This is a genomic window from Kitasatospora sp. NPDC059722, from assembly GCF_042733235.1.
Lineage (GTDB): Bacteria > Actinomycetota > Actinomycetes > Streptomycetales > Streptomycetaceae > Kitasatospora.
This window is the reverse complement of the sequence record NZ_JBHWGD010000046.1, coordinates 3,969-61,183: the sequence shown is the minus strand read 5'-3', so window position 1 is coordinate 61,183 and position 57,215 is coordinate 3,969. Positions and strand designations below refer to the sequence as shown.

The window sequence follows — 57,215 nt, the reverse complement described above, 5'->3', positions numbered from 1 at the left end:
GGTGAACGAGGGGGGCCTGGTGACGCACCACGGGACTGCGGAGCACACGACCGCGGACTACGCGCTGGCCGAGCGGGTGCACGCGGCGCTGCGCGGCGGGGGCAGCACGGTGGCCGTCGCCGAGTCGCTGACCGGCGGGCTGCTGGCGGCCGCGCTGGTCGACGTCCCCGGGGCGTCCGCGACCTTCCGGGGATCGGTGACGGCGTACGCGACCGAGCTGAAGGCCTCGGTGCTCGGGGTGGACGAGGGCCTGCTCGACGTCCACGGGCCGGTGCACCCGGTGGTGGCCCGGCAGATGGCCGAGGGCGTCCGGCGGCTGCTGGGGGCGACGTACGGGCTCGCGACGACCGGGGTGGCCGGGCCGGAGCCGCAGGACGGGCAGCCGGTGGGCACCGTACACCTGGCGCTCGCCGGTCCGGGGGGAACTCTGGTCAGTTCGCCCCGGCTGTCCGGGGGGCGTGCCACAATCCGTCACGGGGCCGTGACCGCCGCGCTGGAACTGCTCGCCGGTCGGCTGCCGGCCTGAGCCGAAGGCACGGCCCAGGACCCCGTCCGTCCCGATCCCTGCCGACCGGGATCCGCCCGAAGTCGCGTGCGGGGACGGTGGAGCCGCAGGATCGTGTTACATCCGACAGCCTGGTTGGGCAGAAACCAGGTGGAGAACGAGTTGCGTGACGGTGGCCGGGCGGCCCGCGAGGGGTACCACGAGGGGCCCGCGGACCCGGGTACGACACCGGAACGAGGAGGGGGACAGCCTTGCAGCCCAGAGTGAACACGACCAGGGTCCCCGCACGCGAAGCGGGCAAGGCGGTACGGTGGGGGCGTGACATCTCGATCCGCAGTCCGAGGAGGGAGGCACCGATGATCCTGCTCCGTCGCCTACTGGGCGATGTACTGCGTCGGCAGCGCCAGCGCCAGGGCCGCACACTCCGCGAGGTGTCGGCGGCCGCCAGGGTTTCGCTCGGTTACCTCTCCGAGGTCGAGCGGGGACAGAAGGAGGCCTCGTCCGAGCTGCTCTCCGCCATCTGCGACGCGCTCGACGTCCGGATGTCCGAGGTCATGCGTGAGGTCAGCGACGAACTGTCGCTCGCCGAACTTGCGGCGATGGCCACCCTCTCCGAAGGTGATCTGCTGAGGCCGGTGCTCGAACCGGTACCGCTGCCCGCCCCCGGCGCCGACCGGGCGACCATGTCGCCCAAGGCCGCCGCGATGGACGTGGTCGCCGCCTGATCCGGCCTCGACTCCCGGCACGCCTGCTCGACGCAGGGCAGGGCCCGGGGCGAGCGAAGGAGGGCGGTCGTGCGGAGAGACGCGACGGCGCACGCGGTGGCCCGAATACGGCCGTTGCTGCGGCGCCTGGTGCCGTGGCCGGCCCGCTGGGTCCTGGTGGTCCTGTCGGCCGGGCTGGTCTGGTGGCTCCTGGTGGTCCGGGGGCAGCTGGCCGACGGCGCGGTGCTCGGCCTGCTCGCGGCCGGCGGCTGGGGGCTCGGTCTGATCCCGGTCCACGCCGACCGGAGCGCGACCGGACCGGTCCGCCGCGGGGCCCGCGGGGCCGTGGGCCGAATGGAGGCGCCGACGCCCCCGATCGGGTGAGAAGCGTGCGGGAAGGCCGCGGGGTCGTTGACTCCGCGGCCTTCGGCGTACCCGGGCACCGGTCCCGCGGGGTTCACGGACGCAGGCGCAGCCCGCGCGGAGTGGCGTGGAAGCCCGCCTCCTCCAGGGCCGCGCCGAGCTCCGAGCCGAGGGCGGGCTCGCCGTTGGCCCGTTCGACTGTGACGCTGCCGAGCGCGCCCTCCCGGACAGCACCGGCCAGGGCGGCGGCCGCCGACGCCCGGGTGGCCCCGTCCTCCGGCCAGGCCAGCAGGGACTTGCCGCCGCGCTCGACGTACAGGGCGAGCTCGCCGTCCACCAGCACCACCAGGGCGCCCGCCTTGCGGCCGGGCCGGTGCGCCCCGGCCTCCTTGGCGCCGGGGGCGGCCGGGGGCTCGGGCCAGGGCAGCGCGGCGCCGTAGGCGTTCGCCGGGTCGGCGGCGGCGAGCACCAGCACCTGCGGCGGCTCGGCGGCGGGGCCGGCCGGCCATTCGGTGGCCCGGGTGCGCTCCAGCCGGCCGTTGACCGACCGCAGCCGGTCGGCCGCGCCCTCCATCGCGAACTGGGCGCCGCCGAGGCCCTCGACGAAGTAGCCGCGGCGGGTGCGCCCGCGCTCCTCCATCGCGGCGAGCACCCGGTACACCCCGGCGAAGCCGCCCGGGACCCGCTCGGCCGCCACCGTGCCCCGGGTCAGCAGGCCGTGGCGGTCCAGCAGGGCCTGGGCCTGGGCGGTGGCCCGGACCGTGGGGTCGGCGGCCGGGGCGGGCAGCAGCGACCAGCGGCCGGCCACCGTCGGCGGGCCGCTGCGCAGGGCGCCGCCGGCCCGGCCGAAGGCGCGGCCGGCCCCGCCGTAGCGGCCGCGCGGGGTGGCCCTGGGGGCGCGGTGGGCGGTGGCGCCCGCCGTCCGGCCGGAGCCGAGCAGGGCGCGCAGCGGGGCGAGGGTGTCGTTGCTGACGTAGCCGGCCCAGACGAGGTCCCACAGGGCCTCGACGACCTCCGGTTCGGGGGTCTCGTCGCCGTCGGCGCGGAGCCGCTCGACCAGCTGGCGGAAGAACAGGCCGTAGCCGCCGGTGAGGGCGGTCATCAGGGCGCCGTGCAGCCGGGTGACGGCGGGCGGGACGGGCTCGGGGCGCAGCAGGTGGGCGTTCTCGGCCAGGTGGAGGCTGATCCAGCCGTCCTTGCCGGGCAGGGCGCCGGCGCCGCACCAGCCGAGCTCGCCGGCCGCCATCAGTTCGTCCAGCAGGCCGGGGGAGTAGTCGGCGAGGCGGGCCGGGAGGATCAGCTTCTCCAGGGCGGAGGCGGGCAGGGCGGTGCCCTGGAGCTGTTCGACCACCCGGAGCAGACCGTCCGGCCCGCGCAACCGGTGGCCGGCGAGGTGCTGCCACTGGGGGAGGAAGGCGGCCAGGGCGCGCGGCGGGACGGGCTCGACCTCCTGGCGCAGGGCGGCCAGGGAGCGGCGGCGCAGGCGGCGCAGGACCTCGGCGTCGCACCACTCGACGGTGGCGGTGTGGCCCTCGACGGGCCTGAATTCGCCCTGGACGAGGCGGCCGATGGCGGTGAGGCGGCGCAGGACGCCGGTGACGACGGCGGTGCCGAGGCCGAGGCGGGCGGCGGCCTCGGCGGCGGTGAACGGGCCGTGGGTGCGGGCGTGCCGGGCGAGGAGGTCGCCCAGGGGGTCCTTGACCGGTTCGGTGAAGGCTTCGGGGACGCCGACGGGCAGGGGGGTGCCGAGGGCGTCGCGCAGCCGTCCGGCGTCCTCGACGGCGGCCCAGCGCTGCTCGCCGGCGATCCGGACCTGGATGACCCGGCGGGCGGCCTCCAGCTCCAGGGCCCAGAGCGGCTCGGCGCCGCGGGCGGCGAGCTCCGCCTCGGCGAGCGGGCCGAGCAGGCGCAGCGCGTCGGCGACGCCCTCGGCGTCCTTGATCCGGCGCTCGGGGGTGAGGCGCTGGAGCTCGGCCTCCAGTTCGGCGAGCACCTGCGGGTCGAGCAGTTCGCGCAGTTCGGCCTGGCCGAGGAGTTCGGACAGCAGCCGGGAGTCGAGCGACAGGGCGGCGGCGCGGCGCTCGGCGAGCGGGGAGTCGCCCTCGTAGAGGAACTGGGCGACGTAGCCGAAGAGCAGGGAGCGGGCGAAGGGGGAGGGCTCGGGGGTGGTGACCTCGACCAGGCGGACGGCGCGGGATTCGAGGTCGCCCATCAGCTCGACCAGGCCGGGCACGTCGAAGACGTCCTGGAGGCACTCGCGGACGGCCTCCAGGACGATCGGGAACGAGCCGTACTCGGAGGCGACTTCGAGGAGCTGGGCGGCGCGCTGGCGCTGCTGCCAGAGCGGTGTGCGGCGGCCGGGGTTGCGCCGGGGGAGCAGCAGGGCGCGGCCGGCGCACTCGCGGAAGCGGGAGGCGAACAGGGCGGAGCCGCCGACCTGGTCGGTGACGAGCCGCTCGATCTCGCCGGGGTCGAAGAGGGCGGCGTCGGCGCCGACCGGGGCCTCGTCCGGGGCGCTGTCCGGGGCGGACCGCTGCGACGGGCCGGCGAAGTCGAAGTCGGGAGCGAGCAGGTCGGCGTCGGGCAGGCGGAGCACGATGCCGTCGTCGGCGTGCATGACCTGCGGGTCGAGGCCGTGCTTCTCGCGGAGCCGGGCGCCGAGGGCGAGGGCCCAGGGGGCGTGCACCTGGGCGCCGAAGGGGGAGTGGATGACGATCCGCCAGTCGCCGAGTTCGTCGCGGAAGCGCTCGACGACGATCGTGCGGTCGTCCGGGAGGTGGCCGCAGGCGGTGCGCTGTTGGGCGAGGTAGTCGAGCAGGTTCCCGGCGGCCCAGTCGTCGAGGCCGGCCCGCTTGAGGCGCTCGGTGGCGTCGGCGGGGGCGAGTGCGCCCAGCTCGCGGGTGAACGCGCCGAGGGCGCGGCCGAGTTCGAGCGGGCGGCCGAGGGTGTCGCCCTTCCAGAACGGGAGCCGGCCGGGGATTCCGGGGGCGGGCGTGACGAGGACCTTGTCGTGGGTGATGTCCTCGATCCGCCAGGACGTGGTGCCGAGGGTGAAGACGTCGCCCACGCGGGACTCGTAGACCATCTCCTCGTCCAGCTCTCCGACGCGGCCGCCGCCCTTCTTCGGGTCCGTCCCGGCGATGAAGACGCCGAACAGGCCGCGGTCGGGGATGGTGCCGCCGGAGGTGACGGCGAGGCGCTGGGCGCCGGGGCGGCCGGTGACGGTGCCGGCGACGCGGTCCCAGACCAGGCGGGGGCGCAGCTCGGCGAAGGCGTCCGAGGGGTAGCGGCCGGCGAGCATGTCGAGCACCGCGTCGAAGGCGGACTGCGGGAGGGTGGCGAACGGCGCGGCGCGGCGGACCACGGCGAGCAGGTCGTCCACCGGCCAGGTGTCCAGCGCCGTCATGGCGACGAGCTGCTGGGCGAGGACGTCCAGCGGGTTGCGCGGGACGCGCAGGGCCTCGATCCGGCCGGCCCGCATGCGTTCGGTGACCACGGCGGACTGGACGAGGTCCCCGCGGTACTTGGGGAAGAAGACGCCGGTGGAGACGGCGCCGACCTGGTGGCCGGCCCGGCCGACCCGCTGGAGGCCGGAGGCCACCGAGGGCGGGGACTCGACCTGGACGACCAGTTCGACGGCGCCCATGTCGATGCCCAGCTCCAGGCTGGAGGTGGCGACCACGGCGGGCAGCCGGCCGGCCTTCAGCTCCTCCTCGACCAGGGACCGCTGCTCCTTGGAGACCGAGCCGTGGTGGGCCCGGGCGAGCACCGGCGGGACGCCCCTGGCCGCGCCGGAGCCGCCCATCAGCTGGGCGGGGGCGTGCGCCTCGGGGGCGGCGGCGCCGGTGGCGCGCTCGTGGGCGATCTCGTTCAGCCGGTTGCACAGGCGCTCGGCGAGGCGGCGGGAGTTGGCGAAGACGATCGTCGAGCGGTGCGCCTGGACGAGGTCGACGATCCGCTCCTCGACGTGCGGCCAGATCGAGCTCTGGCGCTGTGGATCGCTGTCGGAGGAGCCGCCGGTGGCGGGGGCGGCGGGCAGGTCGTCCAGGTCGGGGACGGGCACGACGACCGAGAGGTCGAACTCCTTGGCGGCGGCGGGCTGGACGACGGCGGCGCCGCGCTGCGGGCTGAGGAAGCGGGCCACCTCCTCCACCGGGCGGACGGTGGCGGACAGGCCGATCCGGCGGGCCGGGCGGTCCAGCAGCTCGTCCAGGCGCTCCAGGCTGAGCGCGAGGTGGGCGCCGCGCTTGGTGCCGGCGACCGCGTGGACCTCGTCGAGGATCACGGTGTCGATGCCGCGCAGCGCCTCCCGGGAGGCCGAGGTGAGCAGCAGGAAGAGCGACTCGGGGGTGGTGATCAGGATGTCGGGCGGGTGGGTCGCGAAGCGGCGGCGGTCGGCGGCGGGGGTGTCGCCGGAGCGGATGGCGACCTGGACGTCCGGTTCGGGCACGCCGAGCCGGACGGCGGCCTGGCGGAGCCCGGTCAGCGGGGCGCGGAGGTTGCGCTCGACGTCCACGGCGAGGGCCTTGAGCGGCGAGACGTACAGGACCCGGCAGCGGCGCTTGGTGTCGGCCGGGGGCGGGGTGCTGCTGAGCCGGTCCAGGGCGGAGAGGAACGCGGCGAGCGTCTTGCCGGAGCCGGTGGGGGCGACCACCAGGACGTCCGTCCCCCGTCCGATGGCGCGCCAGGCCTCGGCCTGGGCGGTGGTGGGCGCGGGGAAGGCGCCGGTGAACCAGGCCCGGGTGGCGGGGGCGAACCCGGCGAGCGGGTCGTCCTGCGGTTCGTCCGGCCGGTCGGCCGGCGGGGTCAGCTGCTGGGGCGCCATGCCCCCATGGTGCCGGGTGGGACCGACAACCGGGCGGGTGGCGGGGGAGCGCCGGGTGGGTGGGGCGGTGCGGTGGGCGGTGCAGCGAAAGGAGGTGTAGTTAAAGGAGCAAAAAAGACAATCCGCTCATATGGTGATGATTCCAGCCCATGATCACCCGCGCGCCCGCGGGACCGACGAGCGGAGACCGTGCGATGGCGCAGGTGAACCCGTCCGGAACAGGTCCCGTCCGCGCCCCCCGCCGCGGGGCCCGCGGGCCCGTCCGGGTCCTGCTGGCGATGCTGCTCACCGCGCTCGTGGTCGGCGGCGCCGTGCCGTACGTGTCCGGCAGCGGCCGGGTCTACCTCAGCTACCTGGTGCTGGCCGGACGGGACGACGCCGCCGGCGCGGCCCTGGCCGGGGCCGAGGCCCGCGCGGCGGGCGGGCAGGTCGTCCAGGAGTACCCGCAGATCGGGGCCGTACTGGCGTACGCCCCCGGCGGCTTCGCGGACGAGGTGCGGGCCAGGCCCGGGATCGCCGCCGTCGGGGCCACCCGCACCGCGCCGGTGGTCGGCCCGCCGCGCCCGCTGGACGGCGCCGGGGACTTCGCGGCCGGCACCGAACGCGCCGGGCGCAGCAGCGCGGACCGGTCGGGCGGGGCGGAGCGCTCCGGCGGGACCGACACCGCAGAACTGTCCGAGCGGCAGGAGGACACCACCCTCACGGTGCCCGACCCCGCCGAGCACGACGGCTGGAACCTCACCATGCTCGGCGCCCCCGGCGCCGGGGGCGGCGACGCGACCGCCGCGCCGGCCGGGCCCGCCGGGCCGGCGCCGGAGGCGCTGCACAAGGTGCTCGTCGCGGTGCTCGACTCCGGCGTCGACGACACCCACCCCGACCTCAGGACCGCCGTCGACCCCAAGGCCTCCGCCTCGTGCGCCGACGGGCGCCCCGACCCGCGCACCGGCTCCTGGCGGCCCGACCCCGGGGTCGGCGAGAGCGGGCACGGCACCCACGTCGCCGGGATCGTCGGCGCCGTCCGGGACGGCCGGGGCGTCACCGGGGTCGCGCCGGGCGTGCGGATCGCCGCCGTCCGGCTGCTCGGGCCGCTGGGCCAGTACTACGCGGAGAACATCGTCTGCGGCATGCTGTGGGCCGCCGACCACGGCGCCAGGGCGATCAACAACAGCTACTTCGCCGACCCGTGGAAGTACAACTGCCCGGAGGACCGCGACCAGGCCGCGCTGATCGCCGCCGTCGGCCGGGCCGCGGCCTACGCCCAGCGCAAGGGCGCCGTCGTCGTCGCCTCGGCGGGCAACGACGGGCAGGACCTCGGCGCGGCCAGGACGGACGAGCGCAGTCCGAACGACCGGGTCTCCGGCCCGGCGCAGTCCCGCCACCTTGGTACCGAATGCGTCAGGCTGCCCGGCGAGCTGCCCGGCGTCGTCACCGTCACCGCCGTCAACCGGGACGGCCGCCCCTCCGCGTACTCCAACTACGGGCGCGGCAGGGTCTCGCTGGCCGCGCCCGGCGGGGACCCGGACGGCGGGCCGCAGGGCGCGATCGTCTCCGACTGGCCCGGCGGGCAGTACGCGGCGCTGGCCGGCACCTCGATGGCGGCCGCGCACGTGACGGGTGCGGTCGCGGTGGCCGCCGCGCTCCACCCGGACTACGGCTCGGCCGGACTCGCCGCCCTGCTGGCCACCACGGCCGCGGCCGCCTGCCCGCCGGGGCCGTACGCGTGCGGGGACCGGCAGTACTTCGGCGCGGGGTTGCTGGCGCTGCCGCGGTAGCGCTCCTCCCGCGGACCGGGCGGCGCCCGTCGCGGCCCGGGCGGTGCCCGTCGCGGCCCGGAAAAGCGGGTGACGGACGAGCGCCGGCGGGCGAGGATCGGGGCATGACCGCATTCCTCGCCACCGAACGGCTCGTGCTGCGCCGCTTCACCGCCGCGGACACGGACCACCTGGTCGAGCTGGACGGCGATCCCGAGGTGATGCGCCACCTCACCGGCGGCCGGCCGACGCCGCGGGAGGTCGTGGAGGGCGAGCTGCTGCCGCTCTACCTCGCGCACTACGAGCGCTACGGGGACCTGGGCTGGTGGGCTGCGGAGGAGCGGGCGGGCGGGGCCTTCCTGGGCTGGTTCGAGTTCCGGCCGACGGTGGCGGGCGAGCGCGGCGAGGTCGAGCTCGGGTACCGGCTGCGCCGGGCCGCCTGGGGGCGCGGGTACGCGACCGAGGGCGCGCGGGCGCTGGTCCGCCGCGGTTTCACCGGACTCGGCGTGGAGCGGGTGGTGGCGTACACGATGACGGTCAACGCGGGCTCCCGGCGGGTGATGGAGAAGAGCGGCTTCTCGTACGTCCGGACCTTCCACGAGGACCACCCGGAGGCCATCCCCGGCAGCGAGCACGGCGAGGTCGAGTACGCCCTGGAGCGGGCGCGGTGGCGGGGCTGACGCGCCCGGGGGCTCCGGCGGCCGGTCCGGGATACTGGACGGCATGAGGCTGACGGAGTTCTGGCGACGGATGTACGAGCACTTCGGGGAGACGTACGCGGAGTCCTTCGCCTCCGACCACGTGATGAGCGAGCTCGGCGGCCGGACGGTCCGGCAGGCGCTGGACGCGGGCTGGGAGGCCAAGGACGTCTGGCGGGCGGTCTGCGAGACCCAGGGGGTCTCCGCGCTGCTCCGCTGAGCGGCTCCGCCGTCCCCCGGACGACGGCCGGATGTCGCCGAACCGGCCTCCGCCGCCGGGCCGATGGGACAGACTGTCCCGGTGACAAGTGACACAGAACACCAGAATTCGGACAGGTCGGCCGAGGTGCCGGCCGAGACGTCGGCCAAGGCGGCGGACGGGGGCGGCGGGCTCTGGGGCGGCGGGATGCCGCGCTGGCTGCCCAGGGCGATGGTGCTCGCGTTCGTCCTGCTCGGCCTGTTCCAGCTCGCGGACTGGGCGTTCCGCCAGCTCATCGACCTCTTCGTGATGCTCCTGGTGGCCTTCTTCCTGTCGCTCGCGCTGGAGCCGGCCGTCGACCGGATGGCCGCCCGCGGGGTGCGTCGGGGCGTCGGGACGTTCCTGGTGTTCGTCGCGGTCGCGGTCGCCGTCCTCGGGTTCCTGGCGGCGCTCGGCACGCTGCTGGTGGACCAGGTCGCGAAGATCGCGGGGGACCTGCCGCACCTGGTCGACAACCTGATCACGTGGTTCAACGGGACGTTCCACCAGGACGTCTCGCTGGGCGAGTTGCAGAAGAAGCTGCTCAAGGACTCCGGCACGATCGAGGGTTACGCCCAGCAGGCCGCCGACAACGTCTGGGGCCTGTCCTCCACCGTGATCGGCGGCCTCTTCCAGGCCTTCACGGTCGGACTGTTCACCTTCTACTTCACCGCCGAGGGCCCGAGGGTCCGGCGGACGGTCTGCTCGCTGCTGCCGCCCGCCAAGCAGGGCGAGGTGCTGCGGGCCTGGGAGATCGCGCTCGCCAAGACCGGTGGGTACCTGTACTCGCGCGCGCTGCTCGCGGTGGTGTCGGCCGCTGGGCACTGGGTGATGTTCGCGCTGCTGGACCTGCCGTACGCGGCCGCGCTGGCGATCTGGGTCGGCGTCATGTCGCAGTTCGTGCCGACCATCGGGACGTACCTCGCGGGCGCGCTGCCGGTGCTGGTGGCGCTCACCGTGGAACCGGTGGACGCGCTGTGGGTGCTGGTGTTCACGGTGGTGTACCAGCAGGTCGAGAACTACCTGCTGCACCCGAGGATCACCGCGAGGACGGTGGACGTGCACCCGGCGGTGGCGTTCGGGGCGGTGATCGCGGGCGCGGCGTTGCTGGGGGCGGTCGGCGCGCTGATCGCCATCCCGGCGGCGGCCACGCTGCAGGGCTTCGTCGGGACGTACGTGCGGCGCTACGAGGTGGCGACCGACCCGCGGATCGACCGCGGCGAGCAGCGGCGGGCCCGGCGCGAGCTGCGCCGGGAGGCGGCGCGCCGGCTGCGGCGGATGGTCGGCGGCGGGTCGGACGAGGCGGGCTGAGCCGGACCGGCCCGCCCGGAGCCCCGTGGAATCGAACGGAATCGAACGGGGCTGAATCCGTTCCGGTCGCACCGGGAGGGGCGGGCGGGGTTCGGTGCGCGCCCCCGGTGGCGTGCGACGCTTGAATCGAACAGATGTTCTTTGTACTCTCCGGCGAGGAGTTTTCCACAGGCGGAGCCCGGTCGGGCTCGTTTGTCAGTGGGACGCGCTAGCGTCGAGGACGATGAAGCGCACAGCACAGAACCCGAAGGAAAAGGCCATGGCAGGTACGGACCGCGAGAAGGCCCTAGAGACCGCACTCGCCCAGATCGAGCGACAGTTCGGCAAGGGCTCGGTGATGCGCCTCGGCGAGAAGGCCAACGAGCCGATCGACGTGATCTCCACCGGGTCCACCGCCCTGGACGTCGCCCTCGGGGTCGGTGGCATCCCCCGGGGCCGGGTGGTCGAGATCTACGGCCCCGAGTCCTCCGGAAAGACCACCCTGACGCTGCACCTGGCGGCCAACGCCCAGCGGGCCGGCGGCACGGTCGCGTTCGTCGACGCGGAGCACGCGCTCGACCCGGATTACGCCAAGAAGCTCGGCGTGGACACCGACGCCCTGCTGGTCAGCCAGCCGGACACCGGTGAGCAGGCTCTGGAGATCACCGACATGCTGATCCGCTCCGGCGCGATCGACCTGGTGATCATCGACTCGGTCGCCGCGCTCGTCCCGCGCGCCGAGATCGAGGGCGAGATGGGCGACTCGCACGTCGGTCTGCAGGCCCGTCTGATGAGCCAGGCGCTGCGCAAGATCGCCGGTGCGCTGAACCAGTCGAACACCACCGCCGTGTTCATCAACCAGCTCCGCGAGAAGATCGGCGTCATGTTCGGCTCGCCGGAGACCACGACCGGTGGCCGCGCGCTGAAGTTCTACGCCTCCGTCCGCCTCGACATCCGCCGGATCGAGACCCTGAAGGACGGCACCGAGGCGGTGGGCAACCGCACCCGCGTCAAGGTGGTCAAGAACAAGGTCGCCGCGCCGTTCAAGCAGGCCGAGTTCGACATCCTCTACGGCGTCGGCATCAGCCGCGAGGGCGGCCTGATCGACATGGGCGTCGAGCACGGCTTCATCCGCAAGTCGGGCGCCTGGTACACCTACGAGGGCGACCAGCTCGGCCAGGGCAAGGAGAACGCCCGCAACTTCCTGCGGGACAACCCGCAGCTCGCCGACGAGATCGAGCGGAAGATCAAGGGCAAGCTCGGCATCGGCCCGAAGGTCGAGGAGCCCGCCGAGGGCGCGGCCGACACCGCCGCCGCGGACGGCGCCGCCAAGCCGATCACCGCGGCCGCCGCCAAGACGGCCGCGGCGAAGAAGACGGCGGCGGCCGCCAAGGCCTGAGCCGTTGATGCAGCACGACGAGGTGGGCGGCGCCGGCCCGGCGTCGCCGGACGACGACCACGGGCCGCCGGACTGGTTCGCCGCCGTGGCGGAGGAGCCCGGTCCGGAGCCGTCGGCGACCGGCCCGGTCCGGCCGCGGCGCCGTCGGGAGCCGCGTTCGGCGGCGCGAGGGGCATCCGGCGCGGAGCCGGAGTTCGACCGGGCGCCGGTCCGGGCGGTGCGCGGCGCGGCGCCCGGACCGGGTCCGGCGGAGGGGCTGTCCGACGGGCTCGGGCTGGTCTCCGCCTCCGAGCTGCCCACCGGCCGTCGGCGCCGTCGCTCGGCGCTGGCCGAGGACGCCGACGGGTACGGGGAGCACGCGGACCGCGCGGAACCGGCGGACTACCGGGAGGCGGCCGGTCACGGGGGTGCGGCCGCCTCCGCCCCGCGCGGGCGGACGAGCGCACGGTCGGGTGGCCGGGCGGGTGGCCGGTCGGCTGGGCGCCGACGCACGGAACCGGACGCCGAGCCGGACGGCGAGCAGGCCCGGCCGCGCGAGCCGAAGCGGGCCCGGGCCGAGGAGCACGCCGATCCCGAGAGCCGCGCCCGCGACATCTGCCTGCGGCTGCTCACCGGCACCGCCAAGAGCCGCAAGCAGCTCGCCGACGCCCTGCGCAAGCGGGAGATCCCGGAGGACGTCGCCGACCAGGTGCTCACCCGGCTCGAAGAGGTCGGGCTGATCGACGACGCGGCCTTCGCCGCGGCGTGGGTGGAGTCCCGGCACGCCGTCCGGGGCCTGTCGCGGCGGGCGCTCGCCCAGGAGCTGCGGACCAAGGGCGTGGCCGCCGACCTGGTCGAGCAGGCCGTGGCCCAGCTCGACTATGACGACGAGACGGAGGCCGCCCGAGCCCTGGTCGACCGCAAGCTCCGCAGCACCCGCGGGCTGGAGCCGCAGGCCCGGATGCGGCGGCTGGTCGGTGTGCTGGCCCGGCGCGGCTACTCCGAGGGGCTGGCCTTCCGAGTGGTGCGCGCGGCCATCGAGGAAGAGGACGCGGAAGCCGACGACTGAGCTGCCTCGGGGGCCCGGCGCACCGCATCGAACCGGAGGACGCGCACCGGACGTGGTGACCGAGGGGAGCGGGTGCCGGTGCAGCCGCGAGGAGATCGAGCAGGGCTGCGTGCGGGTCGGCGAGGACGTGCTGCCGGCCGTCCGGGGCGGCGGGAGCACCCCGAACTCGTGCGCACCCCGGGGGCGTTGCGCTACCGGGTCCCGTAGCGGCGGAACGTGCAGGCCGGGCGCGAGGTGCGCGTCATGGTGCGGCCGGAGGTGGTGGACGACCTCGGGGCCGGGCTGATCGCCCGGGAGGTCGCCCGGCGGGTGTCCGAGGAGCTGACCCACCCGGGGCGGATCCGGGTGACAGTGGTCCAGGAGAGCCGGGTCACCGAGGTGGCGCGGCAGAGGGGTCGAGCCGCTCGGGGACGGCCTCCGGGGCCGGCTCGGGTTCGGGCTCGGGCGCGCCGGTGAGCGGTGCCGGGCCGCCCCGGGCCCGGTCGGCGAGCGCCAGCAGGTCCTCCGCGGCGGCGCCCTGGGTGACGCCGACGAGGTGCCCGTCCGGCCGGATCAGCAGCACGGTGTGCGGGCCGGCGTCCGGGTACTCCTCGGCGACGAGCACCTCGGCCGGGACGGGCAGGGCGTTCGCGACCTCGGCGAGCCGGGGCATCAGCCCGGCGCCCAGCCAGTGCTCGGCGGACCAGACGGCGGTGCCGGGGGCCACGAGCAGCAGCAGGAAGGTCGAGCCGAGCCGGGCGTGGAGGTGGTCGGGGCTGCCGTCGGCGGAGAGCACCGGGAGGTCGGGCACGAGCACGCCGGGGGCGGTGGCGGGCAGCAGCTCGCTGAGCGAGGTGGTGGTGCGCGCGCCGCGCTGGACCGGCACCCGGCCGGGGACGCCCGAGGGCGCCGCCGGGTAGGCGGGCGCGCCGCCGAAGCGGCCGGTGCCGAGCTGGCCGTCGGCGAGCAGCGGCGCGTGCTTGCGGAAGCCGCCGACGAGCAGCGAGCGCCGGGTCTGCTGCCAGCCGCGCAGCGGGCGCAGCAGCGGCATGGACTGGTCGACGGCGCGCAGCCGGGCGCCGACGGCGCCGCGGCGCTCGGCCTCGTAGCCGTCCAGGAGGGAGCCGCCGGGCTGGGGGCCGCCGGAGTGGAGGTGCCAGGCGAGGGCGAGCCGCCAGGCGAGGTTGTCGGCGTCGCGCAGCCCGTCGGCGAGGTTCTGCATGCCGAGGGCGCCGTGCAGGTGGGCGGCGTCGCCGGCGAGGAAGCAGCGGCCGCTGCGGAAGCGGGCGGCGAGGCGCTGCTGGGCGGTGTGGTCGGCGGCGGCGAGCAGCTCGAAGCGGGGGAGTTCGCCGCACCAGCCGGTGAGGCTCGCGGTGACGCGGTTGAGCAGGGTGTCGCCGGTGACGACGCCGGGCCAGGTGGCGTGCGGGTCGACCTGCTCGGTGGGGGCCGGGCGGCCGGGCGGCAGGCGCCAGTCGAGCCGCCAGACGCCGTCCGGCAGGGGGCGGGCGGAGGCCTCGCGGTCGCCGCGCCACGGCGGCTCGCGGTGCAGCCGGGCGCCGTCGAAGGGCAGGTCGACCCGGACGGTGGCGATGGCGTTGCGGTCGACGGCCGGGCGGCCGGGGAAGCGGATCTTCAGGAGCTTGCGGATCGTGGAGCGCGCGCCGTCGCAGCCGACCAGGTGGCTGCCGCGCCACCAGGTGCTGGAGCCGTCCTGGGTGCCGTGGGTGCGGACGCTGACGCCGTCGCGGTCCTGGACGAGCTCGGTGACGCGGCTGAGCGGGACGAGTCTGACCAGCGGGGTGCCGGTGAGGGCGTCGCGCAGGCCGCGCTGGAGGCGGTGCTGCGGCAGGTGGAAGGCGGGCGAGTCGGTGAGGTCGATCCGCAGCACCTCCTGGCGGCGCCGCCAGATGGCGAAGGAGTCCCAGAGGGCGGAGTCGGAGACGGCCCGGGGGTAGCCGATCCGGGTGAGGAAGGCGGTGGAGTCGGCCCCGAGGACGACGCTGCGCGGGCCCTCGGGGCAGAGCCCGGAGCCCTCGTCCAGGACGACGGTCGGCACCTCGTGCCGGGCGAGCGCGAGGGCCAGGGCCAGACCGACCGGTCCGGCCCCGACCACGATCACCGGGTCCATGCCGGGCCCTCCGGGCGGGGGTGGACCGTTCGGGCCCGGAAGGCCGGGCATGGGCAGGCCGTCAGGCTGGCGTCATATGCCGCGTGGAAGCTCCCGGGAGGTGTCACGAAGAGCAATGCAACAGTTCACCTGCGTGTCCGTCAAGCAGCAGCCGAAGTGCGCCGGTTCGCGCCGCGACGGCCGCGTGCTTCGATCCACCGGGCGAGCGCGGTGAGCAACAGGCACATCGCGACGTAGATCGGACCGATCACCAGGACCACCGGGATGTAGGGGAAGCCCGCGGCGTTCATCGGCTGGCTCGCGATCGCCTTACCGACGAACAGCAGCTCGTGGTAGGTGATGACGAAGCCGAGCGAGGTGTCCTTCAGGGTGACGACCAGCTGGCCGATCATCGTCGGCAGCATCGAGCGGACCGCCTGCGGCACCAGGATGCCGGCCATCACCTGGGTCTTGCGCATCCCGAGGGCGTACGCCGCCTCGGACTGGCCCCGGGGGACGGCGTTGACGCCGCTGCGGATGATCTCGGCCTGGACCGCGCCGTTGTAGAGGGTGAGGCCGAGCACCAGCGCCCACATCGGGTCCTTGGCGAAGAACGCGTAGTAGAGCGCGACGATGAGGATCAGCAGCGGCATCGCCCGGAAGAACTGGACGATCGCGGTGCACACCCAGCGCACCGGCTTGTGGTCGGACAGCCGCCCGGCGGCGAGCAGCGAGCCGAGGGTGAGCGAGAACAGCGCCGCCAGGCCGAAGGCCTCCAGGGTGGAGAGCAGGCCGTCCAGGATCCGCTGCTGGATGGTGTTGTACTGGAAGACGTCCCAGAGCCCGGCGTCGAACTGGCCGCTGTCGGACAGCGCCGTGACGGCGTACCAGAGCAGGCCGGCGATCGCGACGAACGCCAGCACGCCGAACAGCCGGTACCGCGTGCGGGCCTTCGGACCGGGGGCGTCGTACAGGACGCTGGCGGTCGAGCCGCGGGTGAAGGGGCTGTTCATCGGGCCACCGCCAGTCGGGACTCCAGGATGCGGAACAGGGTGGCGATCACGGCGCTGATCACCAGGTAGGCGCAGGCCACCCAGAAGAAGATCGAGAAGATCGAGTAGCCGCGCTCGGAGAAGGTCTGCTGCGCGCTGTACAGCTCGCCGACGCTGAACGCGCCGGCGATCGCCGAGTTCCTCGGCAGGGCGATGAACACGCTGCTCATCGGGGCCAGCACGGTCCGGGCGGCCTGCGGCAGGACGACCAGGGTGAGCGTCTGGCCGAAGGTCATGCCGAGGCTGCGGGCGGCCTCGGCCTGGCCGAGCGGCACGGTGTTGATGCCCGAGCGCAGCACCTCGCAGACGAACGAGGCGGTGTACCCGCCGAGCGCCAGCGTCGCGAAGGTGAGGTGCTCGAAGTGCACGTCGAGCGCGGGCAGTCCGAACTCGACGGCGAAGAACAGCAGGGTCAGCGGGGTGTTGCGGAAGATCGTCACCCAGCCGGTGCCGAAGGCGCGCAGCACCGGGACCGGGGAGACCCGGAAGGCCGCCAGCAGGGTGCCCAGCAGCAGGGCGAGCAGCGCGCTGAGGGCGCTCAGCTCGATCGTCTGCAGGAAGCCGTCGCGGAACAGCGTGAAGTTGCCGTCCTCGAACAGGAAACCCATCCGGCGGCCCTCCTCTCAGGAGCGGTAAGGAATCGGGCGGGTGGATCAGTAGCGCTCGAGGGCCGGCGGGGTGGGCGCCGCGGAGCCGGAGAGGCCGAGGGTCGCGTCGTACGCCTTCTTCCAGTCGCCGTTGTCCTGGTGCGCCTTGATGGAGTCGTTGATGGCGTTGCGCAGGGCCGCGTCGTCCTTGTTGAGGCCGACGCCGTACTTCTCCTGGGTGAACGGCTGGCCGACCACCTTGAGCTTGGGGCTGTACTTGGAGGCGTAGCCCTTGAGGATCGCGTCGTCGGTGGTGACGGCGTCGACCTCGCCGGACAGCAGCTTCTCGACGCAGGCCGAGTAGGTGTCGAACTGCGTGATCTTCGGGTTGTACTGCTGGATGTTCTTGATGGACGTCGAGCCGGTGGCGGTGCAGACGTTCTTGCCCGTGACCGCGTCCTTGCCGGTGATGTCCTTGTTGTCGGCCTTCACCAGCAGGTCCTGGCCGGCGATGTAGTACGGGCCGGCGAAGGAGACCGACTTCTTGCGCTCGTCGTTGATGCTGTAGGTGCCGACGTAGAAGTCGATCTGGCCCTTGGCGATGGCGGGCTCGCGCTGCGAGGAGACCAGCGTCTGCCACTTGATCTGCTGCGGGGTGAAGCCGAGGTCGGCGGCGACCATCTTGGCGATCTCGATGTCGAAGCCGCTGCGGTCGCCGCTGGCGACGTCCTCCCAGCCGAGGAACGGCTGGTCGGCCTTGGCGCCGATGATCAGCTGGCCGCGCTTGTGGGCCTCGGCGAGCACCGCCGAGTCGATCTTGACGTCGGTCTTGACCGTGTAGGTCGGCAGCGCGGGGGCGCCGCTGGGGGTGGCGGCGGCGTCGGGCGAGCCGTCCTTGCCGCACGCGGCGGTGGCGGTGAGCGCGACGGCACAGAGCGCGACGGCGAGGGTGCGACGAGTCCTCATGAGGGTTGTTCTCCTGGGGGCTGGGCCACGGGGTCAACCGGGCTCTGGCGTCTGGAAGTTGTGCGCAGGGGCGGGCCGGCCGGCGCCGTTGGCGGGCCGGCCTTCCGGGGGAGGCGGAGCGTCAGTGGTGCAGGATCTTGGAGAGGAAGTCCTTGGCGCGCTCGGAGCGCGGTGCGGTGAAGAAGGCGTCCGGCGTGTTCTGCTCGACGATCTTGCCGTCGGCCATGAACAGCACCCGGTTCGCGGCGGAGCGGGCGAAGCCCATCTCGTGGGTGACCACGACCATCGTCATGCCGTCGGCGGCCAGCTGGCGCATGACCTCCAGCACCTCGTTGACCATCTCCGGGTCGAGGGCCGAGGTGGGCTCGTCGAAGAGCATCACCTTCGGCTTCATGGCCAGCGCGCGGGCGATCGCCACGCGCTGCTGCTGGCCGCCGGACAGCTGGGCCGGGTACTTGTCCGCCTGCGCGCCGACGCCGACGCGCTCCAGCAGCTCCCGGGCCGTCTTCTCGGCCTGCGGGCGCGCCACCTTGCGCACCTTGACCTGGCCCATGACCACGTTCTCCAGCACGGTCTTGTGGGCGAACAGGTTGAAGCTCTGGAACACCATGCCGACCTCGGCGCGCAGCCGGGCCAGCTCCTTGCCCTCGGCGGGCAGCGGGCGGCCGTCGATGGTGATGGTGCCGGAGTCGATGGTCTCCAGCCGGTTGATCGTCCGGCAGAGCGTGGACTTGCCCGATCCGGAGGGCCCGATCAGCACCACGACCTCGCCCTGGGTGATCCGCAGGTCGATGCCCTGGAGCACGTGGAGGGCGCCGTAGTGCTTGTTCACGCCGTCCAGCACGACCAGCGGAGCGGCTGCGGACTTCGAGTCCATGATCGGATTCCCGGTCATCGCGCCTGCTCTCTCGTTCGGCCCGCGCGAAGTCTGAACTCCCTTGGGCTGCAATGGTGGTACGAAATCCGGGGGCCGCAGCCGGCGGAGCCGCAGCCCCCGGTGGGCCGACCATAGGAGCCGTGACGATGCCTCGTCAGCCGATCTGAGCGGAACTTGAGCATCACGAAACGGCCACACGGCGCTCGCAAGCTGTTCGTCCGGCCGCGATCGGGGCACGGTTGACGTGGACGGCGCCCGCGCGGTGCGTCCCGCGGGGCCCCGCCGCGCGGCCGAACCTGGCGTCCGGCGGCCCGCTGGCCCATACTGCGCAGGACCGGGACCGACCGAGCGGCCCCGGTGATCACCGCCCGGGGGAGTCCCCGGGGCCCCTGGAGACGTCGGGGAACGGGGAAGGAGGAGACATGCGACTACTGCTCGTCGAGGACGACGAACGCGTGGCCGCCGCGCTGGTCGCGGTGCTGGGACGGCACGGGTTCCAGGTCCGGCACGCCCGCAGCGGGCACGAGGCCCTGGACGCGCTGGTGCCGGACGGCAACGAGCCGTACCGGGTGGTGTTGCTCGACCTCGGGCTGCCCGACCGCGACGGCTTCGAGGTGTGCAGCCGGATCCGGGCCGGCAGCGGCGTTCCGGTGATCATGGTCACCGCCCGGGCCGACATCCGCTCCCGGATCCACGGCCTCAACCTCGGCGCCGACGACTACGTCACCAAGCCGTACGACATGGGCGAACTGCTCGCCCGCATCCACGCCGTCGCCCGCCGCGGCGCCGCGCCCTCCGCCGCCTCGCCAGCCGCGCCCGACGCGGTCCCGCAGCAGCGCGGTCCGCTGGAGTCCCGCGGCATACGGATCGACCGGGAGCGCCGCCGGGTCAGCGTGGACGGCCGCGACGTGCCGCTCACCCGCAAGGAGTTCGACCTGCTCGCGCTGCTCGCCCAGAGCCCCGGCGTGGTCTACCGCCGCGAGCAGATCTTCAGCGAGGTGTGGCGCAGCGGCTGGGAGGGCAACGGCCGCACGCTGGAGGTCCACATCGGCTCGCTGCGCAACAAGCTCGCCCTGCCCGGCCTGGTCGAGGCCGTGCGCGGCGTCGGCTACCGGCTGATCCCCGAGTGCCCGGCGGCCGCCCCGGACGCGCCCCCGGCCGGCGCGGAGCACTGACCGTACGTGCGTAATCGCCTGCTCGGCATCCTGCTCGCCCTGATGGTCTGCGTCCTGGCCGCCCTCGGGCTGCCGCTCGCGGCGGCGGTCGCGGCGGCCCAGCAGACCAAGGTGGTCGTCGACCGGCTCGACGACGCCGCCCGCTTCGCCCAGGACCTGCCCACCTCCGGCACCTCGGACGCGGCGCGCAAGGGCGACCCGGGGCCCGCCCCCGGCGACCTCAGCCGGCGCAACGCGATCGACGCCGAGGTCGCCCGCTACTACGACCTGTACGGCGTGCGCCTCGGCATCTTCCAGCGCGACGGCGTCCCGATCGCCGCCGCGCCGAAGAACTGGACGGTGCCCTCCGGCGGCTCCGGCGCCCAGGCCTTCCAGGAGGCGCTGGACGGGCGGCGCAGCCACAACCCGCCCCAGGTCTGGCCGTGGACCGGTGACCGCACGGTCATCGTCGCAGCCCCGGTGGTGCGCGACGGCGACGTCGTCGCCGTGGTGCTCAGCGAGTCGCCGACCGGGGCGCTGCGCACCCGGATCCTGCACAGCTGGCTGGTGATCGGGGCCGGCGAGGCCGCCGCGATGATCGTCGCCGTGCTGCTCGCCGTCCGGCTCACCGAGTGGGTGCTGCGCCCGGTGCGCACCCTGGACCGGGCCACCCACGACATCGCCACCGGCCGGATGAACGCCCGGGTCGCCCCCGGCGGCGGCCCGCCCGAACTGCAGCGGCTGGCGCACTCGTTCAACGAGATGGCCGACCACGTCGTGCTCGCCCTGGACCAGCAGAAGGCCTTCGTCGCGGACGCCTCCCACCAACTGCGCAACCCGCTGGCCGCGCTGCTGCTGCGGGTCGAGGTGCTCGGCCTGGAACTGCCCGAGGGGCACGAGGAGGAGCTGGGCGTCGTCCGCGAGGAGGGCGCCCGGCTGGCCCGGGTGCTGGACGACCTGCTCGGCCTCGCCACCGCCGAGCACGCCCGCCCCGAACCCGAGCCGACCGACCTCGCCGCGCTCACCCTCGCCCGGGTCGACGCCTGGCGGACGGTGGCCGTGCAGCGCGGCATCGAGCTGCGCTGGGACGGCCCGGCGCTCGCGCTCGGCATGGCCGACCCGATCGGCTTCGGCTCGGCGCTGGACGCGGTCCTGGACAACGCGCTCAAGTTCTCCCCGGAGGGCAGCCGGGTGCGGCTGCGGGTCGCGGTGCGGCGCGACGAGGTCGCGGTGACGGTCAGCGACGCCGGGCCGGGCCTCACCGAGGAGGAGGTCTCCCGGGCGGGCGACCGGTTCTGGCGCAGCCCGCGGCACCAGAACGTGGACGGCTCCGGGCTCGGCCTGTCGATCGCCCGCACCCTGCTGCTGGCGGGCGGCGGTTCGCTCGGCTTCGCCCCGGTCAAGCCGACCGGGCTCGCGGTGACCCTGGCCGTGCCCCGCCCGGGGAAGCAGTAGTCGGGGAAGCAGTGGTCGCGGACGCGCCAGGTCAGGGCTTGACCGAGCGGTAGTAGCGCATCGCGCCCTCGTGGAGGGGGAGCGGGTCGGTGTACACGGCGGTGCGCAGGTCGACCAGCTGGGCGGCGTGGACCTGGGCGCCGATCTGGTCGCGGCTGTCGATCACCGCCTCGGTCATGCCCTGGACCAGGCCGGGGTCGACGTCGTCCCGGGTGATCAGCAGGTTGGGCACCGCCACGGTGGCGACGGCGTCCTGCGGCTCGGCGTTCGGGTAGGTGCCCTTGGGCATGGTGGCCGCCCGGTAGGCGTCGGTGCCGCCGCCCTCGGCCTTGTGGAGCTGCTCGGACAGGTCGGCCAGCGGGACGATCCTGATCCGGACGTGGTCGGAGAGGTCGGTCAGCGCGCTGGTGGGCAGGCCGCCGGACCAGAAGAAGGCGTCCACCCTGCCCTCGCGCAGGTCGTCGGCGGCGTCGCCGACCCCGTCCGGCACGCCCTTGATGTCCCGGTCCGGGTCCAGGCCGGCGGCGGTCAGCAGCCGCCTGGTCACCAGGTTCACCCCGGACTGCGGCAGGCCCACGCCCACCCGCAGGCCCTTGAGGTCGGCGGTGCGCTGGACCGGCGAGGAGGCCGGGACGATCAGCTGGAGGTAGTCGTCGTAGAGCCGGGCGATCGCCCGCAGCCGGTCCTTGCCGGGCCCCTGGTAGTCGGCGACGGCGTCGGCCGTCGCTATGGCGAACTGGTCCCGGCCGTCGGCCACCCGCTTCAGGTTCTCGACCGAGCCGTCGGTGTTGTCCAGCGCCAGCCGTACCCCGGGCATCGACTTGGCGACGTGCGCCTGCAGCAGCTGCCCGTACCGGTCGTAGACCCCGCGCTGCACGCCCGTCGCGAAGTGCGTCTCCCCGCGCGGGTAGCCGGGCGAGCGGCCCGCCGAGAGCCACCACCCGCCGAGTCCCGCCAGCAGCAGGGCCAGTACCAGGACCGTCCGCCACAGCGGGCTTCGGGCGGCCGCGCGGAGCACGGCGCCCGGACGTGAGGGAACGGTGGGGGTCATGCAGGGATAGTGCCAGGCGCCCCGGCAGAACGGGAGGGGCCGCGGGGCCGCCGTCCGTGAAAACGCCCTTCACGCGTGCCCGTACCCTGGTCTGGTGAGCGGTGAGAGCGGATTGAAGAGCTACAAGGTCGTCACGCACGGCTGTCAGATGAACGTCCACGACTCCGAGCGCCTGTCCGGGCTGCTGGAGGAGGCGGGCTACGTCAAGGCCGGGCCCGAGGGCGACCCGGACCTGGTGGTGTTCAACACCTGCGCGGTGCGCGAGAACGCCGACAACAAGCTGTACGGCAACCTCGGGCAGCTCGCGCCGGCCAAGGGCCGCAACCAGGGCATGCAGATCGCCGTCGGCGGCTGCCTCGCGCAGAAGGACCGCGACACCATCGTCCAGCGCGCCCCCTGGGTCGACGTGGTGTTCGGCACCCACAACATCGGCCACCTGCCGGCGCTCCTGGAGCGGGCCGCAGTCGAGAAGAAGGCCCAGGTCGAGATCCTGGAGTCGCTGGAGACCTTCCCCTCCACGCTGCCCACCCGCCGCGAGTCCGCCTACGCCGCCTGGGTCTCGATCTCGGTCGGCTGCAACAACACCTGCACCTTCTGCATCGTGCCCGCGCTGCGCGGCAAGGAGGAGGACCGCCGCCCCGGCGACGTCCTCGCCGAGATCGAGGCGCTGGTGGACGAGGGCGTCATCGAGGTGACCCTGCTCGGCCAGAACGTCAACGCCTACGGCTCCGACCTGGGCGACCGCGAGGCCTTCTCCAAGCTGCTGCGCGCCGCCGGCCAGGTCGAGGGCCTGGAGCGGATCCGCTTCACCTCCCCGCACCCGCGCGACTTCACCGACGACGTCATCGCCGCGATGGCCGAGACGCCGAACGTGATGCACCAGCTGCACATGCCGCTGCAGTCCGGCTCGGACCGCGTCCTCAAGGCGATGCGCCGCTCCTACCGGCAGGACCGTTTCCTCGGGATCATCCGCAAGGTCCGCGAGGCCATGCCGGACGCGGCCATCTCCACCGACATCATCGTGGGCTTCCCCGGCGAGACCGAGGAGGACTTCGAGGAGACGATGCACGTCGTCCGCGAGGCGCGCTTCACCAACGCGTTCACCTTCCAGTACTCCAAGCGCCCCGGCACCCCGGCCGCGGAGATGGCGGACCAGGTGCCGAAGGCCGTCGTGCAGGCCCGCTACGACCGGCTCATCGCGCTCCAGGAGGAGATCTCCTGGGACGAGAACAAGAAGCAGGTCGGCCGCACGCTGGAGATCCTGGTCGCCGAGGGCGAGGGCAAGAAGGACGGCAAGACCGACCGCCTCTCCGGACGCGCCCCCGACAACCGCCTCGTGCACTTCAACCCGAGGCTTCGAGGGTTGAACGACGAGCACAGCACGCGGCCCGCCGAGCCGGTGCGCCCGGGTGACGTGGTGACCGTCGAGATCACCTACGCCGCCCCGCACCACCTGCTGGCCGAGGGCCCGGCCCTCGCCGTGCGCCGCACCCGCGCGGGCGACGCGTGGGAGAAGCGCCAGGCCAAGCCCGCCGCCAAGCCGGCCGGCGTGATGCTCGGCCTGCCGAGCATCGGCGCCCCGGCGGCGCTGCCGCTCGCGGCCCCGGCGGGCGGCTGCTGCGGGGACTGACGCCCGCCCCGCCCGCCCCCGCGAAGGACGCTCCGGCGGCCCGGCAGGACCTTCGGGTCCCGCCGGGCCGCCGTGCTTCTCGGCTGGTGCCGTGGCCGGGCGTCGCAACACGGCGGACCTGTCCGGCCACGGCACTAGAGTGATCCACATGCTGGTAGCCGCCGCCGTGTGCCCCTGTCCGCCGCTGCTCGTCCCCGAGGTCGCCGCCGGGGCGGCGAGCGAACTGGACGCGCTGCGGGCCGCCTGCGACGAGGCACTGGCGGCGCTGGTCGCGGCCGGGCCGGAACTGGTCGTGGTGGTCGGCGCCGGGCCCGGGGCCGAGGTGTGGACCGAGGGCGGGGCGGGCTCCTTCCGCCGCTACGGGGTGCCGCTGGTGGCCAAGCTGCCGGGCGGCCGGGTCGAGGGGCCGGAGCTCGCGCCCTCGCTGACCGTCGGGGCGTGGCTGCTGGAGCGCGCCGGGGTGACCCTGCCGACGCACGCCTGCGCCGTGCCCGAGGACGCCCCCGCCGACCGCATGCTCGGGCTGGGCCAGGGCCTGGCCGGGCTGGCCGACCGGGTCGCCCTGCTGGTGCTCGGCGGCGGCAGCGCCTGCCGCACGGTGAAGGCGCCCGGCTACCTGGACGAGCGCGCCGAGGGCTACGACGCGGCGCTGGCCGCCGCCCTGGGCTCGGCCGACCTCCCCGCCCTGGCCGCGCTGGACGCCGCCCTGGCCGCCGAACTGAAGGCCGACGGCCGGGCGCCCTGGCAGGTGCTGGCCGGCGCCGCCGAGGGCGCCGGCCTCACCGCGCGGCTCGGCTACCAGGACGCGCCGTACGGCGTCGGGTACTTCGTGGCGTCCTGGAGCTGATCACCGCCGCACCCGCGCTCAGGCGTGCGGCGCCCGGCCGTTGCCGCCGGTTCCCTCCTCGCCGGGCTCCGGCTTGTGGGCGAAGTCGTCGACCGCGCCCTTGGCCTTGCTGGCACCGTGCTCGATCTTGTCGCTGTACTTGCCCTTGGTCGCCTTGTCGATGGCGCCGCCGGCCTTGTCCACCATGCTGTCGATCTGGTCGTGGTGCTTGCCGGCGAGCTCGCTGGCGCGCTCCTTGAGCTCCTCGGCCTTGCCCTTGAGGTTGTCCATCAGGCCCATGGCGATCTCCTTCTCTCCCTGTTTCCTGCCCAACGTCCGGGAGGGGTAAAGCGTTCGCAAACCGGACCAGGGCCTGGAAACAGCCGGAAACAGTCATATCGTCGCGCAATCGGGGGCGGGAGGCAGCCCGGTGCCCGGTCCCACGGCGGTTTTGCGAGACTGGAGCGGTGAGCAGCTCCCGCACCGTCCAGCCCCCCGTCGTGTCGATCGTCGGGGCGACCGCCGCCGGCAAGTCCGACCTCGCCGTGGCCGTCGCCCGCAGCCTCGGCGGCGAGATCATCAACACCGACTCGATGCAGCTCTACCGGGGCATGGACATCGGCACCGCCAAGCTCACGACGGACGAGCGGGGCGGGATCCCGCACCACCTGATGGACGTCTGGGACGTCACCGAGGCCGCCAGCGTCGCCGAGTACCAGCGGCTGGCCCGCGCCGAGATCGACCGGCTGCTCGCCGCCGGGCGGGCCGCGGTGCTGGTCGGCGGCTCCGGGCTGTACGTCCGGGCGGCGATCGACGAGATGGAGTTCCCCGGCACCGACCCGGCCGTCCGCGCCCGGCTGGAGGCGGAGCTCGCCGAGGCCGGCCCGTACGCGCTGCACCGGCGGCTGGCCGGGCTCGACCCGGCGGCGGCCGAGGCGATCCTGATCGGCAACGGGCGGCGGATCGTCCGCGCGCTGGAGGTCATCGAGATCACCGGGCAGCCGTTCACCGCCAACCTGCCGAGCAACACCGCCGTCTACGACGCCGTGCAGATCGGCGTCGCGGTGCCGCGCCCCGAGCTGGACGAGCGGATCGCCCTGCGCGTCGACCGGATGTGGGAGGCCGGGCTGCTCGACGAGGTGCGCGCGCTCGAACGGGTCGGGCTGCGGGAGGGCAGGACCGCCTCCCGGGCGCTCGGGTACCAGCAGGTGCTCGACCACTTCGCCGGCGAGTGCACCGAGGACGAGGCGAAGGCCGAAACCGTGCGGGCCACCAAGCGCTTCGCCCGCCGCCAGGAGTCCTGGTTCCGCCGGGACGACCGGATCCACTGGCTCTCCCGCCCGGCCGGCACCGACCCGGTCGAGCTGCTGGAACGTTCCCTTGAGCTGATCGGGCGTCAGCGCGCGTCGGCCGCGTAGGCGGGATCCGGCCACTTCGGCGGTGCAGCTGCGCGAGCACGTGGCCGTGCAGGACCAACCGGGGGTTACGGCCCGATCACGTGATGGCCACGGATCACCCGCCGACCCCGGAGAGGCCCGGAACGCACCTCTGGACATGCCATCATCGGTGTCATAAGGGTCGGCCCGGGCGGGCCGGCCGTACCGGCCGCGAGTCCGCTCGTGTCGAACTGTCAGGGGAGGCCGTGTGTCGACGGGTACCGGCCCCGAGTCCGGCCAGAGCGGGAGCGTCACCGCACCGGCCGACGAGTTCGACGAGTCGACGATGGGTGACCTCCCCGTGCTGACCGGCCTGGACGCGCCCACCTCCTACGCCGTCGCGCTGCCCACGCTGGACACCAGCGGCCCGGCCGGCGCGGTGCACGAGCGGGAGATCCGCCCGCGGCGCCGGCTGCGGTGGTGGCAGACGCTGCCGATCGCGCTGCTCGGCACCCTCGGCTCGCTGATGTTCAGCTTCCCGCTCGCCTTCGGCTCCGCCGGGGCGCGGGCGACCATGGTCGGGATGCTCGGCCTGCTGCTCACCGCCGCCTCCGTCGGCTGGGGTGCGATGGCCGCCCGTCACGCCGGGTACAAGTGGCCGGGCCTGCCGCGCCGGGGCTCCGGGAAGCGGGCCGGGTGGAAGGCGATCGTCGTCTACACCCTGATCGCGCTCGCCGCCTGCGCCCTCGCCGTCTGGCGGGTCGCCCACCTCCGCTAGGGCCGAGGCACCAGCCCGACGGGCCGCCCGCCCCGACCGGCCTCCCGCCCTCCTCAGTACCATCGGGAGGGTGAGCGCATCCTCTTCGCAGCCGGCCGGCATCCCCTTCCTCAAGGGGCACGGCACCCAGAACGACTTCGTCATCGTCCCCGACCCCGACGGCCGGCTGGCGATCGGCCCGCAGGCCGTCGCGGCGCTGTGCGACCGGCGGGCGGGCATCGGCGGTGACGGCCTGCTGCGCGTGGTGCGCTCCGCCGCCGAGCCGGCCGCCGCGGACCTCGCCGACCGGGCCGAGTGGTTCATGGACTACCGCAACTCCGACGGCAGCATCGCCGAGATGTGCGGCAACGGCCTGCGGGTCTTCGCCCGCTACCTGGTCGAGGCCGGCCACGCCAAGCCCGGCGAGATCTCGGTGGCCACCCGGGCCGGGGTGCTGACCGCGCGGGTCGCCGAGGACGCCGAGGACGGCACGGCCGGCGAGATCACCATCGACATGGGCCGCGCGAGGCTGCCCGGGCCGGACGGCATCGAGGTCGCCGTCGGCGAGCGGCGCTGGCCCGCGCTGAACGTCAACATGGGCAACCCGCACGCCGTCGCCTTCGTCGAGAGCCTCGACCACGCGGGCGACCTGCTGCGCCCGCCGCTCACCAGCCCCGAGGGCGCCTACCCCGAGGGCGTCAACGTCGAGTTCGTGGTGGACCGCGGGCCGCAGCACGTCGCCATGCGGGTGCACGAGCGCGGCTCCGGCGAGACGCTGTCCTGCGGCACCGGCGCGTGCGCCGTCGCGGTGGCCTCGATCCGGCGCGACGGCCTCGACCCGGCGGTCACCGGCGAGGCGGCGACCTACGCGGTGGACCTGCCCGGCGGGCGGCTGACGATCACCGAGCACCCCGACGGCCTGGTGCAGATGACCGGCGCCGCGGTGATCGTGGCGGCCGGCGAGATCGACCCCCGGTGGTGGGCGGCACTGACCGGCTGAGGGCCCGGTTTGCCCATTTCGTACGGTGACGAATCCCCCCGATCGAGTGATACCGGTCGCAGAGGGGAAGCGAGGCATCGCGCAACGTGCTGTGCTCGGTAGCATGGATCACCGGGTCGGCGCCCCTCGTCGGGGCGGCCGCCGGTGACCGTCGCCGGAGGTGCCATGACCATCGAAGCCGGACAACCGCTCGGGCCGCCGACAAGCACGCGGCAGGCCGGGGTCCTGCGGCCCCTGGGCGGCCTCGGCCGGGCCGCGCTCGGCCGCGCCGGGCGGGCCGCCCTGCTGGCCACCGGCCGCCAGCCGGTGCCGGACGCGCTCGAACCGCTCGTCCGGGCCCACCGCGGGCACCATCCGCAGGCCGACCTCGGACTGCTCGCGCGCGCCTACCGGCTGGCCGAGGCCAGCCACCGCGGGCAGAAGCGCAAGAGCGGCGAGCCGTACATCACCCACCCGCTGGCCGTCACCATGATCCTGGCCCAACTCGGCGCCGGGACCACGACGTTGGTCGCCTCGCTGCTCCACGACACGGTGGAGGACACCGAGTTGACGCTGGATCAGGTGAGCGCCGGGTTCGGGCCCGAAGTCGCCTACCTGGTCGACGGGGTGACGAAACTGGAGAAGGTCGACTTCGGCGCCGCGGCCGAGGCCGAGACCTTCCGCAAGATGCTGGTCGCCACCGGGGACGACGTCCGGGTGATGGTGATCAAGCTCGCCGACCGGCTGCACAACATGCGCACCATCCGGCACATGAAGCCGGCCAGCCAGGTGCGGATCGCCAAGGTCACCCGGGACGTGCTGATCCCGCTGGCCGAGCGGCTCGGCATCCAGGTGCTCAAGGCGGAGCTGGAGGACATCGTCTTCGCCACCCTGCACCCCGAGGAGCACACCCGCACCCGCACCCTGATGGCCGGTCACGAGGGTGAGCCGGACACCCTGCTGGAGCCCTTCGCGCGGCTGCTGGCCCGGCAGCTGGCCGAGACCGGGGTCGCCGCCGAGGTCACCGTCCGGCCGCGGCACTGCGTCTCGCTGCACCGGGTGCTGCTCAAGCGGGCCGCCGCGCCCGGGGCGGACGGGCGGCCGCAGGGGCCGCAGCCGGCCGACTTCGGCCGGCTGCTGGTGGTCGTCGAGGAGAACGCCGACTGCTACGCCGTGCTCGGCGAGCTGCACACCTGCTGGACGCCGCTGCCCGGCGAGTTCAAGGACTTCGTCGCCGCCCCCAAGTTCAACCTGTACCAGTCGCTGCACACCGCGGTCGCGCTGGAGGGCGGCGTGGTGGTCGAGGTGCTGGTGCGCACGCGGCGGATGCACGAAGTGGCCGAGACCGGGGTGGTCGCCCTCGGCGACCCGGAGCCCGCCGCCGCCGTCCAGGACGCCGACGAGCTCGACCGCACCGACCCGGCCAGGCCCGGCTGGCTCAGCCGGCTGCTGGAGTGGCAGCAGGAGACGCCCGACCCGGACGCGTTCTGGTCGGCGCTCACCGCCGACCTGGCCGGCGACCGGGAGATCACGGTCGTGACGGAGTGCGGCGAAACGCTTCAGCTGCGGGCCGGCGCCACCTGCGTGGACGCCGCCTACCTGCTCGGCGAGGACACCGGGCACCGGTGCATCGGCGTGCGGGTCAACGGCCGGCTCACCGCGCTGTCCACCGTCCTCCAGGACGGCGACCTGCTCGCCGTGCTCACCGAGACCGTGCCCGCCGGGGCCGGGCCGCGCGCCGCCGAGCCCTCCGGGCCCGCGCCCGAGTGGCTCGCCCACGCCCGCACCCCGGCCGCCCGCCTCGCCATCGAGCGCTGGCTGGCCGACCACCCGGCCCGGCTGCCGGCGGTCCGCACCGGCCCCTCCGCCGGGCAGCCCGCCCCGCCGGCGCACCGCACCGCCGAGCGCCGGGCCGCCCCGGTCGCGGTGGCCGGGCGGCCGGGGGCGCCGGTACGGCTGGCCCGCTGCTGCACGCCGGTGCCGCCGGACGAGGTGACCGGCTACCCGATCCGCGGCGGCACCGTCGCCGTGCACCGCACCGGCTGTCCGGCGGGGGAGCGGATGCGGACCGCCGGACGCGGCACGCTGGAGGTCCGCTGGCGGGCCGACGGCACCCCGGCCGACGGCTACCGGGCCACCCTGCGGGCCGAGGCCCTGAACCGGCCCCGGCTGCTCGCCGACCTGACCGCGGCGATCTCCGCCGAGGACGTCGGCATCGTCTCGGCCGAGGTCGAGCCGCCCCAGGAGCTGCGGGTGCGGCACACCTACACCGTCGAGCTGCCCGCCCCGGCCGCCCTGCCCGGCCTGATGCGGGCCATGCTCCGGGTCTCCGGCGTGTACGACGTCAGCCGCCCGCACGCCCCCGAGGACGGCACGGCCGGAAGAAATGGGGGTGACCGGCCCGCGCCGGGCGTGGGACCATCGAGGGGAATGCGCGGCAGGTCCACGGCGTTCACCGGGCAGAGGAGCTCCGGTACCGTCCACGGGCCGTCGCCGAAGCCACCCAGCGACCAAAGGACAGAATGACCTCCACGTTCGACACCCGCGACCCCGCCGACGCCCCGCGCCGCCTCGACGGTCTGCGAGCGGAAGCCCTCATGGACGAGGACCTCGCGGCCATCGACGAGGACCTCGGCCGGCACTACGACGGAGACCAGTACGACCGCAGCGAGCGCGCCGCGCTGCGCCGCGTCGCCGGTCTCTCCACCGAGCTCCAGGACGTCACCGAGGTCGAGTACCGCCAGCTCCGCCTGGAGCGCGTGGTGCTCGTCGGTGTCTGGACGGACGGGACGCTGGAGGAGGCGGAGAACTCGATGGCCGAGCTCGCCGCCCTCGCCGAGACCGCCGGCTCCGAGGTCCTGGACGGTGTGATCCAGCGCCGTGACAAGCCCGACGCCGCGACCTACATCGGCTCCGGCAAGGCGAAGGAGCTGCGAGACATCGTCGCCTCCACCGGCGCCGACACCGTCGTCTGCGACGGTGAGCTCACCCCCGGCCAGCTGATCCAGCTGGAGGACGTGGTCAAGGTCAAGGTCGTCGACCGGACGGCCCTGATCCTCGACATCTTCGCCCAGCACGCCAAGTCCCGCGAGGGCAAGGCGCAGGTCTCGCTCGCGCAGATGCAGTACATGCTGCCGCGCCTGCGCGGCTGGGGCCAGTCGCTCTCCCGGCAGATGGGTGGTGGTGGCTCCGGCTCGTCCGGCGGCGGCATGGCCACCCGTGGCCCCGGTGAGACCAAGATCGAGACCGACCGGCGCCGGATCCGCGAGAAGATGGCGAAGCTCCGCAAGGAGATCGCCGACATGAAGAAGGGCCGCGACACCAAGCGCCAGGAGCGCAGGCGCAACCAGGTGCCGTCGGTGGCCATCGCCGGGTACACCAACGCCGGCAAGTCCTCCCTGCTCAACCGGCTCACCGGGGCGGGCGTCCTGGTGGAGAACTCGCTGTTCGCCACCCTGGACCCGACCGTGCGCCGGGCGCAGACGCCCAGCGGGCGGGTCTACACGCTGGCCGACACCGTCGGCTTCGTCCGGCACCTGCCGCACCACCTGGTCGAGGCGTTCCGCTCCACCATGGAGGAGGTCGCCGACGCGGACCTCATCCTGCACGTGGTGGACGGTTCGCACCCCGAGCCGGAGACGCAGCTGGCCGCCGTGCGCGAGGTCATCGTCTCGGTGGACGCGCAGAACGTCCCCGAGATCGTGGTGATCAACAAGGCGGACGCCGCCGACCCGCACGTGCTGCAGCGCCTGCTGCGCCGCGAGCCGCACGCCATCGTGGTGTCGGCCCGCAGCGGCGCGGGCATCGAGGAACTGCTGAAGCTCATCGACGACGAGCTGCCGCGCCCGGCCGTCGAGGTGCGGGCCCTGGTGCCCTACACCCAGGGCGGTCTGGTCTCCCGGGTGCACGCGGAGGGCGAGCTGCTCTCCACCGAGCACACCGGCGAGGGCACGCTGCTGCACGCCAAGGTGCCGGTCGAGCTGGCCGCGGAGCTGGAGCGCTTCGCGGTGGCCCTGCGGGGCTGACCGGCCCCTCGTGACGTGCGAAGGCCCCCGGACGGGGTTCCGTCCGGGGGCCTTCGCACGTCATCGGACGTTCTTGGCGAAGTACTCGAAGGCCTGCTTCGCCTGGTCCTGGAGCGAGGGGCCGGCCAGGTACCCGGTCGGGTTGCGGTCGCCGACCGAGGTGACGCTGATCAGGTTGGGCTTGCCGTCCTTGACGATGAACCAGCCGCCGCCGTCGGCGCCGCCGGTCATGGTGCAGCCGATCGCGTACATCGGCGGGCGGGCCCGGTCGAAGGACAGCCGGGCCGGCGCGGCCGGCGCGTCGCAGTGGTCGAGCTCCGCACCGTCGAACGGCTTCTCGGCGGGGTAGCCGTAGGCGGACGCCGAGGTGATCTGCTCGCGCGGGGCGTTGAACCAGACCGGGACCGAGCCGCCGACCGTCTCCTCCAACGACCGGCCGGAGCCGCTCTCGTCGCGCACCCGGACGATCCCGTAGTCGTACTGGTCGTGGGCGCCGGTGCCGCTCTCCTTGAGCCAGGTCGGCGAGACCAGCGCGCGCACCGCCGTCCAGCGGCCGTACGGGGACACCTGCTGGTCGGTGGCCGGCTTCCCGCGGCCGGCCTGGCCGTCGCGGTTGTAGCCGGGCACGAAGGTGACGTTCCGCAGCCAGGCGCCGCCCTTGCCGTCGTGCAGGCAGTGGGCGGCGGTGTAGACGAGGTCGCTGCGGCCCGGGGCGGCCGGGTCGGAGACCACCGTGCCGGAGCACGCGGCGTCGCCCCCGGGCGCGGTCACGAAGAGCCTGCCGACCACGGCGGCGGCGGGGCCGTACGGGTGCGGCTGCGCCTGGGCCGGGACCGGGGCCGGGGGAGCGTCCTGCGGCGCGTCGCCCTGGGCGGCGGTGCGCGGGGCCTCCGGGACGGGCCGGCCCTTGGCGGCCTCCATCCTGGTGCGGGACCAGAAGCCCGGGGGCACCTCGTTGGCGAAGGCGCTGTCGGCGACGAAGCGGGCCCAGTCGTCGACCTTCCAGCCGGCCAGGTCGCCGGGACTGGTCGGCGGCGCCGGCCTGGCGAGGGTGGCCGGCGCGCTCGCGGCGCTCCCGGCGGTCCGGTCCGGCCCGCAGGCGGTCGCGGTGAGGGCGAGCGCGGCGAGCGCCGCGGCGCCGGCCAGTGCGGCCCGGCGCCGCGGCACGCGTCCGCGGGTGGTGTACGGCACGGTGCATCGTCCCCGGCGGTGGGTGAACGCGGTCACTGCTTCCTGGAGATCCAGTCCAGGGCGTTCTTGGCGACCGTCTCCAGGTACGGGCCGCTCAGCGAGGTGTGCTCCTGGGTGCCGATCGAGGTGTTGCTGACCAGCGCCGTCCGCCCGTCGGGCATGGTGGCGAACCAGCCGCCGCCGCTGGCGCCCTGGGTCATGTTGCAGCCGATGGTGAGCATCGACGGCCGCTTCGGGTCGAAGGACAGGCGGGTCGGCTTCCCGCCGTCGCACTTGTACAGCTCCTGGCCGTCGAACGGCTTGTAGAGCGGGTAGCCGACGGCCGAGACGGAGAGCCGGTCGCGCGGGGCGTCGAACCAGACCGGGACGGCCGAACCGACCGTCTCCTCCAGCGACTTGCCGGTGCCGCTCTGGTTGCTCACGTGCATGATCGCGAAGTCGTACTGGCTGGCGGAGTCCCCGGTGCCGCCGCCCTCGACCACCCACTGCGGCGAGGTGGTGACCTGGTCGGCCCACCAGGTGCCGAGCGGGGCCAGCTCGGACAGCGGGGCCTTCTTGCCGCCGCTGGAGGCGCCCGAGTTGTTGTAGGCGGGCACGAACACGAGGTCCTTGTAGTAGTTGCCGCCCTTGCCCTCGTGCACGCAGTGGCCGGCTGTCCAGACCAGGTTGCTCTTGCCCGGGTGCTGCGGGTCGGTGATGACCGTCGCCGAGCAGTTGCCCCGGCCGCCCTGGGCGCTGAAGAACACCTTGCCGGAGGGCTGCTTGGTGTACGGGCGCGGCACCGGCACGGCCTTGACCACCGGCGGCTCGGGGTCGGTCACGCCGTCGTCGGCGGCCGGCTTGGCGGTGGGCGGGGCCGGGTCGGCCGGCTTGGAGTCGCCCATCTTGTCCGGGTTCCAGAAGTCCTTCACGACCGGGTTGTTGAAGACGTGCTTGGACGCCCAGTTGTCCCAGTCCTCGAACTTCCACTTCTTCAGGTCGTCCCAGCTCTTGGGCAGGCCCTCCAGCAGGCTGGTGGGGATGCCCGAGGGCAGCGTGATCCCGCCGATGACGCCGCCGCCGGGGGCGGGGCTGCCGGGGCCGCTCGCCGAGGCGGGCGGCGGTGCGGCGGTGTCCGTGCCGGTGGCCGAGGACGGGCCGTCCGGGCCGCAGGCGCTCACCGCGAACAGGGTGCCGGCGGCGAGGACGGCTGCGACGGCGGACCGGTGGATCGATGGCATCTGTGCGCTTCCCCCTGTGGATCGGTGCGTGGACGGGACGGTGGTTCGTGGACGGGACGGTCCGGGGTAGGAGTCTTCCACTGGTCGGGAGGACGGCGCCGGGCGCCCCCGGGTTGCGGCTCCTGAGCGGTGGTCACCGATCCGTGACGAAGCCTCCACAGGAGCCACCGGTACAACCGGGCCTCCTCCCCGGCGGTGAACAATCACCGATCTTCACCCGGACGAGTGAGCCGTCCTTGTGATCACCCGTCAGGGATAGGTAACCCTTACCTGACGCGACGGTGCGAGCGCCCGCCGAACCCCCCTCCGCCATCCGCGCGCGTCCGCACCCCACGCGTCCCGAGGAGCACCCTTGAGCACCGCCGCCCTGACCGGAGCCCCGCCCGAAACGCTGCCGCCCGCGGCCCGGCCGGCCGGGCCCGACCCGCTGCTGCACCCCGACCCCGCCGTCGCCGCCGAACAGGCCGCGCTGGAGGCCCTGTTGCGCTGCTGGACGCGCGAGACCGGCGCCCGCCCGGGACCGGACGGCCGACTGCGGATCGCCGTGCTCGGCGGCGCCGCACGGCTCTCCGCGCCCGTCCGCCACTGGTCGCCCGGCGGCTGGCACCGCTTCGGCCCGGCCCGCCTCGGCGCCGGCGACGGCGCCCCCGACGCCCCGGTGGACGCCGTCACCGCCGCCGCGCTGCTCGCCGCCGCGGCCGCCGACCGGCCCGACCCCGGACAGGTCGCCGACCTCGCCGCCCGGGTCGCCGACTCCGTCGTGCGCACCGCCGAGATCCTCGCCCACCGCCGCACCGGCGCCGCGCCCGGCGGACCGGAAGGCTCCCACTTCCTCGCCGCCGAACAGTCCCTGCTGCTCGGCCACCCCCTGCACCCCACCCCCAAGAGTCGCGACGGCCTCGGCCCGGCCCAGAGCGCCGCCTACTCGCCCGAACTGCACGGCTCCTTCCAACTCCACTGGTACGCCGTCGACCGGGCCCTGCTCGCCGCCGGATCCGCCCTCCCCGAGACCGCCGAGCGGATCACCGCCCGCCTGCTCGGCGACCGCGCCCCGCTGCCGCCCGGCACCGCCGCCCTGCCCCTGCACCCCTGGCAGGCCCGCGAGCTGGCCCACCGCCCGGCCGTCGCCGCCCTGCTCGCCGAAGGACTCCTGCACGACCTCGGCCCGGCCGGCGACCCCTGGTACCCCACCTCGTCGGTGCGCACCGTCTACCGGCCCGGCACCCCGTGGATGCTCAAGCTCTCGCTCGGCCTGCGGATCACCAACTCCCGCCGGGAGAACCTGCGCAAGGAGCTCCACCGCGGCCTGGAGGTGCACCGGCTGCTGGAGAGCGGCCTCGCCGCCGAGTGGCGGGCCGCCCACCCGGGCTTCGACGTCGTCCGCGACCCCGCCTGGATCGGCGTCGACCACCCCACCCTCGGCGACCCCGGCGGCCTGGACACCGTCCTGCGCGCCCAGCCCTTCGCCCCCGCCGACCGCGCGCTGTGCGTCGCCGGGCTCGTCGCCGAACAGCCGCTCGGCACCGGCACCACCGTGCCGTCCCGGCTCGGCGACACCCTCCGGGCGCTCGCCGTGCGCTGCGGCCGCCCGCTGCGCACCGTGACCGCTGAATGGTTCCTGCGCTACCTGGACGCCGTCGTGCTCCCCGTCCTGTGGCTGGACGGCCGAGGCGGCATCGCCCTGGAGGCGCACCAGCAGAACAGCCTCGTCCTGCTCGACGCCGAAGGCTGGCCCCGCGGCGGGCGCTACCGCGACAACCAGGGCTACTACTACCGGGAGAGCGCCCGCGAGCGGCTCACCGCCCGGCTGCCCGGCCTCGGCGAGCACAGCGACACCTTCCTCCCGGACGACGTGATCGACCACCACTTCGCCTACTACCTCGGCATCAACCACGTGCTCGGCCTGGTCGGCGCGCTCGGCTCCCAGGGGCTCGCCGACGAAACGGTGCTGCTCGCCGCGCTGCGCCGCTTCCTCACCGGACCGCAGGCGACCGCCACCGGCTCGACGCTGCCCGCCCTGCTGCTCGACGCGCCGACGCTGCCCTGCAAGGCCAACCTGCTCACCCGGATCAACGGCCTGGACGAGCTGGTCGGCCCGGTCGCCACGCAGTCCGTCTACGTGGACATCCCCAACCCCCTGGCGGACGCGTGCGTGAGCGAGCGGTGGGGGTCCCCCCGGCCGGAGGCTGGGGGAGAGTGAACCAGGAAGAGGTGCGCGTGGGCGAATGCCCCCGCCGAGCGATGGGGGTACCTCCCAGCCGCCAGGGCTGGGGGAGAGGCGGAGGCATGATGCTCGACGACGTGCCCGGGTGGGGCGAGACCCCCACCCCGGCCGGCGGGTTCCGGCTCCGCCCGGTCCGGCTGCCCGCCGACCTCGACCTGCTCGCCGGCTGGATGAACGACCCCGAGGTCGCCGCCTTCTGGGAGCTCGCCGGCCCGCCCGCCGTCACCGCGGAGCACGTCCGGGCCCAGCTCGACGGCGACGGGCGCAGCGTGCCCTGCCTGGGCCTGCTCGACGGCACCCCGATGAGCTACTGGGAGGTCTACCGCGCCGACCTCGACCCGCTCGCCGCGCACTACCCGGCCCGGCCCCACGACACCGGCGTCCATCTGCTGCTCGGCCCCGCCGCGAGCCGCGGCCGGGGCCTGGGCGCCGTCCTGCTGGCCGCCCTCGCCGACCGGATCCTGCGGCAACGGCCGCGCTGTGAACGGGTGGTGGCCGAACCCGACGTCCGCAACCGGCGCTCGGTCCGGGCCTTCGAACGCGCCGGGTTCCGCCCGGCCGGCGAGCTCGACCTGCCCGCCAAGCGCGCCGCCCTGATGATCCGCGACCGCGCCCCACTCCCCGCCTAGGACACCCCCGTGCACTCCTCGACCCCCCAGCCGCCGTACGACCTGCTCGGCGTGGGCATCGGCCCGTTCAACCTCTCGCTCGCCGCGCTCGCCGAGCCCGTCCCCGGCCTGCGGACGCTCTTCTGCGACCAGCGCCCGGAGTTCCGCTGGCACCCGGGGATGCTGGTCGACGGGGCCCGGATGCAGGTGCCGTTCCTCGCCGACCTGGTCTCCCTGGTCGACCCGACCAACCGGTGGTCCTTCCTCAACTACCTGCGCGACCAGGAACGGCTGTTCCCGTTCTACTTCGCCGAGCGCTTCCAGCTGCCGCGCCGCGAGTACGACCACTACTGCCGCTGGGCCGCCGAACGGCTCGGCACCTGCCGGTTCGGCACCGAGGTCAGCGAACTGCACTGGGAGGACGGCCTGTTCCGGGCCGAGCTGACCGACACCGCGACCGGCCGGCGCAGCCGCGTGCACGCCCGCAACCTCGCGCTCGGCGTCGGCACCCGGCCCGTCCTGCCCGAGGCCTTCGCCGCCCTCGACGGCCACCCCGGGGCGTTCCACTCCGCCGACTACCTCGACCGGCGGGCCGCCCTCGGCGGCGCCCGGGACATCACCGTCGTCGGCAGCGGCCAGTCCGGCGCCGAGGTCTTCCTCGACCTGCTGCGCCGCCACGACGGCGACGGCGTCCGGCTGCGCTGGCTCACCCGCACCCGGGCCCTCGCGCCCATGGAGTACTCCAAGCTCGGGCTGGAGCACTTCACCCCCGACTACACCCGGTACTTCCACGGCCTGCCCGAGCCCGTCCGGGACACCCTGGTCGCCGCCCAGTGGCAGCTCCACAAGGCCGCCAGCGCCGAGACCCTCGCCGAGATCCACGACCACCTCTACGAGCGGACCATCGGCCGCCCGATCGACACCGCCCCGGTCGAGATCACCCCCGGCACCGCCGTCACCGAGGCCGGGACCGGGCCCTGCGGCGGCCTCGAACTGCGCTGCCGGCACACCGACTCCGGCGCCGAGCACCTCGTGCGCACCGACGCCGTGGTGCTCGCCACCGGCTACCGGGCCGCCCGCCCGGCCGCGCTCGAACCGCTCGCCCACCTGATCGACTGGGACGCGGCCGGGCGCTACCGGGTCGACCCGGACCACCGCGTCGCCACCCGGCCCGAACTCACCGGCGGCCTCTACGTCCAGAACGCCGAACTGCACACCCACGGCGTCGGCACCCCCGACCTCGGACTCGGCGCCCACCGCGCCGCCGTCATCCTCAACGCCGTCACCGGCCGCACCGTCCACCGGCTGCCCACCCGCACCGCGTGGACCGGCTTCGCGCCGCCCGTCCCCGCCTTCCCCCACCCCCAGGAGCTGACCCGTGCCGCAACCGCCGGCCGCTGAACCGCCGCTCTACCTGCCGCCGCAGCTCACCCCCGGGCCCTGGCAGCGGGCCGGGCGCGCGCTGCTGGCCAAGATGCTCGGCGAGTTCGCCTACGAGGAACTGCTCACCCCGGTCCCCGTCCCGGACGCGGACGACGAGTACCTGCTCGGGCTGCCCGAGGCCGAGTACCGCTTCACCGCCCGCCGCGGCGCCTACGGCAGCTGGCGGGTCGACCCGGACTCCGTCCGCTGCGACCGCGAGGACGGCCTCGACCCGCTGCGCTTCCTCCCGTACGCCCGGCACACCCTCGGCCTGCGCGGCGAGACCACCGGCCACCTGATCCGCGAGCTCACCGCCACCCTCACCGCCGACGCGCACCAGCTGACCACCGCGCTCACCGCCGCCGAACTCGCCGACCTCGACCACACCGCGCTGGAGGGCCGCCAGGAGGGCCACCCCTGGATCGTCCCCAACAAGGGCCGGATCGGCTTCTCCGCCGCCGACGCCGCCCACTGGGCCCCCGAGGCGCGCACCCCGCGCCCGCTGCCCTGGATCGCCGTCCACCGCCGGCTCGCCCGCTACCGCGGCGTGCCCGGCCTCGAACGGCCCGAGCAGCTCTACGCCCGCGAGCTCGACGACCCCGGCGCGCTGCGCGCCGCGCTCGGCCCCGACGCCGACGACTACCTGCTGCTGCCCGTCCACCCCTGGCAGTGGGACGAGACGGTCGTCCCGCTGTTCGCGCCCTGGATCGCCTCCGGCGAGATCGTCCCGCTGCCCTCCGACGGCGACCCACGGCTGCCCCAGCAGTCCATCCGCTCCTTCTTCAACACCGCCCACCCCGAACGCTGCACCGTCAAACTGCCGCTCTCCATCCTCAACACCCTGGTCTGGCGCGGGCTGCCGGTGGAACGCACCCTCGCCGCGCCCGCCGTCACCGCCTGGATCCACCGCCTGCGCGACGCGGACCCGTTCCTGCGCGACGAGTGCCGGGTGATCCTGCTCGGCGAGATCGCCTCCGTCACCGTCGACCACCCGCTCTACCGCGACCTGCCCGAGGCGCCCTACCAGTACAAGGAGCTCCTCGGCGCGATCTGGCGCGAACCGCTCGGCCCCTTCCTGGACGGCGGCGAACGCGCCCGCACCCTCGCGTCCCTCCTGCAGACCGGCTCCGACGGCCGCGCCCTCGCCGCCGAGCTGATCGCCCGCTCCGGGCTCGCCCCCGCCGAGTGGACCCGCCGGCTGTTCGCCGCCATGCTGCCGCCGCTGCTGCACTTCCTCTACCGCTACGGGCTGGTCTTCTCCCCGCACGGCGAGAACGCCATCGTCGTCTTCGACGCGCAGAACGCCCCGGCCCGGCTCGCGGTCAAGGACTTCGTCGACGACGTCAACCTGAGCGACGAGGACCTGCCCGAACTGCGCGACCTGCCCGCCGACGTCGACGACGTCCTGCTCCGCGAGCCCCCGCAGGGCCTGTGCCAGTTCCTCCACTCCGGGCTCTTCATCGGCGTCTACCGCTACCTCGCCCCACTCCTGGAGGCGCAGACCGGCCTGCCCGAGGCCGACTTCTGGGCCCTCCTGCGCGACGAGATCGCCCGCCACCAGGACCGCTTCCCCGAGCTGCGCGAGCGCTTCGAGCTGTTCGACCTCCTCACCCCGCGGATCGACCGGCTCTGCCTCAACCGCAACCGGCTCCTCCTCGACGGCTACCAGGACCGCCCGCACCGGCCGCACGCCGCCCGGCACGGCACGGTGCCCAACGCCCTCGTCACCCCCGGCGCGGATCTTCCGGGGCGACGCGACCGGATTGTCACCCCCGCGCCGTAGGGTGGGAGGGTCATGACGAACGACTCCCAAACCCAGCTCCCCGGCGAGGACGCACCCGCCCCGGCCGAGACCGGGGAAGCCGTCGCGGTCCCCCGCTCGCGCATCCCCGAGCTGCTCCACGCCGCCGTCGAGTCCGTCGGCGGCGTGGAACGCCCCGGTCAGGTGAAGATGGCCGAGGCCGTCGCCGACGCGGTCGACAACGCCGAGCACCTGCTCGTCCAGGCCGGCACCGGCACCGGCAAGTCCCTCGCGTACCTGGTGCCGGCCCTCGCGCACGGGGACCGCGTCGTGGTCGCCACCGCCACCCTGGCGCTCCAACGCCAGCTGGTCGAACGCGACTTGCCGCGCACGGTCGACGCGCTGCACCCGGTGCTGCGCCGCCGGCCGCTGTTCGCGATGCTCAAGGGCCGCTCCAACTACCTGTGCCTGCACCGGGCCAACGAGGGCACCCCGAGCGACGAGGGCGAGGGCCTGTTCGACGCCGCCGAGGCGCTCGGCGGGCCGGCCAGCAAGCTCGGGCAGGAGGTGCTGCGGCTGCGCGAGTGGGCGGACGAGACCGAGACCGGCGACCGCGACGACATGAGCCCCGGCGTGTCCGACCGGGCCTGGTCCCAGCTGTCGGTCACGTCCAAGGAGTGCCTGGGCGCGACGCGTTGCGCGTACGGGCAGGAGTGCTTCGCGGAGAAGGCCAGGGAGCGGGCCAAGCTCGCGGACGTCGTCGTCACCAACCACGCGATGCTCGCGATCGACGCGATCGAGGGCGCGCCGGTGCTGCCCGAGCACGGGCTGCTGATCGTCGACGAGGCGCACGAACTGGTCAACCGGGTCACCGGCGCGGCCACCGCCGAGCTGACCGTCGGCGCCGTCAACCGGGCGGTCAAGCGGGCCGCGCGGCTCGCCAACGAGAAGGCCGTCGACGCGCTCCAGGCCGCGGCCGAGAACTACCACGGCCTGATGGAGACCGCCCAGCCCGGCCGGGTCGAGGAACTGCCCGAGTACCTGGCGTACGCCGTCACGGCCATCCGGGACTCCGCCCGGCAGGTGATCACCTCGCTCGGCGAGACCAGGGACAAGGGGCTCACCGACGAGGACGCGGTCCGCAAGCAGGCCATGGCCTCGGTGGAGACGGTCCACGAGACCGCCGAGCGGCTGCTGGAGGACTCCGAGTACGACGTGGTCTGGATCGAGCGCAACGACCGCTTCGGGATGGGCACGGCCTCGCTGCGGGTCGCGCCGCTGAGCGTCTCCGGGCTGCTGCGCGAGGGCCTCTACAAGGAGCGCTCGGTCGTCCTGACCTCGGCCACGCTCAAGCTCGGCGGGGACTTCAACGGCGTGGCCGGCTCGGTCGGCCTGCCCTCGGAGGCCCGGCTGCCGGACGAGCGCACGCCCGGGGACAACCCGGACGCCGGCGCCGGCTTCGGCGAGGACGCGGTGCCGCACTGGCGCGGCATCGACGTCGGTTCGCCGTTCAAGTACCCCAAGCAGGGCATCCTGTACGTCGCCAAGCACCTCTCCGAGCCCGGCCGCGACCCCGAACGGCCGGACATGCTCGACGAGTTGGCGGAGCTGATCGGCGCGGCCGGCGGCCGGACGCTGGGCCTCTTCTCCTCGATGCGCGGCGCGCAGGCCGCCGCCGAGGCGATGCGCGAGCGGCTGGACAACCGGATCCTGCTCCAGGGCGAGGACACCCTGGGCGAGTTGATCCGCGAGTTCGCCTCGGACGCGACCACCTGCCTGTTCGGCACGCTCTCGCTCTGGCAGGGCGTCGACGTGCCCGGCTCGGCCTGCCAGCTGGTGGTGATGGACCGCATCCCGTTCCCCCGGCCGGACGACCCGTTGATGAGCGCCCGCCAGAAGGACGTCGAACAGCGCGGCGGGAACGGCTTCATGGCGGTCGCGGCGACGCACGCGGCGCTGCTGATGGCGCAGGGCGCGGGCCGGCTGGTCCGCGCGGCCGACGACCGCGGCATCGTGGCGGTGCTCGACCCGCGGGTGGCGACCAAGCGCTACGGGGGCTTCTTCCGCTCCTCGATGCCGGAGTTCTGGTACACGACGGACCGCAACCAGGTGCGCCGCTCGCTGGCGGCGATCGACGCCTCGGCGGCGCCGGTCAGGCCGGTGGTGAAGCGCGGCTCGTAGGCCGCTCGCGGGCCCCTTGCAGGATTCGGGGAACGCCGGAGGGGCTCCCCGCGCGAACGCGGTGGAGCCCCTTCCCGGTGCGTGCGGGCGGACCCGCTCAGAGGCGGCGCAGGACCGCCACCACCTTGCCCAGGATGGTCGCGTTGTCGCCGTTGATCGGCTCGTAGGCGGGGTTGTGCGGCATCAGCCAGATCCGGCCGTCCTCGCGCTTGAGCCGCTTGACGGTGGCCTCGCCGTCGATCATCGCGGCCACGATGTCGCCGTTCTCGGCGACCGGCTGGCGGCGCACGGTGACCCAGTCGCCGTCGCAGATGGCCGCCTCGATCATCGAGTCGCCGCGCACGGTGAGCGCGAACAGCTCGCCCTCGCCGACCAGTTGGCGCGGCAGCGGGAAGACGTCCTCGACCGTCTGCTCGGCCAGGATCGGACCGCCGGCGGCGATCCGGCCGACCAGCGGGACGTACGAGGTCGACGGCCGGCCGGCCGTCTCGGCGGTGTTCGGGCGGGCCACCTCGACGCCGCGGACCTCGTAGGCGCGCGGGCGGTGCGGGTCCCGGCGCAGGAAGCCCTTGCGCTCCAGGGCCATCAGCTGGTGGGCGACCGAGGAGGTGCTGGACAGGCCGACGGCCTGGCCGATCTCGCGCATGGACGGCGGGTAGCCCCGGCGCTGGACGGAATCCCGGATGACCTCGATGACGCGGCGCTGGCGCTCGGTGAGCCCGGCCTCGTCGGTGCGGATCCCGGGGGGGCGGCCGGGCATCGCCCGCGCGGGCGCGGGGTGGGCCTCGTCCAGGACGGGGGAGTGTTCGATCGGCTGATCGGGGACGCGGCTCGCGCTGGAAACGGCCGGGCCGGAGAGGCGGTGGTCTTCGCTACGGTCCATGCTGACGTCCACACTCTGCTGATTCGTGGTGCGCTGCCCCACCTTGAACTGGGAGTGTTCCTGCACCGGGATGGTGTTGCTTTCGATGGTGTTCACGGCGGCCCCTCTCGACGGCTGTCCTCTCCCTTTTCCAGCCCAACGCACCCCGTATCGAAAGGTTGCGCCAAACACACGTTCGAGTGAATTATTCGAGAGTTGGCTGACTCGATCAAGGCTTTGTTGTACATCGATCGAATGTTCGACAAGAACTCGACTTCCGCAGTCTAATCGGCGTCGACACGCCAGGGGTGTCGCTTCCCCCCGAGGCCTACATCTAGTGGCTACAGTCCTCTCCGTGCCCAGTGGTAGTGGTCACGGCGCATGATCAGCTTGCCGAGGCCCGGGGCACATCGCATAGACTCGACCCAGTCCGCACGTCCTGCCAGGGAGGGATCCTTCAGGTGCACTGCCCCTTCTGCCGGCACTCCGACAGCCGCGTCGTCGACAGCCGGACCACCGAGGACGGCAGCTCGATCCGCCGTCGCCGGCAGTGCCCGGACTGCGGCCGCCGCTTCACCACCGTGGAGACGGCCGCGCTGATGGTCATCAAGCGCAGTGGGGTCACCGAGCCGTTCTCCCGGGAGAAGGTCATCTCCGGCGTCCGCAAGGCCTGCCAGGGCCGCCCGGTCACCGAGGACGCCCTCGCCCTGCTCGGCCAGCGGGTCGAGGAGTGCGTGCGCGCCACCGGCAACGCCGAGCTGACCACCCACGACGTCGGGCTGGCCATACTCGGCCCGCTCAAGGAACTCGACGTGGTCGCCTACCTGCGCTTCGCCAGCGTGTACCAGGCGTACGACGGACTGGAAGACTTCGAGGCCGCCATCGCGGAGATCCGCGCCGGACGGCCCGCCGAGGCGGAGGGCGCCTGCGTGCCCGTTGCCGCCGCCGCGCCCTAGGAGGCGCCCCCCACCCGGCCCCACGGGGCCGGGCCGTGCCACGACGGCCCTCCGGGGCCCACGCGTGCCCGGAATCCGGGCACAGAACATCACAAACCGTGCGCAAGCGGGCGAGGCTCTCGCCTGCCCGCACACCGGAAGAACGAACCAGCGGTGCCCGGACTTTTCGGGGTACCACGGGCGTTTGCCCAGGAGTCGGGCGTTTGCCCAGGAGGAGGAGCGAGAAGTGACAGACACCACGAGCGGTTCCGCACGCGGGTCGAAGTCCGACAAGGCCGCGGCGAAGGGTGCCGGCAAGGCGCCCAAGGGCGGTCTCCGGATGGAGCGCATCTACACCACCCCTGGCGTCCACCCGTACGACGAGGTCCGCTGGGAGCGGCGCGACGTCGTCATGACCAACTGGCGCGACGGGTCGGTCAACTTCGAGCAGCGCGGCGTCGAGTTCCCCGACTTCTGGTCGGTCAACGCGGTCAACATCGTCACGTCCAAGTACTTCCGCGGCGCCGTCGGCACCCCGCAGCGCGAGTGGAGCCTCAAGCAGATCATCGACCGCGTGGTGCTCACCTACCGCGCCGCCGGCGAGAAGCACGGCTACTTCGCCGCCAAGGACGACGCCGAGATCTTCGAGCACGAGCTGACCCACGCCCTCCTCCACCAGGTGTTCAGCTTCAACTCGCCGGTCTGGTTCAACGTCGGCACCAAGCAGCCCCAGCAGGTCAGCGCCTGCTTCATCCTGGCCGTCGACGACTCCATGGAGTCGATCCTCGACTGGTACAAGGAAGAGGGCATGATCTTCAAGGGCGGCTCCGGCGCCGGCCTCAACCTCTCCCGCATCCGCTCCTCCAAGGAGCTCCTCACCTCCGGCGGCAACGCCTCCGGCCCGGTCTCCTTCATGCGCGGTGCCGACGCCTCCGCCGGCACCATCAAGTCCGGCGGCGCCACCCGCCGGGCCGCCAAGATGGTCGTGCTCGACGTCGACCACCCGGACGTCGAGGCCTTCATCGAGACCAAGGTGAAGGAGGAGGAGAAGATCCGCGCCCTGCGCGACGCGGGCTTCGACATGGACCTCGGCGGCGACGACATCGCCTCCGTCCAGTACCAGAACGCCAACAACTCGGTCCGCGTCTCCGACGAATTCATGACCGCCGTCGAGAACGGCACCGAATTCGGCCTGCGCGCCCGCCTCACCGGCGAGGTCATCGAGACCGTCGACGCGAAGAAGCTGTTCCGCAAGATGGCCGAGGCCGCCTGGGCCTGCGCCGACCCCGGCATCCAGTACGACTCCGTCATCAACCACTGGCACACCTGCCCGGAGTCCGGCCGCATCAACGCGTCCAACCCCTGCTCCGAGTACATGCACCTGGACAACTCCAGCTGCAACCTCGCCTCGCTCAACCTGATGAAGTTCCTGCGCGACGACACTGCGTCCAACGGTGGGCAGGGGTTCGACGCCGCCACCTTCGCCAAGGTCGTCGAGCTGGTCATCACCGCGATGGACATCTCCATCTGCTTCGCCGACTTCCCGACCGAGAAGATCGGCGAGACCACCCGCGCCTACCGCCAGCTCGGCATCGGCTACGCCAACCTCGGCGCCCTGCTGATGGCCACCGGCCACGCCTACGACAGCGAGGGCGGCCGCGCCCTGGCCGGCGCCATCACCTCGCTGATGACCGGCACCGCCTACCGCCGCGGCGCCGAGCTCGCCGGCGTCGTCGGCCCGTACGACGGCTACGCCCGCAACGCCGCCCCGCACCAGCGGGTCATGAAGCAGCACGCGGACGCCTCCCTGGACGCCGTCTCCCTCGACGACCTGGACGCCCCGGTCTGGCTCGCGGCCAACAAGACCTGGCAGGACGTGCTGCGCCTCGGCGCGCAGAACGGCTTCCGCAACGCCCAGGCCTCGGTCCTCGCCCCGACCGGCACCATCGGCCTGATGATGGACTGCGACACCACCGGCGTCGAGCCCGACCTCGCCCTGGTCAAGTTCAAGAAGCTCGTCGGCGGCGGCTCGATGCAGATCGTCAACGGCACCGTCCCGCGCGCCCTCAAGCGCCTCGGCTACCAGGACGAGCAGATCGAGGCGGTCGTCGCCCACATCGGCGAGCACGGCAACGTCGTCGACGCGCCGGGCCTCAAGGCCGAGCACTACGAGGTGTTCGACTGCGCGATGGGCGAGCGCTCCATCTCGCCGATGGGGCACGTGCGGATGATGGCCGCGATCCAGCCGTGGATCTCCGGCGCCATCTCCAAGACCGTGAACATGCCGGCCGCCGCGACCGTCGAGGACGTCGAGGAGATCTACTTCGAGGCGTGGAAGATGGGCGTCAAGGCGCTCGCCATCTACCGCGAAAACTCGAAGGTCGGCCAGCCGCTCTCGGCCAAGAAGAAGGACTCCGAGACCAAGGCCGAGGAGGCCCAGGCCCCCGCCGCGGTCGAGAAGGTCGTCGAGTACCGCCCGGTCCGCAAGCGCCTGCCCAAGGGCCGCCCGGGCATCACCACCTCCTTCACGGTCGGTGGCGCCGAGGGCTACATGACGGCCAACTCCTACCCGGACGACGGCCTCGGCGAGGTCTTCCTGAAGATGTCCAAGCAGGGCTCGACCCTCGCGGGCATGATGGACGCCTTCTCCATCGCCGTCTCGGTCGGCCTCCAGTACGGCGTGCCGCTGGAGACCTACGTCTCGAAGTTCACCAACATGCGCTTCGAGCCGGCCGGCCTGACCGACGACCCGGACGTGCGGATGGCGCAGTCGATCGTCGACTACATCTTCCGCCGCCTGGCGCTGGACTTCCTGCCCTTCGAGACCCGCTCGGCGCTCGGCATCCACTCCGTCGAGGAGCGCCAGCGCCACCTGGAGACGGGTTCGTACGAGCCGCTGGAGGCCGAGGAGCTCGACACCGAGTCCCTCGCCCAGTCCGCCCCGGTGGCCCCGGTGGCCGCCAAGCCCGCCCCGGCCCCGGCCGCGCCGGCGCCCAAGGCCCCGGCGAAGCAGGCCCACAACTCCACGGAGCTGATGGAGATCCAGCTCGGCCTCAACGCCGACGCCCCGCTGTGCTTCTCCTGCGGCACCAAGATGCGCCGCGCCGGCAGCTGCTACCTCTGCGAGGGCTGCGGCTCCACCAGCGGCTGCAGCTGATCACGCCCGACCCCGGTGTCACCTCGCCTGAGGTGAACCACTGAAGCGGGGCGAGGACTTCACGGTCCTCGCCCCGCTTTTTCATGCCCGTCCGCATGAATGTCCGCCCGTATCGGTGTGTCCCTCCGCCTCGGGACGCCGATGTCACGGATGGGGCCGGTGGACTGTCGGTAGGGGGTGAAGGGCTTTCGGAGAGGAGCGGGTGAGTCATGACGGTGCTGGTGACCGGGGCGACGGGGACGTTGGGGCGGGAGGTGGTGCGGCTGCTGGTCGCGCGTGGGGTGGCGGTGCGCGGGTTGAGCCGGCGGGTCCGGGGCGGCGGGGCGGACGGGGTCGAGTGGGTGGCCGGCGACCTGGTGACGGGGGACGGGGTCGCTGCGGCGGTGGCCGGGGTGGAGACGGTGATCGACTGCGCGACCTCCCAGGGCAAGAAGGACCTGGACGCCGTGCGGCACCTGGTCGCGGCGGCCGAACGGGCCGGGGTGCGGCACCTCGTGTACGTGTCGATCGTCGGCGTCGACCGGGTGCCGATTCCGTACTACCGGACGAAGTACGCGTGCGAGCGGGTCGTGCGGGAGTCCCGGCTGGGCTGGACGGTGCTGCGGGCGACGCAGTTCCACGACCTGCTGCTGAGGTTCTTCGGCGCCTCGGCGAAGCTGCCGGTGTTCCCGGTGCTCACCGGGGTGCGGTGCCAGCCGGTGGACGTCCGGGAGGCCGCCGCGCACGTCGTGGAGCTGGTGGGGGAGGGGCCGTCCGGCTACGCGCCCGAGGTCGGCGGCCCGCAGGTGCGGACGTACCGGGACCTGGCCGAGGCCTACCTGCGCGCCACCGGCCGCCGCCGGCTGCTGCTCCCCCTGAGCCTCCCGGGCTCGGCCGTCCGCGAGCTGCGGGCGGGCGGCCTCCTCACCCCGGAGCGCGCGGTGGGCCGGGGCACCTTCGAGGAGACCCTGGCGGAGCGCTTCGGCCATCGCTGATGTCAACCAGGGTTGACACATGCGCCCGCGTCAACCAAAGTTGACACCATGAGCGAGAGCGGAGAGCTCGCGGCAGCCGCGAGCAGCCGGGACCCCGCCGTGGGGCTCCGGTCGGTCCGGGCCCTGCGCGACCTGGCGGACCGCCTGGAGAAGCTCCAGGTGGGCAACGCCCGTGCGCAGGGCTGGTCCTGGCAGGACATCGCGGTCTGCCTCGGGGTGACCCGGCAGGCCGTGCACAAGAAGTACGCCCGGCGGGGGGCCGGCCCGGAACAGGACGGAGACTGAGCGATGTTCGAGCGATTCACCGACGGGGCGCGGAGCGTGGTGTTCGTGGCCCAGGACGAGGCCCGGCTGCTGCGGCAGGCCGGTGTCGGCACGGAGCACCTGCTGCTGGGGATCCTGGCGCAGGAGGCGGACCCCGGGGCCGCGGTCCTGATCGACGCCGGCCTGGACCGGGAGACGGCGCGGCAGGCGGTGGCCCGGCTGATCGGGCCGCGCGACGACGCCGAGGCGCTGGCCTCGATCGGGGTGGACCTGGACGCCGTCCGGTCGGCCGTGGAGGCGGCCTTCGGCGAGGGGGCGCTGGACGCGCCGGCCGAGGAGGGGCCGAAGCGGCGCGGCTGGTTCAGGCAGGCGGACGCGAAACCGGCCCGCAGTCGGTTCGGCTCCGGGGCGAAGAAGGCACTGGAGCTGTCGCTGCGGGAGTCGCTGCGGCTGAAGTCCGGTCAGATCGCGGTGGGGCACCTGCTGCTCGGGGTGATCCGGGAGGGGGACGGGCTCGGGGCGCGGGTGATCGTCGATCACGGGCTGGACCTGGGGGCCGTCCGGCAGGCGGTGGAGGCGAAGCTGGCCTGAGGGCGGGTGCGGTTCGGTCGGGCGCCCGCTCGGCGCCTGCTTTCGGCTCGGTCGGGCGTGCGGTGGGCGTGCCGTGGGCATCCGTCGGACGTCGCGAATCGGTGTAGGCGACGTGAATGAACGAGATTGACCGTCAACTGGCTGCTTGAGGGCAATGTCTGAATCGATATGATCGGCCGAAAGCGTGAATCGATCAGCCGCCCGGAGACGTTTCGCGACGCCGCCGGGCGGCCTCGTATGCGCTCGAACCACCGTCGGTGCCACTAGTGCCACCAGTGTCGCCGATCCGCCGCCCGAGCCGCCGCCGTTGTCGAGGACCGCACTGATGAGAGAAGCCACCAGCTCCGACGGCGGCCCGCGCCGACCGCCCGCGCCACGGACCGTCGCGCTGACCGCCGCGGCCGTCCTGCTCGCCCTGGTCGCCGCGCCGGTCGGGATCGGCCGGGCACTGGGCGCCCACCAGCCGCTGACGGCGCTCGCCGTCGGGGCCGTCAGCGTCCTGTGGCTGATCGCCGTCGGCGTGGCCGCGAGCGGGACCGAGCGCTCCCGGCGGCTGGCCGAGGACCTCGCCGTCCAGCACCAGGAGACCACCGCCGCCCTCGTCCTCGCCGGCTCCGCCCGGCAGGCCGAGACCGCCGCGCACGACGACGCGGCCTCCGCCCGCGCCGAGCGGGACGCCGCCCGGGCCGAGCAGGCCCGGATCGCGGCGGACGTCGTCGCCGCGCACGCCGAGCTGGCCCGGCTGGGTGCCGAGCTCGACGAGGCGCGGGCGCGGACCGAGGAGGCCCGGGCGGCCGCCGAGGCCGAGCGCGTGGACCTCGACCGGCTCGCCGACGGCGTCCTGCCCGAGGTCGTGAAGAAGCTCCGGAACGGCGCGTCCGTCGACAGCGCGCTGACCGCCCACCGTGCGCACCCCCAGCACGCGCTGCTGCGCGTCGTCGCGGACGAGGTCGGCCGGGGCGAACGGCTGCGGGCCGCCGCGCTCGCGGTGTGCGCGACGGCCGCCGGGCGCGTCCAGGCGCTGGCCACGAGCATGCACGCGGAGCTGCGCGAGATGCAGCACCGGCACGACGAGGAGGTCCTCGGCGACCTCCTGCGACTGGACCACTCGACCGCCCAGGCCGGCCGCATGGCCGACAGCATCGCGGTGCTCACCGGTGCGCGCTCGGGCCGCCGCTGGGCCAAGCCGATCGCGGTGGAGTCGGTGTTGCGCGGCGCGCTCGGCCGGATCGGCGCCTACCAGCGGGTGCGGCTGCACAACGCCAGCACCGCGGCCGTCGCCGGGTACGCGGCCGAGGGCGTGATGCACGCGCTGGCCGAACTCCTCGACAACGCCACCAACTTCTCCGCCCCGCCGGCCGAGGTGCACGTCTACGTCGAGGAGGTGTCGGCCGGGCTGGCGATCACCGTCGAGGACAGCGGTCTCGGCCTGAGCGACAGCTGGCTGCGCCGGGCCGAACGGGCCGTCTCCGCCGAGCCGTTGGACCTCGCCACGCTCTCCGCCGGTACCCGGCTGGGCCTCGCGGTGGTCGGCGTGCTGGCCCGCAAGCACGGCCTGCAGATCTCGTTCCGGCCGTCGGCGCGCGGCGGTACGGGCGTGGTGGTGCTGGTTCCGCAGCAGTTGCTCACGCACGGCGCTCCGGCGCCCGCCCCGGTCCAGCCGCCGGTCGCTGAGACGGTGCGCCCCGCGCTCACCCCTGCACGCCCGGTGCCCGCTCCGCTGCCGCCCGCGCCCACCGCCCCGGTGGTCCCCGCACCGGCCGCCCCGGCCCCGCTGCCGCCCGCGCCCACCCCGATCACCGACAGCGGCCTGCCGCAGCGCCGCCGCGGCCAGACCCTCGCCGCCACCGCCCCCGCGGCGGCGGCCCCGTCCGCGAAACCCGTCCGCGCGGACGCCTCGACGGCCGCCGCCCGGTTCGGCGCCTTCCGCCGGGCCGCCCAGCGCGCCGCGGAGGACACCGCGACCATGGACGCCCCGACCACGGACATTGCGACCATGGACGCCCCGACCCTGGCCACCGCGACCACGGACGCCCCGACCACGGACACCGACACCACGCCCGACCCTTCCCCCGTCACCGAGAAGGACTCCTGATGAGCAGCGCGACCGACCGTGACCTCGACTGGCTGTTGGAAAACCTGCTGAGCGTCACCCCCGGCGCCCGGCACGCCCTGGTGCTCTCCGCCGACGGCCTCAAGCTCTGCCACACCTCCGGCCTCGACGCCGACCGGGCCGACCAGCTGGCCGCGATCGCCTCCGGCCTGCAGAGCCTGGCGCACGGCGCCTCGATCGAGTTCGGCGACGGCACCGGCGGCGTCCGGCAGTCGATGACCGAGTTCCACGGCGGCATCCTGTGCATCGTGGCGGCCGGCGAAGGCGCGCACCTGGCCGTCGTCACGGACGACGAGGCGGACGTGGGCGTGGTCGGCCACAACATGCACGGCCTGATCGAGCAGATCGGCGTCCACCTGAGCGCGCCGGCCAGGTCGGTGGAGGAGACCGGGACGCACGAGAGCGCCCGGGCATGAACGCCGGGCCGGTCCTGCCGGGTCGGGACGACGACCCGGACCGCCTCTACACGATCACCCGGGGCCGCAGCCGCTCCCCGGAGAACGCCTTCGACCTGGTCACGCTGATCGTCGCCGAGCGGGAGCCGGCGCCGGGCATGCAGTCGGAGCACGCGCGCATCCTGCGGATGTGCGAGGCCCCGACCGCCGTCGTGGAGGTCGCGGCGGAGCTGGCGCTGCCGGTCTCGGTGGTGAAGATCCTGCTCGGTGACCTGCTGGAGTCCGGGGCCGTCACCGCCCGGCACCCCCGGTTCGCGCCGAACAAGGCGCGGCTGCCCGATCTCGACACGCTGAAGCAGGTGCTGCATGGCCTCCAACGGCTCTGACCCCTCCACGACGGCGGCTCCGGCGGTTTCGACGGCTCCGACGGAGGCCCCGGCGACGGCCCCGGTCACCGGCCGCACCCCGCTGCGCGCGACCGCCGACAACGCGCTGAAGATCGTCGTGGTCGGCGGCTTCGGCGTCGGCAAGACGACGCTGGTCGGCTCGGTCAGCGAGATCCGTCCGCTGAACACCGAGGAGGTCATGACGCGGGCGGGCGAGGGCATCGACCCGGCCGGCGCGTGGGGCAAGCGCTCCACGACGGTCGCCTTCGACTTCGGCCGGATCACGCTCTCCGAGAGCCAGGTGCTCTACCTGTTCGGCGCGCCGGGGCAGGAACGTTTCTGGTTCCTGTGGGACCGCCTGTTCAGCGGCGCGCTCGGCGCGGTCGTCCTGGTGGACACCCGGCGCCTGGAGGAGTCCTGGTACGCCATCGACCGGCTGGAGCACCACGGCACCCCGTTCATCGTGGCCCGCAACAACTTCGGCGAGCCGGCCCACACCCTGGAGCAGGTCCGCGAGGCGCTCGACCTGCCCCCGGAAGTGCCGCTGGTGGACTGCGACGCCCGGGACCGGGAGTCCGGCAAGCGGGTGCTGATCGAGCTGGTCGGCCACCTGGCCGCGCTCGCGGAGGCCGAGGCCGGGCTCCCCGTGCAGCCGGCCGCCTCCCGCCACGCCGAATCCCCCGCGCAGCAGTACGAGGCGCACCAGTACGAGGAGAGCACCCCGTGACCGAGCCCGCCGTCACCCCGCCCCCGGGCTGCCCCGCGCACGCCGGCGCCACGCCGCTGTACGGGCCGCGCTTCCAGACCGACCCGGCCCAGCTCTACCGCGAGCTGCGCGCCCAGCACGGCCCGGTGGCCCCGGTCGAACTGGCCGGCGGCGTCCCCGCCTGGCTGGTCATCGGCTACCGCGAGCTCCAACTGGTGACCGGGCAGCCCCAGTTGTTCGGCCGCGACTCCAGCCGCTGGCACGCCTGGGACACCCTGCCCGCCGACTGGCCGCTGAAGCCGATGATGGCGCCGGTGCCGTCGATCCTCTACGCCGAGGGCGAGGAGCACGTGCGCCGCTCCCGGGCGGTCACCGACGCGCTGGCCGCGGCCGACCCGTACGAGCTGCGCAAGCACGCCGAGGAGATCGCCGACCGGCTGATCGACGACTTCGCCGGCCGCGGCGAGGCGGACCTGGTCGCCGAGTACGCGCACCGGATGCCGCTGCTGGTGCTGTGCCGGGTGCTCGGCCTGGACGAGGAGCAGGCTCCGGAGCTGATCACGGCGCTGCTGACCATGCTGGACGGCGGCCCGGACGCCCCGGCCGGCGCGCAGCGGCTGCTGGAGCTGATGCTCGCCCTGGTGCGGGAGAAGTCCGAGCACCCGGGTGCCGACGTCGCCTCGCGCATGCTGGAGCACCCGGCCGGACTGACGGAGGACGAGGTGATGCGCGACCTGCGGGTGCTGCTGATCGCCGGCCACCAGCCGTCCTCGTACTGGATCTCCAACGCGCTGCGCCTGATGCTCACCGACGAGCGGTTCGCGGCCTCGCTCGCGGGCGGCCGGCGCAGCATCAGCCAGGCCCTCAACGAGGCGCTCTGGGAGGACACCCCGACGCAGATCTTCGCCGGCCGGTGGGCCGTGCGGGACACCCACCTCGGCGGCCAGCGGATCGCCGAGGGGGACATGCTCCTGCTGGGCTTCGCCGGGGCGAATTCCGACCCGTCGGTGCGCCGGCCGGACGGCCGGCCCGCCGAGGGCAACCGGGCGCACATGAGCTACTCGTACGGCGAGCACGGCTGCCCGTTCCCCGCGCAGGAGGCGGCCGAGGTGATCGCCACGACGGCGATCGAGGTGCTGCTGGACCGGCTGCCGGACCTGCGGCTCGCGGTGGCCGAGCACGCGCTGGTGTGGCGGCCGTCGGCGTGGGTGCGGGGGCTGGTGGCGCTGCCGGTCTCGTTCACCCCGGGGCACGCGGCCTGACCGGTCTGTCCTCGGGCTTCCCACCGCTCGAACCGCTCGAACCGCTCGAACCGCTCGAAGTTCCGTCCTCTCGTCAGCCCCGAAGCCCCGTAGTCCGAAGGAGAGTTGCCGATGTCCGTGGCCCCGGCCCCGTTCGTCCTCGACCCGCTGGCCCGCGACAGCGCCGCCGAGGGCGCCCTGCTGCGCGCCGCCGGTCCGGCGGTGCCGGTCGAGCTGCCCGGCGGGGTCGCCGCGTGGGCGGTGACCCGGCACGCCGCGGCGCGCGACCTGCTGACCGATTCCCGGCTGGTGAAGGACGCCGCGCACTGGGCCGCCTTCCAGCGCGGAGAGGTCCCGAAGACCTGGCCGCTGATCGGCCTCGCGGTGCCCGGTCCGAGCATGGTGACCACGGACGGCGCCGAGCACCGCCGGCTGCGGGCGCTGGTGGCGCAGGCGTTCACCCCGCGCCGGGTGGAGCTGATGCGCCCGCGCGTCGAGGAGATCACGCACCGGCTGCTGGACGCGCTGGCCGCGGGCGGGCCGGAGGTGGACCTGAAGTCGGCGTTCGCGTTCCCGCTGCCGATGACGGTGATCTGCTCGCTGCTGGGCGTGCCGGAGTCGGACCACGGCGTGCTGCGCGACCTGTACGAGCGGTTCTTCGGCATCAAGCCGGACCCGGCGGGTATCCAGGCGACCATCGCCGGGCTGAACGCCTTCGTCAACGACCTGGTGGCGCAGCGCCGTTCGGCCCCCGGCGACGACCTGGCGAGCGTGTTGCTGGCGGCGGACACCGAGGGCGGCGCGCTGACCGACGCGGAGGCGGCGGCGACCCTGCGGGTGATCATCGCGGCCGGTCACGAGACCACGGTGAACCTGATCGGCAACGCCGTCCGGGCGCTGCTGGCCCACCCGGAGCAGCTGGCGCTGGTGCGGTCGGGGCTGGTGCCGTGGGACGCGGTGGTGGAGGAGTCGCTCCGCTGGACGCCGCCGACCAGCAACTTCCTGTTCCGCTTCGCCGCCGAGGACATCCCGGTCGGCGACACGGTGATCCCGGCGGGCGAGCCGGTGCTGATCTCGTACAACGCGATCGGCCGGGACCCGGCGCAGCACGGCATCACGGCGGAGGTGTTCGACGTTACCCGGGACGCGTCCCGGCACCTGTCCTTCGGCCACGGTCCGCACGTCTGCCCGGGGTCGCCGCTGGCCAGGCTGGAGGCGGGGGTCGCGCTGCCGGCGCTGTTCGAGCGGTTCCCGGGGCTGTCGCTCGGGGTGCCGGACGGGGAGCTGCGGCCGAGCCCGTCGCTGGTGGTCAACAGCCTGCTGGAGCTGCCGGTCCGGCTCTTCTGACGGACGGCCGTGGGGGGGGGCCCCCCCCCGGGGGGGGGGGGGGCGCCGCGGGGGCGGGGGGGGGGGGGGGCCGGGGGGGGTGGGGGGGGGGCGGGGGGGGGCGGGGGGGGGGGCGCCCCCGGGGGGGCGCGGGCGGCGCGGCACTCCCGGCGCCCGCCGGCGGGGCGGCCCCGTCCTCTTGGGGGGGGGGGCCGCCGGCGTGTCCTGGCGGGGCGGGAGCCCGTGGGGAGACGGGCGGCGGCTTGTCGGGACGCGGTCGGGTCACGACCGGGACACCGCGCGATGAAGGTCGATCGCGGACCTTGGCGGCGACCGGCGGCTGGGTTAACGTCGTCGGATCGGCCGCACGTCCAATCCGACGATCCGATCAGCCGACTATCTCCGGTACAGCGCAATGTCGTTCGGTCCACAGCCGGCAGCACGCCCTGGCGAGGAGAACCGCATTGACCCTCAACCCGACCGCACCGTCCCCGAGTTCCCGCCGCCGTCTGGTCGCCGCGCCCGCGCTGCTCGCGGCGCTGGCGCTGACCGCCGCCTGCTCCAACAGCTCCGGCGGTTCGGGCGACGGCGGGGGAGCGGCCCAGTCGCTGTCCGGCGACTGCGCCAAGTACCAGCCGTACGCCGGGCATTCGGGCACCACGGTGACGATGTTCGCCTCGATCCTCAGCCCGGAGTCGGACAACCTGGAGAAGTCCTGGGCGGAGTTCTCCAAGTGCACCGGGATCAGGATCAGTTACGAGGGGTCGAACGACTTCGAGTCCCAGCTGCCGGTCCGCGTGGCCGGCGGGAACGCCCCGGACTTCGCGATCATCCCGCAGCCCGGCCTGCTGGCGCAGATGGTGAAGAGCGGCAAGGTGGTGAAGCCGCCCGCCCAGACGGTCACCAACCAGGACCGGTGGAGCCCGGTCTGGCGGACCTACGGCTCGGTCAACGGCACGTTCTACGCGGCCCCGATGAGCGCCAACATGAAGTCGCTGGTCTGGTACTCGCCGAAGGCCTTCAAGGCGGCCGGCTACGAGGTGCCGAAGACCTGGGCGGACCTGATGGCGCTCAGCGACAGGATCGCCAAGGCGGGCGGCGGCAAGCCGTGGTGCGGCGGCATCGCCTCCGGCACGGCCACCGGCTGGCCGGCCACCGACTGGCTGGAGGAGGTGGTGCTGGGCACGTACGGCGGTGACGTGTACGACCAGTGGGTGGGCCACCAGGTGAAGTTCTCCGACGAGAAGATCACCACCGCCATGAAGACGGTCGCCGGCTGGATGCAGAACCCGGCCTGGGTCAACGGCGGCTTCGGCGACGTGAAGTCGATCGCCACGACGACGTTCCAGGACGCGGGCACGCCGATCCTGAGCGGCAAGTGCTTCATGCTCCAGCAGGCCTCCTTCTACAAGGCGCAGTGGCCCAAGGACACGAAGATCGCTCCGGACGGCGACGTGTTCGCCTTCCACCTGCCCGCGGTGAACCCCGGCGTCCCCAGCCCGGTCGAGGGCGGCGGCGAGTTCCTGACCGCGTTCTCGAACCGGCCCGAGGCGCAGGCGGTGCAGAACTACCTGTCCAGCTCGGACTGGGCGAGCAGCCGGGTGAAGACGGCCACCGGCTGGGTCTCGGCCAACCAGGGCGTCGACAAGAGCCTGTACACCGACCCGGTCGACCGGCTGTCGGCGGACGCGCTGACCGACCCGGGCGCGACCTTCCGCTTCGACGCCTCCGACATGATGCCGGCCGCGATCGGCTCCGGACAGGAGTGGAAGTCGCTGACCTCCTGGTTCGCCGAGGGCCAGACGATCCAGAAGGTCGCGGGCGACATCGACGCCGCCTGGCCGCAGTAGCCCGCGGCCGGGCAGGCCTCGCGGCGCCGCGACGGCGGACGCCGCTCCGGGGCCCCACGCCCGGCGCCGTCACGGGACCACCTGTCGAGGGGGGGGGGGGGGGGCCCCCCCCCCCCCCCCCCCCCCCCCCCCCCCCCCCCCCCCACCCCCCACACCAACCACAGACCGCCACGCACCCCCCCC

The 57,215-nt window shown here is 74.2% G+C and carries 47 protein-coding genes (1 of these 47 only partly in view); 36 read left to right on the top strand and 11 right to left on the bottom strand.

The genetic code is table 11. The features are described 5' to 3' along the window. The 4 genes from pgsA to ACFV4F_RS26685 all read left to right on the top strand — a co-directional run. Positions 1-5: the 3' portion of a CDP-diacylglycerol--glycerol-3-phosphate 3-phosphatidyltransferase gene (pgsA, locus tag ACFV4F_RS26700; protein WP_380445386.1), read on the top strand. 634 nt of this gene lie to the left of the window's left edge; the window shows 5 of its 639 coding nt (coding positions 635-639); its start codon lies off the left edge, out of view; its stop codon occupies positions 3-5. 14 nt (positions 6-19) lie between these two features. Further along, positions 20-526, top strand: coding sequence for a CinA family protein (locus ACFV4F_RS26695; protein WP_380445387.1), 507 nt, complete (start codon positions 20-22; stop codon positions 524-526). Between the two features lie 335 nt (positions 527-861). Next, positions 862-1,230, top strand: a complete 369-nt coding sequence (locus ACFV4F_RS26690; RefSeq protein ID WP_359964922.1) for a helix-turn-helix transcriptional regulator — start codon at positions 862-864, stop codon at positions 1,228-1,230. A gap of 69 nt (positions 1,231-1,299) precedes the next feature. Then, positions 1,300-1,593: a hypothetical protein gene (locus ACFV4F_RS26685; protein WP_380506068.1), complete on the top strand. Its 294-nt coding sequence runs from the start codon at positions 1,300-1,302 to the stop codon at positions 1,591-1,593. Positions 1,594-1,666: 73 nt separating this feature from the next. Here ACFV4F_RS26685 and ACFV4F_RS26680 read toward each other — a convergent pair whose 3' ends face one another. Beyond that, complete coding sequence (locus ACFV4F_RS26680) at positions 1,667-6,397, bottom strand: ATP-dependent helicase (protein WP_380506065.1); 4,731 nt, start codon at positions 6,395-6,397, stop codon at positions 1,667-1,669. Positions 6,398-6,591: 194 nt separating this feature from the next. Here ACFV4F_RS26680 and ACFV4F_RS26675 point away from each other — a divergent pair, with 194 nt between their 5' ends. The 6 genes from ACFV4F_RS26675 (at position 6,592) to ACFV4F_RS26650 (ending at position 12,821) form a co-directional block, all read left to right on the top strand. Next, entirely contained in the window at positions 6,592-8,169 is a 1,578-nt protein-coding gene (locus ACFV4F_RS26675; protein ID WP_380445390.1) for a S8 family serine peptidase, read from the top strand. Between the two features lie 104 nt (positions 8,170-8,273). Beyond that, positions 8,274-8,828, top strand: a complete 555-nt coding sequence (locus ACFV4F_RS26670) for a GNAT family N-acetyltransferase (RefSeq protein WP_380506062.1) — start codon at positions 8,274-8,276, stop codon at positions 8,826-8,828. Between the two features lie 43 nt (positions 8,829-8,871). Next, on the top strand, positions 8,872-9,066 hold the full coding sequence (locus ACFV4F_RS26665) for a DUF3046 domain-containing protein (protein ID WP_359964912.1): 195 nt from the start codon (positions 8,872-8,874) through the stop codon (positions 9,064-9,066). A gap of 81 nt (positions 9,067-9,147) precedes the next feature. Beyond that, positions 9,148-10,395, top strand: a complete 1,248-nt coding sequence (locus ACFV4F_RS26660; RefSeq protein WP_380506059.1) for an AI-2E family transporter — start codon at positions 9,148-9,150, stop codon at positions 10,393-10,395. Positions 10,396-10,654: 259 nt separating this feature from the next. Continuing rightward, complete coding sequence (gene recA / locus ACFV4F_RS26655) at positions 10,655-11,773, top strand: recombinase RecA (RefSeq protein WP_380445392.1); 1,119 nt, start codon at positions 10,655-10,657, stop codon at positions 11,771-11,773. Between the two features lie 7 nt (positions 11,774-11,780). Beyond that, positions 11,781-12,821, top strand: a complete 1,041-nt coding sequence (locus ACFV4F_RS26650; protein ID WP_380506056.1) for a regulatory protein RecX — start codon at positions 11,781-11,783, stop codon at positions 12,819-12,821. Between the two features lie 370 nt (positions 12,822-13,191). Here ACFV4F_RS26650 and ACFV4F_RS26645 read toward each other — a convergent pair whose 3' ends face one another. From ACFV4F_RS26645 to ACFV4F_RS26625, 5 genes are all read right to left on the bottom strand, one after another. After that, positions 13,192-14,931: an FAD-dependent monooxygenase gene (locus ACFV4F_RS26645; RefSeq protein ID WP_380506053.1), complete on the bottom strand. Its 1,740-nt coding sequence runs from the start codon at positions 14,929-14,931 to the stop codon at positions 13,192-13,194. A gap of 140 nt (positions 14,932-15,071) precedes the next feature. Beyond that, on the bottom strand, positions 15,072-15,923 hold the full coding sequence (locus ACFV4F_RS26640) for an amino acid ABC transporter permease (protein ID WP_380445396.1): 852 nt from the start codon (positions 15,921-15,923) through the stop codon (positions 15,072-15,074). Then, positions 15,920-16,570 (bottom strand): amino acid ABC transporter permease, encoded by a 651-nt coding sequence (locus ACFV4F_RS26635; RefSeq protein WP_380445397.1) that lies wholly within the window; start codon positions 16,568-16,570, stop codon positions 15,920-15,922. Before ACFV4F_RS26635 ends, ACFV4F_RS26640 begins: the two co-directional genes overlap by 4 nt. Before the next feature lie 45 nt (positions 16,571-16,615). Further along, positions 16,616-17,515 (bottom strand): glutamate ABC transporter substrate-binding protein, encoded by a 900-nt coding sequence (locus ACFV4F_RS26630; protein ID WP_380498307.1) that lies wholly within the window; start codon positions 17,513-17,515, stop codon positions 16,616-16,618. Between the two features lie 121 nt (positions 17,516-17,636). After that, on the bottom strand, positions 17,637-18,392 hold the full coding sequence (locus ACFV4F_RS26625; protein ID WP_380445399.1) for an amino acid ABC transporter ATP-binding protein: 756 nt from the start codon (positions 18,390-18,392) through the stop codon (positions 17,637-17,639). Positions 18,393-18,814: 422 nt separating this feature from the next. Here ACFV4F_RS26625 and ACFV4F_RS26620 point away from each other — a divergent pair, with 422 nt between their 5' ends. Continuing rightward, the gene (locus ACFV4F_RS26620; protein ID WP_380445400.1) at positions 18,815-19,567 is read left to right on the top strand and encodes a response regulator transcription factor; all 753 of its coding nucleotides are present in this window, start codon (positions 18,815-18,817) and stop codon (positions 19,565-19,567) included. 6 nt (positions 19,568-19,573) lie between these two features. Next, the gene (locus ACFV4F_RS26615) at positions 19,574-21,001 is read left to right on the top strand and encodes a sensor histidine kinase (RefSeq protein ID WP_380445401.1); all 1,428 of its coding nucleotides are present in this window, start codon (positions 19,574-19,576) and stop codon (positions 20,999-21,001) included. A gap of 31 nt (positions 21,002-21,032) precedes the next feature. Here ACFV4F_RS26615 and ACFV4F_RS26610 read toward each other — a convergent pair whose 3' ends face one another. After that, on the bottom strand, positions 21,033-22,052 hold the full coding sequence (locus tag ACFV4F_RS26610) for a TAXI family TRAP transporter solute-binding subunit (RefSeq protein WP_380445402.1): 1,020 nt from the start codon (positions 22,050-22,052) through the stop codon (positions 21,033-21,035). A 94-nt stretch (positions 22,053-22,146) separates the two neighbouring features. Here ACFV4F_RS26610 and miaB point away from each other — a divergent pair, with 94 nt between their 5' ends. Then, a complete protein-coding gene (gene miaB / locus ACFV4F_RS26605; RefSeq protein WP_380498306.1) occupies positions 22,147-23,682 on the top strand; it encodes a tRNA (N6-isopentenyl adenosine(37)-C2)-methylthiotransferase MiaB in 1,536 nt (511 codons plus the stop codon). Positions 23,683-23,830: 148 nt separating this feature from the next. Then, complete coding sequence (locus ACFV4F_RS26600) at positions 23,831-24,529, top strand: hypothetical protein (protein ID WP_380448749.1); 699 nt, start codon at positions 23,831-23,833, stop codon at positions 24,527-24,529. Between the two features lie 18 nt (positions 24,530-24,547). Here ACFV4F_RS26600 and ACFV4F_RS26595 read toward each other — a convergent pair whose 3' ends face one another. Then, positions 24,548-24,808, bottom strand: coding sequence for an antitoxin (locus ACFV4F_RS26595; protein ID WP_380448751.1), 261 nt, complete (start codon positions 24,806-24,808; stop codon positions 24,548-24,550). Positions 24,809-24,975: 167 nt separating this feature from the next. Here ACFV4F_RS26595 and miaA point away from each other — a divergent pair, with 167 nt between their 5' ends. From miaA to hflX, 5 genes are all read left to right on the top strand, one after another. After that, entirely contained in the window at positions 24,976-25,926 is a 951-nt protein-coding gene (gene miaA / locus ACFV4F_RS26590; RefSeq protein WP_380448754.1) for a tRNA (adenosine(37)-N6)-dimethylallyltransferase MiaA, read from the top strand. 226 nt (positions 25,927-26,152) lie between these two features. Further along, positions 26,153-26,662, top strand: coding sequence for a hypothetical protein (locus ACFV4F_RS26585; RefSeq protein WP_359964880.1), 510 nt, complete (start codon positions 26,153-26,155; stop codon positions 26,660-26,662). A 70-nt stretch (positions 26,663-26,732) separates the two neighbouring features. Continuing rightward, positions 26,733-27,641, top strand: coding sequence for a diaminopimelate epimerase (dapF, locus tag ACFV4F_RS26580; RefSeq protein ID WP_380506049.1), 909 nt, complete (start codon positions 26,733-26,735; stop codon positions 27,639-27,641). Between the two features lie 165 nt (positions 27,642-27,806). Then, positions 27,807-30,146: a RelA/SpoT family protein gene (locus tag ACFV4F_RS26575; protein ID WP_380506046.1), complete on the top strand. Its 2,340-nt coding sequence runs from the start codon at positions 27,807-27,809 to the stop codon at positions 30,144-30,146. Further along, on the top strand, positions 30,143-31,645 hold the full coding sequence (gene hflX, locus ACFV4F_RS26570) for a GTPase HflX (protein ID WP_380448761.1): 1,503 nt from the start codon (positions 30,143-30,145) through the stop codon (positions 31,643-31,645). The genes ACFV4F_RS26575 and hflX overlap by 4 nt, the downstream gene beginning before the upstream one ends. A gap of 60 nt (positions 31,646-31,705) precedes the next feature. Here hflX and ACFV4F_RS26565 read toward each other — a convergent pair whose 3' ends face one another. Both ACFV4F_RS26565 and ACFV4F_RS26560 read right to left on the bottom strand, forming a co-directional pair. Further along, positions 31,706-32,836, bottom strand: a complete 1,131-nt coding sequence (locus tag ACFV4F_RS26565; RefSeq protein ID WP_380439456.1) for a trypsin-like serine peptidase — start codon at positions 32,834-32,836, stop codon at positions 31,706-31,708. Between the two features lie 32 nt (positions 32,837-32,868). Then, the gene (locus ACFV4F_RS26560; protein ID WP_380439458.1) at positions 32,869-34,056 is read right to left on the bottom strand and encodes a trypsin-like serine peptidase; all 1,188 of its coding nucleotides are present in this window, start codon (positions 34,054-34,056) and stop codon (positions 32,869-32,871) included. Between the two features lie 352 nt (positions 34,057-34,408). Between ACFV4F_RS26560 and ACFV4F_RS26555 the strand changes: the two genes are divergently transcribed. Genes ACFV4F_RS26555 through ACFV4F_RS26535 form a run of 5 tightly spaced genes read left to right on the top strand, consistent with a single transcriptional unit; the run spans position 34,409 to position 42,232 of the window. After that, on the top strand, positions 34,409-36,256 hold the full coding sequence (locus ACFV4F_RS26555; protein ID WP_380506043.1) for an IucA/IucC family protein: 1,848 nt from the start codon (positions 34,409-34,411) through the stop codon (positions 36,254-36,256). A 41-nt stretch (positions 36,257-36,297) separates the two neighbouring features. Beyond that, a complete protein-coding gene (locus tag ACFV4F_RS26550; RefSeq protein ID WP_380506040.1) occupies positions 36,298-36,909 on the top strand; it encodes a GNAT family N-acetyltransferase in 612 nt (203 codons plus the stop codon). Between the two features lie 9 nt (positions 36,910-36,918). Next, positions 36,919-38,289, top strand: a complete 1,371-nt coding sequence (locus ACFV4F_RS26545) for a lysine N(6)-hydroxylase/L-ornithine N(5)-oxygenase family protein (protein ID WP_380506037.1) — start codon at positions 36,919-36,921, stop codon at positions 38,287-38,289. Then, positions 38,267-40,093 (top strand): IucA/IucC family protein, encoded by a 1,827-nt coding sequence (locus ACFV4F_RS26540; protein WP_380506034.1) that lies wholly within the window; start codon positions 38,267-38,269, stop codon positions 40,091-40,093. Before ACFV4F_RS26545 ends, ACFV4F_RS26540 begins: the two co-directional genes overlap by 23 nt. A gap of 12 nt (positions 40,094-40,105) precedes the next feature. Continuing rightward, the gene (locus tag ACFV4F_RS26535; RefSeq protein WP_380439468.1) at positions 40,106-42,232 is read left to right on the top strand and encodes an ATP-dependent DNA helicase; all 2,127 of its coding nucleotides are present in this window, start codon (positions 40,106-40,108) and stop codon (positions 42,230-42,232) included. 97 nt (positions 42,233-42,329) lie between these two features. Here the strand turns inward: ACFV4F_RS26535 and lexA are convergent, their stop codons facing one another. Further along, positions 42,330-42,992, bottom strand: coding sequence for a transcriptional repressor LexA (gene lexA / locus ACFV4F_RS26530; protein ID WP_224281048.1), 663 nt, complete (start codon positions 42,990-42,992; stop codon positions 42,330-42,332). 563 nt (positions 42,993-43,555) lie between these two features. Between lexA and nrdR the strand changes: the two genes are divergently transcribed. From nrdR to ACFV4F_RS26470, 12 genes are all read left to right on the top strand, one after another. After that, positions 43,556-44,050, top strand: a complete 495-nt coding sequence (gene nrdR / locus ACFV4F_RS26525; protein ID WP_363651086.1) for a transcriptional regulator NrdR — start codon at positions 43,556-43,558, stop codon at positions 44,048-44,050. Positions 44,051-44,276: 226 nt separating this feature from the next. Continuing rightward, complete coding sequence (locus tag ACFV4F_RS26520) at positions 44,277-47,186, top strand: vitamin B12-dependent ribonucleotide reductase (protein WP_380439470.1); 2,910 nt, start codon at positions 44,277-44,279, stop codon at positions 47,184-47,186. 209 nt (positions 47,187-47,395) lie between these two features. Further along, positions 47,396-48,160: an SDR family oxidoreductase gene (locus ACFV4F_RS26515; RefSeq protein WP_380506031.1), complete on the top strand. Its 765-nt coding sequence runs from the start codon at positions 47,396-47,398 to the stop codon at positions 48,158-48,160. 48 nt (positions 48,161-48,208) lie between these two features. After that, on the top strand, positions 48,209-48,445 hold the full coding sequence (locus ACFV4F_RS26510) for a helix-turn-helix domain-containing protein (RefSeq protein WP_359964858.1): 237 nt from the start codon (positions 48,209-48,211) through the stop codon (positions 48,443-48,445). A gap of 3 nt (positions 48,446-48,448) precedes the next feature. After that, positions 48,449-49,015 (top strand): Clp protease N-terminal domain-containing protein, encoded by a 567-nt coding sequence (locus ACFV4F_RS26505; RefSeq protein ID WP_380439478.1) that lies wholly within the window; start codon positions 48,449-48,451, stop codon positions 49,013-49,015. Between the two features lie 325 nt (positions 49,016-49,340). Next, positions 49,341-51,110 carry a sensor histidine kinase gene (locus tag ACFV4F_RS26500; RefSeq protein WP_380506028.1) on the top strand — a complete coding sequence of 590 codons (1,770 nt, stop codon included), beginning with the start codon at positions 49,341-49,343 and terminating at the stop codon, positions 51,108-51,110. Beyond that, positions 51,110-51,544: a roadblock/LC7 domain-containing protein gene (locus ACFV4F_RS26495; RefSeq protein WP_329924667.1), complete on the top strand. Its 435-nt coding sequence runs from the start codon at positions 51,110-51,112 to the stop codon at positions 51,542-51,544. The genes ACFV4F_RS26500 and ACFV4F_RS26495 overlap by 1 nt, the downstream gene beginning before the upstream one ends. Continuing rightward, positions 51,541-51,909, top strand: a complete 369-nt coding sequence (locus ACFV4F_RS26490) for a DUF742 domain-containing protein (protein WP_329924666.1) — start codon at positions 51,541-51,543, stop codon at positions 51,907-51,909. Before ACFV4F_RS26495 ends, ACFV4F_RS26490 begins: the two co-directional genes overlap by 4 nt. After that, positions 51,890-52,636 carry an ATP/GTP-binding protein gene (locus tag ACFV4F_RS26485; protein WP_380506025.1) on the top strand — a complete coding sequence of 249 codons (747 nt, stop codon included), beginning with the start codon at positions 51,890-51,892 and terminating at the stop codon, positions 52,634-52,636. The genes ACFV4F_RS26490 and ACFV4F_RS26485 overlap by 20 nt, the downstream gene beginning before the upstream one ends. Continuing rightward, entirely contained in the window at positions 52,633-53,877 is a 1,245-nt protein-coding gene (locus tag ACFV4F_RS26480) for a cytochrome P450 (RefSeq protein ID WP_380439484.1), read from the top strand. The genes ACFV4F_RS26485 and ACFV4F_RS26480 overlap by 4 nt, the downstream gene beginning before the upstream one ends. A 111-nt stretch (positions 53,878-53,988) precedes the next feature. Continuing rightward, positions 53,989-55,203 (top strand): cytochrome P450, encoded by a 1,215-nt coding sequence (locus tag ACFV4F_RS26475; RefSeq protein WP_380439486.1) that lies wholly within the window; start codon positions 53,989-53,991, stop codon positions 55,201-55,203. Between the two features lie 443 nt (positions 55,204-55,646). Further along, positions 55,647-57,032, top strand: a complete 1,386-nt coding sequence (locus ACFV4F_RS26470) for an ABC transporter substrate-binding protein (protein ID WP_380439488.1) — start codon at positions 55,647-55,649, stop codon at positions 57,030-57,032. Positions 57,033-57,215 lie beyond the last annotated feature (183 nt).

What these genes read in the sequence shown, in the direction of transcription:
- ACFV4F_RS26690 (WP_359964922.1), top strand. Translation starts at nt 862, where the DNA reads ATGATCCTGCTCCGTCGCCTACTGGGCGATGTACTGCGTCGGCAGCGC.
- ACFV4F_RS26680 (WP_380506065.1), bottom strand. Translation starts at nt 6,397, where the DNA reads ATGGCGCCCCAGCAGCTGACCCCGCCGGCCGACCGGCCGGACGAACCG.
- ACFV4F_RS26675 (WP_380445390.1), top strand. Translation starts at nt 6,592, where the DNA reads ATGGCGCAGGTGAACCCGTCCGGAACAGGTCCCGTCCGCGCCCCCCGC.
- ACFV4F_RS26670 (WP_380506062.1), top strand. Translation starts at nt 8,274, where the DNA reads ATGACCGCATTCCTCGCCACCGAACGGCTCGTGCTGCGCCGCTTCACC.
- ACFV4F_RS26665 (WP_359964912.1), top strand. Translation starts at nt 8,872, where the DNA reads ATGAGGCTGACGGAGTTCTGGCGACGGATGTACGAGCACTTCGGGGAG.
- recA (WP_380445392.1), top strand. Translation starts at nt 10,655, where the DNA reads ATGGCAGGTACGGACCGCGAGAAGGCCCTAGAGACCGCACTCGCCCAG.
- ACFV4F_RS26650 (WP_380506056.1), top strand. Translation starts at nt 11,781, where the DNA reads ATGCAGCACGACGAGGTGGGCGGCGCCGGCCCGGCGTCGCCGGACGAC.
- ACFV4F_RS26645 (WP_380506053.1), bottom strand. Translation starts at nt 14,931, where the DNA reads ATGGACCCGGTGATCGTGGTCGGGGCCGGACCGGTCGGTCTGGCCCTG.
- ACFV4F_RS26640 (WP_380445396.1), bottom strand. Translation starts at nt 15,923, where the DNA reads ATGAACAGCCCCTTCACCCGCGGCTCGACCGCCAGCGTCCTGTACGAC.
- ACFV4F_RS26635 (WP_380445397.1), bottom strand. Translation starts at nt 16,570, where the DNA reads ATGGGTTTCCTGTTCGAGGACGGCAACTTCACGCTGTTCCGCGACGGC.
- ACFV4F_RS26630 (WP_380498307.1), bottom strand. Translation starts at nt 17,515, where the DNA reads ATGAGGACTCGTCGCACCCTCGCCGTCGCGCTCTGTGCCGTCGCGCTC.
- ACFV4F_RS26625 (WP_380445399.1), bottom strand. Translation starts at nt 18,392, where the DNA reads ATGGACTCGAAGTCCGCAGCCGCTCCGCTGGTCGTGCTGGACGGCGTG.
- ACFV4F_RS26620 (WP_380445400.1), top strand. Translation starts at nt 18,815, where the DNA reads ATGCGACTACTGCTCGTCGAGGACGACGAACGCGTGGCCGCCGCGCTG.
- ACFV4F_RS26610 (WP_380445402.1), bottom strand. Translation starts at nt 22,052, where the DNA reads ATGACCCCCACCGTTCCCTCACGTCCGGGCGCCGTGCTCCGCGCGGCC.
- ACFV4F_RS26600 (WP_380448749.1), top strand. Translation starts at nt 23,831, where the DNA reads ATGCTGGTAGCCGCCGCCGTGTGCCCCTGTCCGCCGCTGCTCGTCCCC.
- ACFV4F_RS26595 (WP_380448751.1), bottom strand. Translation starts at nt 24,808, where the DNA reads ATGGGCCTGATGGACAACCTCAAGGGCAAGGCCGAGGAGCTCAAGGAG.
- ACFV4F_RS26575 (WP_380506046.1), top strand. Translation starts at nt 27,807, where the DNA reads ATGACCATCGAAGCCGGACAACCGCTCGGGCCGCCGACAAGCACGCGG.
- hflX (WP_380448761.1), top strand. Translation starts at nt 30,143, where the DNA reads ATGACCTCCACGTTCGACACCCGCGACCCCGCCGACGCCCCGCGCCGC.
- ACFV4F_RS26560 (WP_380439458.1), bottom strand. Translation starts at nt 34,056, where the DNA reads ATGCCATCGATCCACCGGTCCGCCGTCGCAGCCGTCCTCGCCGCCGGC.
- ACFV4F_RS26550 (WP_380506040.1), top strand. Translation starts at nt 36,298, where the DNA reads ATGGGGGTACCTCCCAGCCGCCAGGGCTGGGGGAGAGGCGGAGGCATG.
- ACFV4F_RS26535 (WP_380439468.1), top strand. Translation starts at nt 40,106, where the DNA reads ATGACGAACGACTCCCAAACCCAGCTCCCCGGCGAGGACGCACCCGCC.
- lexA (WP_224281048.1), bottom strand. Translation starts at nt 42,992, where the DNA reads ATGCCCGGCCGCCCCCCCGGGATCCGCACCGACGAGGCCGGGCTCACC.
- ACFV4F_RS26515 (WP_380506031.1), top strand. Translation starts at nt 47,396, where the DNA reads ATGACGGTGCTGGTGACCGGGGCGACGGGGACGTTGGGGCGGGAGGTG.
- ACFV4F_RS26510 (WP_359964858.1), top strand. Translation starts at nt 48,209, where the DNA reads ATGAGCGAGAGCGGAGAGCTCGCGGCAGCCGCGAGCAGCCGGGACCCC.
- ACFV4F_RS26505 (WP_380439478.1), top strand. Translation starts at nt 48,449, where the DNA reads ATGTTCGAGCGATTCACCGACGGGGCGCGGAGCGTGGTGTTCGTGGCC.
- ACFV4F_RS26500 (WP_380506028.1), top strand. Translation starts at nt 49,341, where the DNA reads ATGAGAGAAGCCACCAGCTCCGACGGCGGCCCGCGCCGACCGCCCGCG.
- ACFV4F_RS26495 (WP_329924667.1), top strand. Translation starts at nt 51,110, where the DNA reads ATGAGCAGCGCGACCGACCGTGACCTCGACTGGCTGTTGGAAAACCTG.
- ACFV4F_RS26490 (WP_329924666.1), top strand. Translation starts at nt 51,541, where the DNA reads ATGAACGCCGGGCCGGTCCTGCCGGGTCGGGACGACGACCCGGACCGC.
- ACFV4F_RS26485 (WP_380506025.1), top strand. Translation starts at nt 51,890, where the DNA reads ATGGCCTCCAACGGCTCTGACCCCTCCACGACGGCGGCTCCGGCGGTT.
- ACFV4F_RS26475 (WP_380439486.1), top strand. Translation starts at nt 53,989, where the DNA reads ATGTCCGTGGCCCCGGCCCCGTTCGTCCTCGACCCGCTGGCCCGCGAC.